The sequence below is a fragment of the Neorhizobium phenanthreniclasticum genome (assembly GCF_040066075.1).
In the GTDB taxonomy this organism is placed as follows: Bacteria; Pseudomonadota; Alphaproteobacteria; order Rhizobiales; family Rhizobiaceae; genus Neorhizobium; species Neorhizobium petrolearium.
Window position 1 is genome coordinate 171446 of sequence record NZ_JBEAAL010000011.1, and the last position, 57671, is coordinate 229116.

The window sequence follows — 57671 nt, forward strand, 5'->3', positions numbered from 1 at the left end:
GGGCTTCTCCCATTGACGCCCATATGGTCCCATGGTATCCCAAAGCTGCATTGTGCAAGGGCGGATGATCGCCCGTAAATCCCAGAGTTTCGGTCTTCGGGCCGGATGGCTTGTCGTCCATTCGGGTGGCGAAGCTGTGTCTGGTGCGGTGCGTACGGGCGGGCGGTTTTTCGCCCTGGATTTGAATGGGGCGGATGTTCGGTGTGATGAGCCGCTTCCTGTCGAATGCGACGAACAGGATCGATGCGAAGGGGCGGGTCTCCGTTCCGGCGAGTTTCCGTTCGGTTCTTTCGGAGCGCGGAATTCAGGAGCTTTATTGTCTCCAGGATTTCGTCTATCCGGCGATCAGCGTCGGAGGGCCGGACCTGCTCGATCGTTACGAACGGCAGATCGCTTCCGTGGATCCGTTTTCGCCGGACGCGAACCGGATGTCGCTGCTGGTCCACGGTGGCGGCGTCTTCATGAGGCTCGATGCGGAGGGCCGGCTGATGGTCACGGATTTTATCCGCGACTTCACGGGAATCAGTTCGGAAGTGACCTTCGTCGGGCGCTCGGATCATTTTCAGCTTTGGCAGCCGCAGGCGTTCCATGCGGCGCAGGCGGCGGCAAGAGAGGGGCGTCTGAGTTCGCGTCCCGTCTAGGACAGGGGTGCGGAATGGCGGCGAATCCAGGCAAGGGAACAACCGAGCCCGACGGCGGACCGGTTCGCCACATTCCGGTTCTTCTGAGGCAAGTCCTCGATGCTCTCGATCCCCGGTCGGGCAAGCTTATTCTGGACGGCACATTCGGGGCGGGCGGGTATACGTCCGCCCTCCTTGCCGCTGGTGCCGACGTGATTGCCCTTGATCGGGATCCGACTGCGATTGCCGCCGGTCAGGCTCTTGTCGATGCCAATCAAGATCACCTCACGCTCATTCATTCTCAGTTTTCCCGGCTTGCAGACCATGCGCCGCAGGGCGGGGTTGATGGCGTCGTTCTCGATATCGGCGTTTCGTCGATGCAGATCGATGAAGCCGAGCGCGGCTTCTCCTTCCAGAGAAATGGCCCGCTCGATATGCGCATGTCGGCTGAAGGCGTCTCGGCCGCCGATGTCGTCAATCGCGCCAAGGTTAGCGATCTCACCCGCATCTTCGGTTTCCTGGGCGAGGAGAGGCAGGCGGGCCGTATTGCTCGGGCTATCGAAAAGCGCCGCGCATCCCAGCCTTTCACCACGACACGCGATCTTGCGAACCTGATCGAAAGCGTCAATCCGCGCAAGGCCAAGGACAAGATCCATCCGGCGACGCGCGTCTTCCAGGCGCTGCGCGTCTTCGTCAACGATGAACTCGGTGAACTCGCCCAGGCTCTTTTTGCTGCGGAGCGTGCCTTGAAGCCTGGTGGCCGGCTCGTGGTCGTCACGTTTCATTCCCTCGAAGACCGGATCGTCAAGCAGTTCTTCGCCGATCGCTCCGGCAAGGTTTCCGGTTCGCGACATCTGCCGATGGTCGAGGCGAAGCCTGCCGTTTTTGAGACGCTTGGCAGATCGGTGGTCGCCGCCAGCGATGAGGAGGCGGAAGCCAATCCGCGGGCCCGTTCTGCCAAATTGCGCGCCGGCATTCGTACGGACGCGGCGCCGCGTCCGGTCGACATGTCGATTTTCGATCTGCCCGATCTCGCCAGCATTGCAAAGATGGGAGCCTAACGGAATGCTCAGAAGCTTCGATCTCGTTCTGATCGGCATCATGACGGCGACCGCGGTCGTTACCTACACGATCAAACATCGCGCCGACGAGAAGCTTGCCGAGGTCCGCCGGCTGGAGACGGAAATCAAGCTGGAGAAGGACACGATCGATCTTCTGAAGGCGGACTGGGCGCTGCTCACCCAGCCGAACCGTCTCCACAGGCTGATCAAGGTCTATAATTCGGAACTCGGCCTGGCTCCGACCGAGCCGACCCAGCTTGCCATGCCAAAAGAACTGCCGATGCCCAGATCGGCGCTGCCGCAGCCGGAAACGACGATCGAGGATATCATCGCCGGCAAGAGCAGCGAGGTTGCCGCCGCGCTCAAGGGTGTTGCAGCCGCCAAGGCAAAGCCCGCCCAGAAAATCCCGGTGCCGCTGCCGCGCGGCTCCGTCGAAGTCATCTCTACTGGATCGGTGAACCGCTGATGTCTTTCCTGTCTCGCATCATGGTCTTGAAGAGCCGGGCGCATTTTTCCGCCGGCAGTCGCGGTTATTCTTCGTCGGGTGGCGCCTCGTTCGAGGGCACCCGCAAGCGGAAGGCCAACCAGGCGAAGAATCGCGTCGGCCTGCTGATTGCCGGGTTCACCGTTTTCTATTGCGTCATCGGCGGACGTCTCGTGCAATATGGTGTGGCGCAACCGCTTACGACGTCCAGTATCCTGCCTGCCGATCGGCTCATGGCTTCTCGTCCCGATCTCGTCGACCGCAATGGCGAGGTACTGGCGACCGATATCCGGACGGTTTCGCTGTTTGCCGAGCCGCACAAGATCGTTGATGCGGACGAGGTGATCGAGAAACTCTCGACCGTGCTGCACGATCTCGACGTCAAGTCGACCTATTCGAAGCTCAAATCCAGTTCGCGCTTCCAGTGGCTCCGGCGCCAGCTCACGCCGAAACAGCAGAGCCAGATCCTGGCGCTCGGCATTCCGGGGATCGGCTTCCGGCCGGAGAAGCGCCGCTTCTATCCCGGCGGAGCGACGGCCGCGCATGTCGTCGGCTACGTCAATATCGACAACCGCGGCGTTGCCGGCATGGAGCGTTATGTCGACAGTCAGGGGCTTGCGGACCTTACAGCCGTCGGAATGACGTCGAACCAGCCTCTCGAACCGGTGAAGCTTTCGATCGACCTTCGCGTGCAGTCCATCGTTCGCGAAGTGGTTGTTGAAGCGATCGCCAAATATCGCGCGATCGGAGCCGGAGCTGTCGTCATCGACGTCCATACCGGAGAAATCCTCGGCATGGCTTCCGCCCCGGATTTCGATCCCAACAATCCCGCCGTGGGTGGTGAGGAAGGATGGTTCAACCGCATGTCGAACGGTACGTTCGAGATGGGTTCGACCTTCAAGTCCTTCACGATCGCGATGGGCCTCGATTCCGGCAAGGTGAACCTGCAGAGCACGTTTGATGCACGCTTCCCGATTCGCATCGGCGGTTTCACCATCAAGGATTTCCATGGCAAGGGACGAGTGCTCAGTGTTCCCGAAATCTTCCAATTTTCTTCCAATATCGGGACCGCGAAGATCGCCGATACCGTCGGCATCGACGGGCACAAGGAATTCCTGACCCGGCTTGGTTTGCTCAGCAAGATGAAGACGGAGCTCCCGGAGGTCGCCCAGCCCAGCCAGCCGCGCACGTGGAAGAAGATCAACTCCATCACGATCTCGTTCGGCCACGGTGTCTCGACGACGCCCCTGCAGACGGCCGTCGCAGGGGCGGCGCTCGTCAACGGCGGCAAGCTGATCGAGCCGACCTTCCTGCCGCGCACGCGCGAGGAGGCTGACAAGGTTGCAACCCAGGTGCTCAAGCCGTCGACCAGCAAGGACATGCGCTTCCTTTTCGAGTGGAACGGTGCCAACGGGTCCGGCAGGAACGCCCGTGTCACCGGCTTCAACGTCGGCGGAAAAACGGGCACCGCCGACAAGGTCGTCAACGGACGCTACGCGCACGACAAGAACTTCAACGCCTTCCTGGCGGCCTTTCCGATGGACAATCCGCAATATGTGGTCTTGAGCTTTGCCGACGAGCCGAAGACCGACAAGGGCAATGGCGCGGCGCTGTCGGCGACGTCGGCCGCGCCCATGGTCAAGGAGATCATCAGCCGAGCTGCGCCCATTCTCGGTGTAAAGCCGAAATTCGGCAATGACGGTTCTGCCCTGCTCGTGTCTTATTGAGCGATAACAAATCGGCTTACGATTCGTGGGGACGATACTCAGAATGAAGATTCAGCCGATGAAATTGCGGGACCTTGCCGGACGGGATTTTCCGGAAATAGCGGAGCTCATGGCCGGACCGGCAGGTGAACTCGATGTGAGGGGCCTTGCCTCGGACAGCCGCAAGGTGATTCCCGGTATGCTGTTTGCCGCGCTTGCCGGCTCAAAGGCCGACGGTTCGGCCTATATCGGCGATGCCGCAGCCCGTGGTGCCGTTGCGGCCATCGCTGGCCATCCGGCGGATGCGGGAATTCCGGTTCTGGTGGTTTCCAATCCGCGCCGGCTGCTGGCGCTTGCCGCGGCTCGATTCTACGGTGCGCAGCCGGAAACCATGGTTGCTGTAACGGGGACGGCCGGCAAAACCTCGGTTGCCTCCTTCACCCGTCAGATATGGGCGTATGCCGGTTTTGCCGCAGCTCAGATCGGTACCACCGGTGTGGTTTCTCCAACCCGCAACGACTACGGCTCGCTGACGACGCCCGATCCGGTCGAACTCCAGAAGCTGCTTGCCGAACTTGCCGCCGAAGGCGTCACCCATGCCGCCATGGAGGCGTCCAGCCACGGCCTCGACCAGAGCCGCCTCGACGGTGTGCGCCTCTCGGCTGCCGCGTTCACCAATCTCGGCCGCGACCACATGGATTACCATCCGACGGTGGAAAGCTATATGGCCGCCAAGATGCGGCTTTTCGATACGCTGATGCCGAAAGGTTCGCCGGCGGTGATCTTTGCCGACGACCAATGGTCTGATGAGGCGATCCGCGTGGCCACCGCCTCCGGCCTCGATGTCCGCACTGTCGGCCGCAAGGGCAATTATTTGTGCCTCAAGCGGGTTGAGCACTTCCGCCACAAGCAGACCGCCGAAGTCCATTTCGGCGACGAAATCTTCGAAGTGGATATTCCGCTCGCCGGCGACTTCCAGGTTGCGAATGCATTGGTCTCGGCGGGTCTCGCCATGTCGACCGGCGTGGCCGCTCCCGTCGCCATAACCGCACTCGAAAAACTGGTTGGCGCTTCCGGCCGTCTCGAACTGGTCGGTCATACACGGGATGGCGCGCTCGCCTATGTCGATTATGCCCACAAGCCGGATGCATTGGAAAATGTGCTGACATCCGTGCGCCCCTTTACGACAGGCCGTGTTATCGTGGTCTTCGGCTGCGGCGGTGATCGCGACAAGGGCAAGCGGCCGATCATGGGCGAGGTGGCGACAAGGCTTGCCGACGTCGTCATCGTCACCGACGACAATCCGCGATCCGAGGTTCCTGAAGTGATCCGCTCCGAAATCATGGCCGCGGCGCCGGGCGCGATCGAGATCGGCGACCGGTCGCAAGCAATCCGAGAGGCCGTGCGCATGCTCAATTCCGGCGACACTCTGATCGTTGCCGGCAAGGGCCATGAGGAGGGCCAGACGATCGGCGCGGCGATCCTGCCGTTTTCCGATCATGTGGAGGTACGCAAGGCGCTGGAGGAGCTGAAGTCATGAGCTTTCTGTGGACGTCGGAGGAGATGGTGGCCGCCATGGGCGGCCGGCCGATCGGCACCCTGCCCGAGGGCATCACGGGCATTTCGATCGACAGCCGCACCATCGGCGATGGCGAGGCTTTTTTTGCCATCAAGGGTGATCGCGTGGACGGCCACGATTTCGCCAGCATGGCTGTCGCGAACGGCGCGCCGCTGATCGTGGTCAGCGAGGCGAAGCTTCCCGCATTGGGCAAGCTCATCGTGCCGATGATCATCGTCGACGACGTGCTCGCCGCGATGGGCCGGCTTGCCCTTGCATCGCGTGACCGCAGCCGGGCGCGTATCGTCGCCGTCACCGGTTCGGTCGGCAAGACGACGACGAAGGAGATGCTGCGCCAGGTGCTGGCGCCCTCCGGCAAGGTGCATGCCGCCGTCGCTTCCTTCAACAATCATTGGGGCGTGCCGTTGACGCTCGCCCGCATGCCGGCGGATGCGGATTTCGGCGTCTTCGAAATCGGCATGAACCATCCGGGCGAGATTCGGCCGCTTGTGAAAATGGTGCGTCCGCATGTGGCGATCATCACCACGATCGCCGCCGCCCATCTCGGCCATTTCACGAGCCTTGAAGAGATCGCCGCCGCCAAGGCGGAGATTTTCGAGGGGCTCGAACCTGGCGGCTCGGCGATCCTCAACCGGGACAACAAGCAGTTCGACTTCCTGGAAAAGCAGGCGCAAGAGTCCGGGGTATCCCACGTCTACACCTTCGGCCAGCATGCGAAGGCGGATTTCCGGCTGGCGGATTTCGAAGGCAATGCGGAAGGCTCGACCGTCTGGGCCGTGCTGAACGGGGAAACTTCGGAAATCCATATCGGTGCGGCAGGCCGCCATATCGCCGAAAACGCCATGGCGGCGCTCGGCGCCTGTTTCCTCATGGGAGCGGACATGCCGAAGGCCATGGAGGCGCTTACCGCCTTGAGGGCCGTCAAGGGCAGGGGCGAACGCCATCTCCTCGGCATCGGCGAGGGACATCTGACGCTGATCGACGAAAGCTACAACGCCAATCCGGCTTCCATGCGGGCGGCGATCGCGCTCCTGGCATCCGCGACACCGGAACTTGCCGGCCGGCGAATCGCCGTGCTCGGCGACATGCTGGAGATGGGCGAGTTCTCGGCAAAGGTGCACGAGGATCTGGCAGGCCCGCTGCTTGCCGCCGGCGTCGAGCATGTCTGGCTCGCCGGTCCGGAAATGGCGGCACTGCGCGACGCGCTCCCCGAAAGCGTCCATGTCGAATACCGCGAGAAAACGGCGGATCTGGCCGATTTCGTGGTGCGCGCGGTGATGCCTGGCGATGTCGTCATGGTGAAGTCATCGCTTGGACTTGGCTTCGGCAGGATCGTCGCAGCCCTGCTTGACAACTACCCGGCATTCCCCGACACGGGGCGCCACTCTTAATTAGACGCGGCTTGAGAAAGGGCCCTGAATGCTGATCTGGCTTGTGGAACTGGCGGATAGAATTCAATTCTTCAACCTGTTCCGATACATCACCTTCCGGACGGGAGCGGCCCTCTTCACCTCTGCCTTTATCGTCTTCCTGTTTGGCCCGCGGATCATTGCTTCGCTACGCGTCCGGCAGGGCAAGGGCCAGCCGATCCGTGCCGACGGACCGCAGACGCATTTCAAGAAAGCCGGTACGCCGACCATGGGCGGACTGATGATTCTGGCGGGCATCCTCGGCGGTTCGCTGCTCTGGGCCGATCTTTCCAACATCTATGTGGTCGCCACGCTGCTCGTCACGCTCGGTTTCGGTGCGATCGGCTTCTATGACGACTACCTGAAGGTGACGAAGCAGACGGAGAAGGGCTTTTCCGGCAAAGCGCGGCTTGGCATCGAATTCGTCATCGCCGGCATCGCCGTCTTTTTCATGATGCGCGTGGCGCTGGCGACGGGTTCTTCGACCAATCCGGTTCTCGGGACGTCGATCGCCTTTCCTTTCCTCAAGGATTTCCTCCTCAATCTCGGGTTTTTCTTCATCCTGTTCGGCGGCTTCGTGATCGTCGCGGCGGGCAATGCGGTTAATCTGACGGACGGCCTCGATGGGCTCGCGATCGTGCCCGTCATGATCGCTGCGGCTTCCTTCGGCGTGATCGCCTATCTCGCCGGCAACGCGGTCTTCGCGAACTACCTGCAGATCAATTTCGTGCCCGGCACGGGTGAACTTGCCGTCATTCTTGGCGCGGTGATCGGCGCGGGCCTCGGCTTCCTCTGGTTCAACGCGCCGCCGGCTGCAATCTTCATGGGCGACACCGGTTCGCTGGCCCTCGGCGGCCTGATCGGCTCCGTCGCCGTCGCCACCAAGCACGAGATCGTCATGGCGATCATCGGGGGCCTCTTCGTCATAGAGACGCTGTCGGTGATCATCCAGGTCGGATTCTTCAAGATGACCGGCCGGCGCGTCTTCCTGATGGCGCCGATCCATCACCATTTCGAAAAGCTTGGCTGGACGGAAAGCCAGGTGGTGATCCGCTTCTGGATCATCGCCGTCGGGCTTGCGCTCCTCGGGCTTTCGACGCTCAAGCTCAGGTGAGACCAAGATGATCCCGGTCACCACATTCAGGGATAAGCAGGTCGCGCTTTTCGGGCTCGGCGGATCCGGACTTGCGACCGCCAGGGCGCTTGTCGCCGGCGGGGCGAAGGTGGTCGCCTGGGACGACAATCCGGATAGTGTCGGGAAGGCTGCGGGCGAGGGGATCACCACTGCTGATCTGCACACCATCGATTGGCCGGCCCAGGCCGCCTTCGTGCTATCGCCAGGTGTGCCGCTCACCCACCCGAAGCCGCATTGGAGCGTCGATCTTGCCCGTGCGGCAGGCGTCGAGATCATCGGCGATGTCGAACTTTTCGTCCGCGAGCGCCGGGCACATGCGCCGGATTGCCCCTTCATTGCCATTACCGGCACAAACGGCAAATCGACGACGACTGCGTTGATCGCTCATATCCTGAAATCGAGCGGCTGCGACACGCAACTCGGCGGCAATATCGGCACGGCCATCCTGACGCTCGATCCGCCGAAGGCCGAGCGCTACTTTGTCGTCGAGTGCTCCTCCTACCAGATCGACCTTGCGCCGACACTTGATCCGACGGCCGGCATCCTGCTCAACCTGACGCCGGACCACCTCGATCGGCACGGCACGATGCAGCATTATGCCGATATCAAGGAACGGCTGGTTGCCGGCAGCGAGACTGCGGTCATCGGCATCGATGATTCCCATTGCGCCCTGATCGCCGACCGCGTCGAACGGGCTGGAGTGTCGGTGAGACGCATATCCAAGCGCAACGTCGTGGCCGATGGACTTTATGCCGAAGGCACACGGATCATCGAGGCGCAGGGCGGCACCTCTGCGGTGCTTGTCGATCTCGACGGCGTCCAGACGCTTAAAGGCAGCCACAACGCCCAGAACGCCGCCGCGGCAATCGCCGCCTGCCTGGCAGTCGGCGTTTCCAGGGATGACATCCGTGCGGGGCTGAAATCCTTTCCAGGCCTCAAGCACCGTATGCAGCCGGTCGGCCAGTTGCGCCATGGGGGCGGGCAGGTGGTGTTCGTCAACGATTCGAAGGCAACCAACGCGGAGGCCGCAGCGCCGGCGCTTTCCAGCTACGGCCGTATCTACTGGATTGCCGGCGGTCTGCCGAAGGAGGGCGGGATCGCAAGCCTCGCTCCACTCTTTCCGCGTATCGTCAAGGCCTATCTGATCGGAGAGGCGGCGCCGGCGTTTGCGGCAACCCTCGGCGAGGCGGTGCCCTATGAGATTTCCGGCACGCTCGAAAAGGCCGTGGCGCATGCCGCAGCGGATGCGGGGGCTGACGCGATGCCGTCCGCGGTGATGCTGTCGCCTGCTTGCGCCAGCTTCGATCAGTTCAAGAATTTCGAGGTTCGCGGCGATGCCTTTGTCGGCTACGTCGCGGCCCTCGAGGGAGTCACGATGTTGATCGAGACCGGAAAGGGACGCTGACAGATGGTAAGCCGCGCAGACCGAGGGCCGCTCGCAGACTGGTTCTGGACGATCGACCGTTTCTTCCTCGTCGCCTTCGTGCTTTTGATGGGCATCGGCTTCATGCTCTCCTTTGCGGCCTCACCGGCGGTTGCCGAGCGAATCGGCCTGCCAAGCTTCCATTTCGTCGAGCGGCATGCGCTCTTCATCCTTCCGTCATTGGCGGTGATGATCGGTCTTTCCTTCCTGACGCCGAGGCAGGTGCGCCGCACGGCGATCATCCTCCTCGTCATTTCCCTGGCGTTGATGGTGCTGGCGCTGTTTTTCGGCGTTGAGGTCAAGGGTTCCCGGCGCTGGATCGGTGTCGGCACGTTCTCAATCCAGCCTTCCGAATTCATGAAGCCCGCCTTCGTTGTGGTCTGCGCCTGGCTCTTTGCCGAGCATGCGCGTCAGCCAGAAATTCCGGGCAATCTCTTCGCCATTATCCTGTTCGGCATCGTCGCGGCGCTGCTCGTCGCCCAGCCCGACCTCGGCCAGACCATCCTCACCAGCGTCGTCTGGGGCGGCATGTTCTTCATGGCCGGCATGCCGTGGCTCTGGATCGTCCTGCTCGGCGGTGTCGGGACAGGCGGCATTCTTGCGGCCTATTACATGCTGCCCCACGTGACCGCGCGTTTCGACAAGTTCCTGACGGGCGAAGGCGACCGGTTTCAGATCGAGACGGCGCATGAAGCGATCCTGCAGGGCGGCTGGTTTGGCCAGGGACCGGGCGAGGGGATTGTCAAGCGCATCCTGCCGGACAGCCATACTGACTTCATCTTCTCCGTTGCAGCGGAAGAATTCGGCATTATCTTCTGTATGGCGCTGGTGGCAGTCTTCGCCTTCGTCGTGTTGCGGGGCCTCAATCATGCCTTCAAGGAAGGCAACGACTTCAACCGCTTTGCAGTGGCGGGGCTCGTGCTGCAGATTGGCATGCAGTCGCTGATCAATATCGGCGTCAATCTGGAACTTATGCCGGCCAAAGGCATGACGCTGCCTTTGATTTCCTATGGCGGCTCGTCGATGATCGCTATCTGCATCACGGCGGGGTTCATTCTGGCGCTTACGCGTCACCGCCCGGAAAAGCGGGCCAAGGAGAAGAGCCTGTTCCGTGTCGCTCAAGGCGTACCGGCGGAGTAAATGTAGATGACCAAGGGCATCATCCTTCTCGCCGCCGGGGGAACCGGCGGTCACGTATTTCCGGCGGAGGCGCTCGCGCATGAGTTGAAGGCGCGGGGCTATTCCGTCCATCTCGTTACCGACAGCCGAGCGGAGCGTTTCGCGGGCACATTTCCGGCCGACGAGATTCATGTGGTTCCTTCCGCCACGCTGGGCTCGAAAAATCCGATTGCGGTCGCCCGTACCGGCTGGAGGCTCTGGACGGGGCTTCGCGCCGCCCGCCGCCTGGTCGGCAAATTGAAGCCGCTCGCGGTCGTCGGCTTTGGCGGCTACCCCACCGTGCCGCCGCTGATGGCGGCGACCTCCATGGGCGTGCCGTCGATGATCCACGAACAGAACGCCGTGATGGGCCGCGCCAACAAGGCGTTGGCGGGCAAGGTGCAGGCAATCGCCGGCGGCTTCCTGCCGGAGAACGATGGTCCCTATGCGGACAAGACCGTCACGACCGGCAATCCGGTGCGACCGGCGGTGTTGGCTGCCTCTAATATTCCCTACATTGCATCCCGCGGCAGCGATCCATTCCGGCTGGTCGTTTTCGGCGGCAGTCAGGGTGCTCAGTATTTTTCCTCGGTCGTGCCGACGGCGCTCAGCCTGCTCGACAAGGCCGAGCGCGACCGCCTTGTCGTCACCCAGCAGGCGCGGCCGGAAGATAAGGATCGCGTGATCTCCTGCTTTGCCAAACTGAACGCACCGGCCGATATCTCATCGTTCTTCTCGGACATGGCCGAACGTCTGGCGACTGCACATCTCGTCATCTGCCGTTCGGGTGCTTCCACGGTTTCCGAGATCGCAGTGATCGGACGGCCCGCCATTCTCGTGCCTTACCCGCATGCTCTGGATCATGACCAGGCTGCTAATGCAGCGGCACTCGTGGCGACCGGAGGAGCGCAGGTCGTGTCGCAATCGGAGCTTTCGCCGGAAAAGCTGGCATCGCTCATTTCGGCTGCGATGAAGGAACCGGATCGCCTGGAAAAAATGGCCACCGCCGCCAAGACGGCAGGACATCCGAACGCGGCGAGCTTGCTCGCGGATATGGTCGTGGCTATAGCCGAACGCAAGTCGATTGCGGAATTCAGGACGTCGAAGGACTTCGGTAAATCAGAAGATTGGGGAGTGCGGGCATGAAGATGCCGAAGGCCATAGGGCTTGTTCATTTCATCGGCATCGGCGGGATCGGCATGAGCGGCATTGCCGAGGTTCTGCACAATCTCGGCCACAAGGTGCAAGGCTCGGATCAGGCCGACGGCGCCAATGTCCAACGGCTGCGCGACAAGGGCATTCCGGTGTTTGTCGGCCACAGGGAAGAAAACCTGGGCGATGCGGAAGTTGTCGTCGTGTCGACCGCGATCAAGAAGAACAATCCCGAGCTGATCGCTGCGCGTGAAAAATCATTGCCGATCGTGCGCCGTGCCGAAATGCTCGCCGAACTGATGCGCTTCCGCAATGCGATCGCGATCGGCGGTACGCATGGCAAGACCACCACAACCTCGATGGTTGCGACACTCCTGGAGGCTGGCGGGCTCGATCCGACCGTCATCAATGGCGGCATCATCAATGCTTATGGCACCAATGCCCGGATGGGTGAGGGCGAGTGGATGGTCGTTGAGGCCGACGAATCGGACGGCACCTTCCTGAAACTTCCTGCTGATGTTGCGGTCGTCACCAATATCGACCCGGAACACCTCGACCACTACGGCAATTTCGACGCGGTGCGTGCCGCTTTTCGGCAATTCGTCGAGAATGTACCGTTCTATGGCTTTGGCGTGCTCTGCCTCGACCATCCGGAAGTGCAAGCGCTCGTCGGGCGCATCGAGGATCGCAAGATCATCACCTACGGCGAGAACCCTCAGGCTGACGCGCGCTTCTCCAACGTTCGCACGGAAGGCACGCGCGCGATCTTCGATGTGGAAATCCGCCGCCGCCGCACCGGCCGCGTCTTCAATTTCAAGGATCTGGCATTGCCGATGCCCGGCCGGCACAACATTTCGAACGCGACCGCTGCGATTGCAGTCGCCAACCGGCTCGGCATTTCGGAAGAGAATATCCGCAAGGGGCTTGCGAATTTCGGGGGTGTGAAACGCCGCTTCACGCTCACCGGCACCTGGAATGGTGTGCAGATCTTCGACGACTACGGTCATCATCCGGTTGAGATCAAGGCGGTCCTGAGGGCGGCGCGCGAGGCCTGCCAGGGCCGCATCATCGCCGTTCACCAGCCGCATCGCTACACGCGCCTGTCGAGCCTCTTTGAGGATTTCGTCACCTGCTTCAACGATGCCGACAGCATTATCCTGGCGCCGGTCTATGCCGCGGGCGAGGAGCCGATAGAAGGTGTCAGTTCCGAAGCACTGGTTGCCCGCATCCGCTCGGGTGGCCATCGCGACGCGCGCTATATGGCATCGCCGGGCGAACTTGCTTCGATTGTATCGGGCATTGCGAAACCAGGTGATTTCGTGGTTCTTCTGGGGGCTGGTAATATCACGCAATGGGCGGCGGCCTTGCCGAAGGAACTGGAAAATATTTCGGGACAAAAGGAATGAAACAGGTGAATGGGGAAAAGCTGCTGGCGTCGCTGGGGGATGACGTCAACAAACTGCGCGGGCGCCTGACGCCGGATGCGCCGATGGATCGCGTTACCTGGTTCCAGGCAGGCGGTCTCGCCGAGCTTATGTTCCAGCCTCACGACGTCGATGACCTCGTCACCTTCCTGAAGATCCTGCCGGAGGACGTGCCGCTGACGGTGGTCGGCGTCGGCTCCAACCTGCTGGTCCGTGACGGCGGCATTCCGGGCGTAGTCCTGCGCCTTTCCGCCAAGGGATTCGGCGGGCTCGATCTCGTCGGCGAGAACCGCATCCAGGCCGGTGCCATTTGCCCCGATAAGTATATCGCCGCCATGGCGATGGATAATGGGGTCGGTGGTTTCGCCTTCTATTACGGCATTCCGGGTTCGATCGGCGGCGCGCTGCGCATGAATGCCGGCGCCAACGGCACGGAGACGGCGGACCGGGTGGTCGAAGTCCATGCGGTCGATCGCAAGGGCAACAAGCATGTGTTCTCGAAGGACGAGATGGGCTACAGCTACCGCCATTCATCGGTGCCGGCAGACCTGATCTTCACGCACGCTGTCTTCGAAGGTTACCCCGAGGACAGGGCGAAGATCCGCGCCGAGATGGATGCAGTCCGCCAGCATCGCGAGACGGTGCAGCCGATCAAGGAAAAGACCGGCGGTTCGACCTTCAAGAATCCGGAAGGCCATTCGGCCTGGAAACTGATCGACGAAGCGGGCGGCCGTGGCCTGATGAGCGGCGGGGCACAGATGTCCTCGCTCCACTGCAATTTCATGATCAACATCGGTCATGCGACCGGTTACGACCTGGAATATCTTGGCGAGACCATCCGTCAGCGCGTCTTTGAACATTCCGGCATCAAGCTTGAATGGGAAATCAAGCGGCTCGGCATCTTCATGCCAGGTCGCGAGGTCAGACCATTCCAGGGCGTCACGACCGAGTGACCATACCCCAAACTACTGCCTAGTATCCTTGCAAGATGCCGTAAAATCAATATTTTGCGGTATCTTTCTTATATTCTGGTTTCGTTTTTCCGCGCCAGGCGTATGATAATGGACAATATATTTCAGCCATTTCTTATTCATTGGGCGTTCACGAACAGCCGTTGCATAATCATTGTGCATCAAGTGAGTCGCGCCTGATGCCGGCACGTGCCGGAGGCGCGCGATTAGGGGGATGTAACAACATGTTCAAGAAATTTGCAGCCGAATTCCTCGGCACTTTCTGGCTTGTCTTCGGTGGATGCGGCAGCGCGGTTGTGGCTGCCGCATTTCCTGATCTTGGAATCGGCTTCGTAGGCGTCGCGCTGGCATTTGGTCTGACGGTCCTTACCATGGCCTTTGCCGTCGGTGGCATTTCCGGCGGACATTTCAATCCGGCGGTATCGGTCGGGTTGACGGTGGCGGGCAGATTGCCGGCCTCCAATCTCCTTCAGTATGTCGTTGCCCAGGTGCTCGGAGGTATTGTTGCAGGGTTGGTTCTCTATCTCATCGCTTCCGGCAAGGCCGATTTCCAGCTCGGCGGTTTTGCGTCCAACGGCTATGGCGAGCACTCACCCGGCGGTTATTCACTGACCTCCGCGTTGCTTGCGGAAATCGTTCTTATCGGCTTCTTCATCTTCATCATCCTGGGAGCGACCGGGCCAAAGGCACCGGCCGGCTTTGCTCCGATCGCGATTGGTCTCGCGTTGACGCTCATCCATCTGATCTCGATCCCGATCACCAATACGTCCGTCAATCCGGCCCGTTCCACCGGCGTGGCGGTGATTGCCGGGGGCTGGGCGCTCGAGCAGCTTTGGCTCTTCTGGGTGGCTCCTATCGTCGGCGCGGTCCTCGGCGCTCTGGCATGGAAGGTTGTGGACGATTCGGAATGATCGGCAACGATCCAGGCCGAAGGTAAGCCGCATTCTGCCTTAAAAGAAAGCCCGCGAGATTGTCGGTCTCGCGGGCTTTTTCTCGTCCGGACGTCATTCAGGTCGGATTTAATCATCAAGAATAATAGTTCGAAGTCCGTATCGATGCAGGCGCTCATTCGCGTCATGACGGAATACGTTAATAATCGCTCATTCGATTTTTCCTTTATTTTCATGCCTTTGCCCGGTGGCATTAATCAAAGTAAACGATTTGTTAACCATATTGAGGCACTAATGCAGTCAAATCTTATATCCGGTGGGAATCGCCTCCGGAACGAGTTTGGCGCAAGCGCCGTGGCATAGACTGAAGTCCTTTTTTCGGGAGTGAACGATGAGTGGCAAGCATGTCGCTGTTTTGATGGGAGGGCTTTCCTCCGAGCGGCCTGTAAGCCTGTCTTCGGGCAATGCCTGTGCCGATGCTCTTGAGGGTGAGGGCTATCGCGTCACTCGCGTCGATGTCGGGCGGGATATTGCGACGGTGCTCACCGATCTCAGGCCGGACGTTGCCTTAAATGCATTGCATGGGCCTTTTGGCGAGGACGGAACGATCCAGGGCATTCTCGAATATCTGCAGATACCTTACACCCATTCCGGCGTTCTGGCGTCTGCGCTCGCCATGGACAAGCATCAGGCCAAGCGGGTCGCTCAGGCGGTCGGCATTCCCGTTGCGGAAGCCAAGGCAATGAACCGCTTCGATATTTCCAGCACGCATCCGATGGCTCCGCCTTATGTGGTGAAACCGGTGCGCGAAGGGTCATCCTTTGGCGTCGTCATTGTCCGGGAGAATCAGCCGCATCCGCCTCAAGTCATCGGTTCCTCCGAATGGCGTTACGGGGATCACGTGCTCGTCGAGCGTTACGTTTACGGCCGCGAGCTGACCTGTGGGGTCATGGGCGATGTGGCGCTTGGCGTAACGGAAATCCTGCCGGTAAGTCATGCTTTTTACGATTACGATGCAAAATATGCCGAAGGTGGCTCGAAACACATCATTCCTGCGCAAATTTCACCGAATGTTTACCAAAAGATTCAAACACTGGCGCTCAAGGCGCATCAGGCGATGGGCTGCCGGGGCGTCAGTCGCTCAGACTTCCGCTACGACGACCGTTTCTCCGAGGATGGTGAGATTATCTGGCTCGAAATCAATACGCAGCCCGGTATGACCCCCACATCGCTGGTGCCCGAAATGGCCGCGCATGCCGGCCACTCTTTTGGTGAACTGGTCCGTTGGATGGTGGAGGATGCTACGTGTTTGCGTTGATCGGCAATAGAGCGGGTGGACCGCGCGGCCGTTCTCAGGCTCTCTATCTCGGTGTCGAAGAGCGTCGCGTGCTTCCGCGGCCGCTTCGCCGGATGGTGCGTTTTTGCGTCAGCCTTGCAACGGGCCGAATTCATATTCCTCCCCACACGGGCACCGTGTCGGCATTCGGTTTCTTTGCTGCCGTCGGCCTTTACGGGATGTCGCTCGGTGGGCACGGTCACGAGGTCGCGCAGGCGACGACGGCGGCTGTCGGTTTCGCCATCGAAGACGTGCGCGTTTCGGGCAATGAGCAAACCTCGGAGATCGATATTCTCCAGCTTCTCGGCCTCGATGGCACGACATCGCTCGTGGCGCTCGATATCGATGCGGCCCGCCGCAAGCTTTCGGAATTGCCCTGGGTCGAATATGCGGAGGTCCGCAAGGTTTACCCGAGGACGATCGATGTCATGCTCAAGGAGCGTCAGGCATTCGGCATCTGGCAGCACGGTACCGAGCTTTCGCTGATCGAGAAGAACGGCAGCGTGATCGCGCCGCTGCGCGACAACAAGTTCACCTCGCTTCCGCTCTTCGTCGGTCGCGATGCCGAGACGGCTGCCTCTTCCTTCGAAGAGGAGATGTCGGGCTGGCCCGAGCTGAAAAACCGCGTGAAAGCCTATGTCCGCGTCGCGGGCCGGCGTTGGGACCTGCACCTCGACAACGGTGTCGTACTCAAGCTGCCGGAAAGCAATGTCGCCAAGGCTCTTGCCGTGCTTGCCCGTCTTGAAAAGGAACAGGGCGTGCTGGAGCGTGACATTGCGGCCGTCGATCTTCGTCTCGAAGACCGGACGACCATTCAGCTTACCGCCGGCGCTGTCGAGCGTCGCGGGCAGGCGCTGGAAGCGCGGGCCAAGGCTCTTAAGAAAGCGGGAGAGCAAATTTGAGCGTCTTCGGTTCTTCCCATTTCGGTCTGCCGCGCATGAGGCCGCTTTCCTCCAAGCGCAGCCACGTCGTTTCCGTCCTGGACATCGGCTCCACCAAGGTGGTCTGCATGATCGCCCGGCTGACGCCGCGCCAGGAAAGCCAGGTCCTGCCGGGACGCACCCATAACATCGAGATCATCGGCATCGGCCATCAGCGCTCGCGCGGCGTGAAGTCGGGCGTGATTGCCGATCTTGATGCTGCCGAAAGCGTGGTGCGGCTTGCGGTCGATGCGGCCGAGCGCATGGCGGGCCTTACCGTCGACAGCCTGATCGTCAACGTCTCCGCCGGCCGGCTGGCAAGCGACGTCTATACGGCAACGATCGATCTCGGTGGTCAGGAAGTCGAGGCGGCAGACCTCAAGAAGGTTCTCGTCGCGGCAAGCCAGCAGTCGCTGCGTCAGGACCGTGCAATCCTGCATTCGCTTCCGACCGGCTTTTCGCTGGACGGCGAGCGCGGAATCCGTGATCCGCTGGCGATGTTCGGCGACGAGCTGGGCGTCGACATGCATGTGGTCACCGCCGAACGCGCTACGCTCAAGAACCTCGAGCTCTGCGTCAATCGCGCCCATCTTTCAGTCGAGGGCATGGTTGCCACGCCCTATGCCAGCGGCCTCGCGGCCCTCGTCGACGACGAGGTCGAGCTTGGCTGCGCTGCAATCGACATGGGTGGCGGCACGACGACGATCTCGGTCTTTGCGGAAGGCAAGCTCGTCCATACGGATGCGATAAGCCTCGGAGGCCATCACGTCACGACCGATCTGGCGCGCGGTCTGTCGACCCGCATCGAGGATGCGGAGCGCATGAAGGTCGTGCATGGTTCGGCCCAGATGAACAGCGGCGACGAGCGCGACGTGATTTCGGTGCCGCCGATCGGCGAGGACGACCGCGACCAGCCGACACAGGTGCCGCGTTCGCTGGTCACCCGCATCGTCCGGGCCCGTATCGAGGAAACCCTGGAACTGATCCGCGACCGTATCCAGAAGTCGGGCTTCAGCCCGATCGTCGGCAAGCGTGTCGTGCTGACGGGCGGCGCAAGCCAGCTCACCGGCCTTTCGGAGACCGCCCGCCGCATCCTGGCGCGCAACGTCCGCATCGGCCGTCCGATGGGCGTCTCCGGTTTGCCGGCGGCAGCCAAAGGCCCGGCCTTTTCGACGGCCGTCGGTCTGATGATCTATCCGCAGGTTGCGGACATGGAAACACATGCCTCTCAGAGCGGGCTTATGGCTTCGCTTGGCAGTGGCAACGGCCGGCTGGCGCGCGTGGGCCAGTGGCTGAAGGAGAGTTTTTGATGCGGGGGCTTCTGCCCACTGCCTCAGAGAAGAGTTGGAATGAATTGGCCGGCGGCGATGCGGCCTGAAGAAGAAGGAACTGCTGCAATGACCATCAAGCTGCAAAAGCCGGAAATTAACGAGCTGAAGCCGCGCATCACCGTATTCGGCGTCGGCGGCGGCGGCGGCAACGCCGTCAACAACATGATCACGGCCGGGCTGGAAGGCGTCGATTTCGTTGTCGCCAATACCGATGCCCAGGCGCTCACGATGACCAAGGCTGAACGGATCATCCAGATGGGTGTCCGGGTCACCGAAGGTCTCGGCGCCGGCTCGCAGCCGGAAGTTGGTCGCGCCGCCGCTGAAGAATGCCTCGACGAGATCGTCGATCACCTGAACGGTACGCATATGTGCTTCGTGACCGCCGGCATGGGCGGCGGCACAGGTACGGGTGCTGCACCCGTTGTCGCGCAGGCCGCCCGTTCGAAGGGCATCCTCACCGTTGGTGTTGTCACCAAGCCGTTCCACTTCGAAGGCCAGCGTCGCATGCGGCTCGCCGAATCTGGAATTCAGGAGCTGCAGAAGTCGGTCGATACCCTGATCGTCATTCCGAACCAGAACCTCTTCCGCATTGCCAACGACAAGACGACCTTTGCGGACGCTTTTGCGATGGCCGATCAGGTGCTCTATTCCGGTGTCGCCTGCATTACCGACCTTATGGTCAAGGAAGGCCTGATCAACCTCGACTTTGCCGACGTCCGGTCGGTGATGCGCGAGATGGGCCGCGCGATGATGGGCACGGGCGAAGCGTCCGGTCCGGGCCGTGCGATGCAGGCGGCGGAAGCGGCGATTGCCAACCCGCTCCTCGATGAGACCTCAATGAAGGGCGCTCAGGGGCTGCTGATCTCGATCACCGGCGGCCGCGACCTGACCCTCTTCGAAGTCGATGAGGCCGCGACCCGCATCCGCGAGGAAGTCGATCCGGATGCGAACATCATCCTTGGTGCGACCTTCGACGAAGCGCTTGAAGGCCTGATCCGCGTGTCGGTCGTCGCCACCGGCATCGATCGTGGCGCTGCCTCGGTCGATATCCGGGCCGCTGAGATGCGCGCTGCTCAGAGGCCGGTGATTCGTCCGTCTGCGGCCGTGTCGTCGGCTCCGTCCGTTGCGGCTCAACCGGCTCCGGTTGCCCAGGCCGCCCCGGCTCCGAAGCCGGCTGTCGACCCGATCGCCGAGACGATCCGCATGGCAGAGGCCGAGATGGAGCGCGAGCTCACCATACCCGAGCCGCAGCAGGCTGCCCCGGCACCTCAGCCGGCCGCTTCCCAACCGGCTATGCAACATCATCATGAAGAATTCCGGCCGCAGAGCCGCATCTTCGGTGCTGCCCCGGTTGACGCTCCTGCCCCGATCGCGAGCCGTCCGGCTCCGGCCTCGCAGCCTGCTCCGGCAATGACGCAGCCGGCGCCCCGCATGGCGCAGCCGGTCCACCATGAGCCGGTCGCTCCTTCCGTCTCGACGGTTGTCGAACCGGTGCGCATGCCGAAGGTTGAAGACTTTCCGCCGGTCGTGAAGGCCGAGATGGACCGCCGCGCTCAACCCGTACAGCATGTGCAGGAAGAGCGTGGTCCGATGGGGCTCCTGAAGCGAATCACCAATTCGCTCGGCCGCCGCGATGAGGAAGAGCAGGTCAGCGACATGACGGCTCCTGCTCCTGCTCCCCAGCAGCGTCGTCCGCTGTCGCCGGAAGCCAGCCTTTATGCGCCGCGTCGCGGTAACCTCGACGACCATGGCCGCGCCGTTCCGCAGGCTCATCACGAGGACGATCAGCTCGAAATTCCGGCCTTCCTGCGCCGCCAGTCGAACTGAGTTAACAACGGTCACGAAATGTGAAAGAGGCCCGGATCACGCATCCGGGCCTTTGCTCGTTTTCTTAACCCGTACGCGGAGTTAACAACGTAACAATCGGAAACGAACAGTGATTTGGAATGCGCCGGACGGCTGCGTATGTAGTGCGATGAAAGACGCGGAATGAGGCCTCCCGATTCAGGTGATTGGTCTCTGGACGCCAGGAATTTCGGATCACTTTGCCTTAGGGATCCGACGATAAAGAAGGCAGTAGGAATGACCATCGGATTGCTCGGTTTCCAGACCACCATCGCCGCCCCGGTAACCTTGACGGGGATAGGCGTTCATTCCGGAGCGCCTGTCGATATTACCTTCCAGCCTGCCGAAGCCGGTACCGGCATCGTGTTCACGCGCGTTTTCGAAGACGACAGTTCTGTGGAATACCGCGCCGTCTCTTCTCAGGTCGGTCCGACGGATCTGTGCACCGTTCTCGGCAGTTCGCCCGCAAGGTGGATTGCCACGATCGAGCATGTCATGGCGGCTCTTTATGCTCTCGGTATCGACAATGTCGTGATCGATGTCGACGGCAGCGAAATGCCGATCATGGATGGCAGCTCCTATCCCTTCATCGAGGCGATCGAGCAGGTCGGCATCGTCAATCTCGGCATCAAGCGCCGTTATATTCGTGTCGTGAAACCGGTGCGTATCGATTCGGGTTCATCCTGGGCCGAGTTCCGTCCGCATGACGGCACCCGGTTCGAAGTCGAGATCGACTTTTCCTCGCCGCTCATCGGCCGGCAGAAGTGGGAAGGCAATCTGACGCCGGAGACTTTCAAGCAGGAGCTTTCCCGCGCCCGCACGTTCGGCTTCATGCGTGATGTGGAACGCCTTTGGGCCGCCGGTTATGCGCTCGGCTCCTCGCTCGAGAATTCGGTCGTCATTTCCGACGATGATACGGTCGTGAATGTCGAAGGTCTGCGCTACGAGGATGAGTTCGTTCGCCACAAGGCGCTGGACGCCGTCGGCGATCTGGCGCTGGCCGGTGCACAGTTCATCGGCTGCTACCGGTCCTATCGCGGCGGTCACAAGATGAATGCGAATGCGCTGAAGGCGCTCATGAGCGATCCGACGGCCTACGAAGTCGTCGAGGCTCCGTCGTCGCGTGCGGCTCGCGTGCGGGCAGGGGAATTCGTGCCGGTCAGCGTGCCGGAACTGACGCCCTGGTTCGCCTGAAAAAAATATGATCCAGTCCACCTGGCCGCTTCCTCGGAGGCGGCCTTTTCTTTTGGGCGACGACCTGCAATGCCACAAAAATGCATTAATGCGCCATCATTGCGTTGCTCTCCCTTTGCTTTTATGGGTAGAACCGCCTGCTCGGGGCAGGGCTTCAATGCGCGGGACGATCGGGAACTGTCGAATGAACCATGTAAGGTCTGTTGGAATGCGTAAGACGGCAAGAATGGCGCTTGTCTCGCTGATGCTGGCTGGCGCCGGTCTGGGCATGACGGCTTGCCAATCGGACCGCGATATCGACATCACAAAGCTCGGCATGGAGACCGATCCGCCGGAAACGCTCTACAACCAGGGCCTCGCCAACATGAAGGCCGGTAACCTCGCCGAGGCAGGCCGCAAGTTCGATGCGATCGACAAGCAGAACCCGTTCACCGAATGGGGCCGCAAGGCGCTCGTCATGAGCACCTTCACCAAATACCGGCTGGGCCGCAACGACGAGGCGATCACCACCGGCAACCGCTACATGAGCCAGTATCCCCAATCGCAGGATTCAGCTTATGTGCAGTATCTGGTCGGTCTTGCCTATTCGAAGCAGATTGCCGACGTGACGCAGGATCAGAAGGCTGCGATGCGCACCATCGAAGCGATGAACAAGGTCATCAAGGACTATCCCGATTCCGAATATGTCGAGGACGCGCAGGCCAAGATCCGCTTTGCGCGTGACCAGCTCGCCGGCAAGGAGATGCAGGTCGGCCGCTATTATCTGGAGCGCAAGGAGTACCTCGCGGCGATCCAGCGCTTCCGCGTCGTGGTCGAACAGTATTCCAACACCAACCAGGTGGAAGAGGCTCTGGCGCGGCTGACGGAGGCCTATTATGCGATGGGTATCGCCGAGGAGGCGCAGACTGCCGCGGCCGTTCTCGGACGCAACTATCCGGACAGCCAGTGGTATGCCGATTCCTACAAGCTGTTGCAGAGCGGCGGCGTCGAGCCTCGCGAGAATCGCGGTTCGTGGATTTCTCGCGCCGGAGCAAAGCTCATCGGCGCGTAAGGTACAGCGCAAGATCGGGGAAACATGCTGATCCAGTTGTCGATCCGCGATATCGTTCTGATCGAGCGGCTGGATCTTGCCTTCGAGACCGGCCTTTCGGTGCTGACCGGCGAAACGGGCGCGGGCAAATCGATCCTTCTCGACAGTCTGTCGCTCGCGCTCGGTGGCCGCGGTGACGGTGGCCTTGTGCGGCACGGGGAAGAGAAAGGGCAGGTGACTGCCGTCTTCGACGTGTCCGGCACACACGCCGCCCGTCAGCTTCTGCGGGAGAACGGGATCGATGACGACGGCGACCTGATCTTCCGCCGCATCCAGTCCGCCGATGGCCGCACACGTGCCTCCATCAACGATCAGCCGGTGAGCGTTCAGCTCATGCGGCAGGCGGGGCAGCTTCTCGTCGAAATCCACGGACAGCACGACGACCGGGCATTGATCGATACGGATGCGCATCGCACGCTTCTCGATGCATTTGCCGCTTTGAGCGATGAGGTCCAGCAGCTTTCCGGCCTCTACAAGACCTGGAAGGATGCCGAGCGTGCCTTCCGGACCCATCGGGCCAGGGTGGAGGCTGCCGCCCGCGAGGCTGATTACATCCGCGCCTCGGTCGAGGAACTCGAAGCACTGGCACCTCAGGACGGAGAGGAGGACGAGCTTGCCGAGCAGCGGTCCCGCATGCAGAAGGCCGAACGGATCGCCGGCGACATTTCGGAAGCCTCCGAATTCCTCAACGGCAATGCATCTCCAGTTCCGCTGATTGGTTCACTGGTGCGGCGTCTCGAACGCAAGAGCCATGAGGCGCCGGGCTTGCTGGAGGAAACGGTTGAACTGCTCGACACGGCGCTCAACCATCTCTCCAACGCGCAGATGGAGATCGAGGCGGCGCTCCGGAAGACCGAGTTCGATCCGCGCGAACTGGAGCGGGTGGAGGAGCGGCTGTTCGCATTGCGCGCCGCTGGCCGCAAATATTCCGTTGCCGTCGCCGACCTGCCGGCGCTTACCGAAAAGATGATCGCCGATCTTGCCGACCTCGATGCCGGCGAGGAGAAGCTTGCCGAGCTCGAAAAGCTGACGGGCGCCGCCAAGGCGGAATACGATCGGGCGGCCGTCGCCCTGTCGGGGAAGCGCCGGCATGGCGCCGAGGCGTTGGCGGAGGCCGTGATGACCGAGTTGCCGGCACTGAAACTGGAACGCGCCCGCTTCATGGTGGAGGTGGCAAGCGATCTCGAGGCTGCGACTGCGGAAGGCATAGACACGGTCGAGTTCCATGTGCAGACCAACCCCGGCACGCGTCCCGGCCCGATCATGAAGGTTGCATCCGGCGGAGAGTTGTCGCGTTTCCTGCTGGCGCTCAAGGTGGCGCTTGCGGATCGCGGCTCGGCTCCGACGCTGGTCTTCGACGAAATCGACACCGGCGTCGGCGGCGCGGTGGCAGACGCGATCGGCCAGCGGCTGAAGCGGCTTTCCGAGAAGGTGCAGGTGCTTTCAGTGACGCACGCACCGCAGGTGGCGGCGCGCGCGGCGACCCATCTCTTGATCTCCAAGGGACCGGCTGGGCAAGGCTCGGACAAGATCGCCACTCAGGTTGCCACGATGGAACCGGAGCACCGCACGGAGGAGATCGCCCGCATGCTGGCAGGGGCTTCCGTGACGGACGAGGCGCGGGCAGCGGCAAAGCGGCTGCTTGCCGGCGGCGGCTGATCGCAGATGCGGCTTTACCATTTCAGCGACGATCCGGGTATCGAACGCTTCGAGCCGCGGCCGGTCCGGGTTGCGTCGCCGCGGCAACCCGGCAAGGAATGGCTGAATGGTCCGCTTGTCTGGGCGATCGATGAAGCACACGAATTCATGTATCTCTTTCCGCGCGATTGCCCCCGGATTCTGATCTGGGCGAAGCCGGACACGCTTGCGGACGACCGCCGATCCTGGCTCGGCGATTGGCGCGCCGTAGCCTATGTCGAACGCGTGTGGCTCGATCGTTTGAGCGGGGAAACGATCTGTCGTTACGAAATGCCGGTTGAAGGGTTCGAGGATCTCGATGACGCCGGCATGTGGGTCGCCCGCCGGCCTGTCGTGCCGATCGGTGTTGCCGCGATGTCCGGGCTGGACCGGGAATTCGCGCCGCGGGGTGTCGCGCTTCGCGTCGTCGACAGCCTGAAGCCTCTCAAGCCTCTCTGGCAGAGCAGCCTGCATGTCAGCGGCATCAGGCTTCGCAATGCGCTCGATTGGGTCTAGGGCGACCTTCCCGCATCGCTCTCTTCCCATTGCGGAAATTTGCTCTAAAAAAACGACTCCGCGATCGCGAGGAGTGCATCCACATGTCCGTCGAAAAAACGCCCGTCGAAGACCTGACCGAAGAACAGGCCGCAGCCGAGCTCGCTTATCTGGCGGCCGAGATCGCCCGTCATGACGAGCTCTATCACGGCCACGATGCGCCTGAGATTTCCGATGCTGATTATGACGCGCTGAAGCGGCGCAACGATGCGATCGAGAAGCGGTTTCCGAAGCTGATCCGGGCCGACAGCCCGTCGATCCGCGTCGGCGCCGCACCTTTGCCGACATTCGCGCCGATCACCCATGCGCGGCCGATGCTGTCGCTCGACAACACGTTTTCCGACGACGACGTGCGCGACTTCGTCAACTCCGTCTACCGTTTCCTCGGACAGCTTCCGGATGGTTCCATCGCGTTTACGGCGGAGCCCAAGATCGACGGGCTCTCCATGTCGATCCGTTACGAGCACGGGCGGCTCGTCAATGCAGCGACGCGCGGAGACGGCACGACCGGCGAAAACGTTACCGAGAACATCAGGACCATCAAGGAAATCCCCAACCGCCTGCCGACCGGCGTGCCGGACGTCATCGAGGTGCGCGGCGAGGTTTATATGCGCAAGAGCGACTTTCTGGCGCTCAACGCGCAGATGGAAGCGGAAGGCAAGCAGACCTATGTCAACCCGCGCAACACCGCCGCCGGATCGCTTCGCCAGCTCGACGCCAGAGTGACGGCCAGCCGAAACCTGAAATTCTTCGCCTATGCCTGGGGCGAGATGTCGGAAATGCCGGCCGACACCCAGATGGGCATGGTGGAGAAATTCAAGGAATGGGGGTTTCCGGTCAACCCGCTGATGAAGCGGTTAAACTCGGTTGATGACATTATCGACCATTACAAGCAGATCGGGCTAAAGCGTCCGGACCTCGATTACGAGATTGACGGGGTGGTCTACAAGGTTGACCGGCTCGACCTGCAGGGAAGGCTCGGCTTCCGCTCCCGCTCACCGCGCTGGGCGACGGCGCACAAGTTCCCGGCCGAGCAGGCTTTCACCCGTGTGGAGAGGATCGATATCCAGGTGGGCCGCACCGGCGCGCTGACGCCTGTCGCGCGTCTCACGCCCGTGACTGTCGGCGGCGTGGTGGTCACCAACGCGACGCTGCACAACGAGGATTACATCAAGGGCATCGGCAATTCCGGCGAGCGCATCCGCGAGGAGGAGCACGATATCCGTATCGGAGACACGGTCATCGTGCAGCGGGCCGGCGACGTCATCCCGCAGGTGCTCGACGTCGTCATGGAAAAACGTCCTCCGGACGCCGTGCCTTACGAGTTTCCGAAGAAATGTCCGGTCTGCGGCAGCCATGCGGTGCGCGAGAAGAACGAGAAGACGGGCAAGCTTGATTCGGTGACACGCTGCACCGGCGGCTTTGTCTGCCGCGCCCAGGCCGTTGAGCATCTCAAGCATTTCGTGTCACGCAATGCCTTCGATATCGAGGGGCTTGGTTCCAAGCAGATCGATTTCTTCTTCGAAAGCGAGGATCCGGCACTGCAGGTCCGTACTGCGCCCGATATCTTCACGCTGAAGAAACGGCAGGAGGATTCACCGCTCACGAAGCTGGAGAATATCGAAGGATTCGGCAAGGTCAGCGTCAAGAAGCTCTTCGACGCGATCGATAGCCGCCGCGAGACCGCGCTTCATCGTTTCATCTATGCGCTCGGCATCCGTCATATCGGCGAGACGAACGCCAAGCTGCTCGCCCGCGCCTACGGCACTTACGAAGCCTTTGAGAAGGCCATGAACGAGGCCGCCGATCTTTCCGGTGACGCCTGGGACGACCTCAACAATATCGAGGGTATCGGCGAGGTCGTGGCGCGCGCCATCGTGGAGTTCTTCAAGGAGCCGCGCAATGTCGAGGTCATCACGCGGCTTCTCGAGGAGGTGACGCCGCAGGAGGCCGAGCAGATTGCCGCAAGCGGCAGCCCGGTCTCCGGCAAGACCGTCGTCTTCACCGGATCGCTCGAAAAATTCACCCGCGACGAGGCGAAGGCGAGGGCAGAAAGCCTCGGCGCCAAGGTGGCGGGCTCGGTCTCGAAGAAAACCGACTTCGTCGTGGCAGGCCCGGGCGCCGGCTCCAAGCTCGACAAGGCGAGAGAGTTCGGCGTCCAGGTGATGGACGAGGACGAATGGCTGGCCTTTATCGGCGGGTGACGCTCACGTCCGAATTCTGGCCATCGTATAGGCATCCACATATTCGCCATCGCGAAAACCGAAGCAGCGGAGGTGGCCTTCCTTGACGAAGCCGTTCCGTTCGTAGAGGCGGATGGCGCGGTCGTTGTCGGTATAGACGGTCAACTCGACCCGTTTCAGGTTCAGCCAGCGGTCAGCGATGGCGAGGATTTCGCCGAGCAGCGCCCTGGCGATGCCGCGGCCCTGATAGGCGTCGTGGACGCCCATGCCGATGCTGCCGGCATGCGCCCGGCGCGGGTTGGGAAAGCGGCTGAGCCCGCAAATGCCGACGATGCGACCTTCGAGCTCGGCGATGAGTTCAAAGGAATTGCTGGACTGATTCTCGACGTTCTTGCGAACCTCGTCTGGCGTGTGGTGGGGTATGCGCAACGTGCCGTAGCGGTAGCCGGGCAGGTTGATCAGGGTGGCGATCGCCGGAGCGTCGTCCGGCGTGCGTGCGCGGATCGACAGGCCTGTGGGCCATCGGGCATCCGGATCGAGCGGGGGCGGGGTATCGAATTCACTCATCATACTCTCCTTCGTTTCGCCGAAGCAGAGCGGGAGAACCGACCCTGCCTTGCTTTGGCAGGGTTGGTGGACGGATGACCGGCTAACGCGCCAAAACCGCCACGCACCCTGCGGGATGGATGGTCACGGTAAGATGCATATGGGCGGCGAACTTGGTCATGACCGGCATGAAGCCAGAGAGCGTGCGAAGCGTCAAGAGTTCATACCGCCCGTCTTTGCCGAATCGGGTCGCGGGCTGTAGAAGTCGGTCGACATCCATTCGGGACCAGCCTTTGAAGACCATAGCCATCGATTTCGAAACCGCCAATGAACAGCGCGGCAGCGCCTGTTCGGTAGGTTTGGCATGGATCGAGGACGGCGAGGTCGTGCGGGTGGAGGAACGGCTCATTCGTCCCAAGGATATGCGCTTCTCGTCCTTCAATATCGCCATTCACGGCATCCGGCCGGAACATGTCGAAGACGCGGGTGAGTTTCCCGAGGTCATGGACGAATTTGCCGACGATTTCCACGGGGCGACGATGATCGCCCACAACGCCGCCTTCGATTTCAGCGTCTGGCGCGCCTGCCTCGATGCCTATCGGCAGAGCTATCCCGAGCTTGCCTATCTCTGCAGCGTGAAGATGGCCAAGAAGGTCTGGCCTCATCTCGGCTCCCACAAGCTGAATGTTCTCGCCGACCATCTTGGGTTGCGGTTTACGCATCACAACGCGGCAGAGGATGCCGCGATCTGTGCCGAAGCGACGATTGCCATTGCCGGCTCCCTGCAGGTTTCGCATGTCCGCGATATTCCCGCTGCGATCGGCATGAAGGTCGGTCGCCTCTTCTCCGGTGGCTATGATCCCTGTACCTGTCGTCTGAAGTGAGACATTCGGACATGCCTGCTTGTAACGGCGCTGGCACGTCTTATCTCAGATCACGGATTGTTTACCGGAGTTCCTGTCCATGAAACGCCTGAACCGCCTCGCATCCGCAGCTGCCCTTTCCGTCGCCTTTCTCTCCATTCCAGCTTCCGCCGAAGTGGTCGGCAAGGTCGGAGTTGACTGGATCGGCAACGACATCGTCGTGGAGGCGATTGCGGATCCGGAAATCAAGGGGGTGACCTGCCACGTCACCTATTTCGACCGCTCGATCATCGACCGCCTGAAGCAGGGAAACTGGTTCGAAGACCCGTCGAACAGCTCGATCGCCTGCCGGCAGACCGGGCCGATCGAGATCGGCGATATCGACCTGTCCAGAGGCGGTGAGGAAGTCTTCCGCGAAGGCCGCTCGCTGATCTGGAAGGATCTTCTCGTCAAGCGCATCTATGACAAGGCGAACGATACCCTGGTCTATCTCGCGCATTCGCGGCATGTCGTCGAGGGATCGGCGAAGATGGCGATTTCGACGGTTCCGCTCTACAACCAGAACGCCGTCTGGAAGAACGGCAAGCCGCAGCCCTGATCCGGCCTGCCGTCTGCGGGAACCGGGCGGGTACGCCCGGTTGCCGGGATCATGGATCAGCGGACGTAGACGATCCTGCTGCCATCCGCCGCCTTTTCGATGCCGACCACGTTGTTCAGTTCGACATTCTGGCTGACGAGCGTCTGGCGGAGCCTGGAATCGGTTCTCACCTCGTTCTGGGCTGCCTTGACCGTCGACTGGTCGGGATGGGCAAAGGTATCCGGAATGCTGAGGAAGCGGGCGCTGTCGTCTGCGCCCGGATCGGTATAGATGATCCGGACATCATTATTGCCGGCCGGGACTGCCATCGAACCCATCTCACGGGCATAGGCGCTTCCCATCGTGGCGACGGACATCAGGACTGCGAGTGCAAAAGCCTTGTTCATGGTCATTCTCCTGTCTTCGTAAACCAGCCGAAGAGTTTTGAAGCGGTTCGGTTGGGCGTTTTGCGACGGAAGAACTCGCAGCGCACAAAAGCGGTTCCGGATATTATTCTTAAATTTGTGTAATGAATAAATTAATGATTACAATATGTTAACCTTCCGCCGCGGGTGCTTGCGGCGGAAGTCTCCAAGCCTCTGTTTGCACTGCAAAATCAGGCTGCTTCGCGTTCCAGTTCATCGGCGATGACGGTGTCGAGGTTCAGGAAGCAGACCATGGTCTTTTCGAGCGCCACGATGCCGCGGCAGAAGGCGCGCTGGGCTTCCGGAATGATCTCCGGCGCCGGCTGCAGATCCTCGCCGCGGATGGTCATCATGTCGGAAACCTGTTCGACCAGCAGGCCGACCAGCTTGCCGCGGATGTCCGTCACGATGATCGCGGAGCGTTCGGAGGGCTCGGTCATCTTCATGCCGAGGCGGCAGGCCATGTCGATGACCGGGATCACCGCGCCGCGCAGGTTGATGAGGCCGAGAACGTAAGGCGGCGTGTGCGGCATCGGGGTCACCGGTGCCCAGCCGCGGATTTCGCGGATCGCCATGATGTCGATGCAGAATTCCTGGTCTCCAAGATGGAAGGAGACGATCTCGAGATACGCGCCGGACTGCTTGATGGCATTGGTCATGTCAGAACTCTTCCCATTTGTCTGAGGAGCCCGAAGCCTTCCTGGCAGAGGCCGGGCTATTGCTGAATGCTCCCGCGAGCTTGTTCATCAAGTTCAGTGCGGGGGAGGGTTTTGCTGGCGTGGAGGCGCTCGCGACATCGACGGCGTGCGGGCCATTGCCGCCACGGATCTGGAACTGGCCGATCAGTCGGCTGAGGGTTTCCGCATCACTTGCCAAAGAATGGCTCGCGGCGGTGCTCTGCTCCACCATGGCGGCATTCTGCTGGGTTGCTTGGTCCATCTGGCCGATTGCGCTGTTGATCTCTGTCAGTCCGGTGGATTGTTCGCGCGCAGAAGTGAAGATCGCGTGAACGTGATCATTGATTTTCAGCACATCATCGCCAATGCGCGTGAGGGCTTCGCCTGTGGCCTTCACCAGATCCACGCCCGTCTTGACCTCCTGATTGGAGCGGGTCACCAACGCCTTGATATCCTTGGCGGCACCCGCAGCACGTCCGGCGAGTTCGCGCACCTCCTGGGCGACGACCGCAAAGCCCTTGCCGGCCTCGCCTGCGCGGGCCGCCTCGACGCCGGCATTCAGCGCCAGAAGGTTGGTCTGGAAGGCGATCTCGTCGACGACGTTGATGATCTTGCCGATCTCGGCCGTTGCATCCTCGATCCGTTCCATGGCAGCCGTTGCGTCCCGAACGACCGTGGTGGATTGTTCGGTATAATCCTTGGTGTGGCCCACCATCTCGCTTGCTTCCTCGGCGCGATGGGTGGTGCTGCGGACGGTCGCGGTGATCTGTTCGAGCGCCGATGACGTCTCTTCCAGAGACGCCGCCTGCTTTTCGGTGCGACGGGCAAGATCGTCGGCGGCGGAGCGCATCTGGTTGGCATTCGCGCCGATGGAACTGGCGCTGGTCGTGACTTCCGTCATGACGTGACGCAGCCGCTCGACGACCCGATTGAAATCCTGCCGGAGGCGTTCGAGGTCGTCGCGGAACGGGCGGCTCAGCGTTGCGGAAAGATCGCCTTCGGAGAGGCGGTTCAGTGCTTCGCCCAGCGAATCGACGGCAAAGTGAAGCGCCTGGGCGTCGGCTTTCTGCTCCTCGTCGCGGGATTGGCGGCGAAGCTCGTTCTGGTGTCGTTCGTCCGCGAGACTGGCCTCCAGCGTTTGGCGTTCGACGGCTGCAAGGCGGAAGATGTCCGTCGCGCGCGCCATTTCGCCGATTTCGTCGCCGCGGTCGGTGCCGGACACGGTCGTCGTATAGTCGCCGCCGATGATCCGCTGCATGCTGGCGCGGACGCCGTCGATGCCGCGCCGGATGGCGCCGCCATGGACGGTCTGAAGTATTGCCATTGTGAAGAGCGCAAGCAGCCCGCAGCCGATCTGCACGTAAAGCGAGGTTGCCGAGAGCGCATTTGCTTCCTGGACGCGTGCACTGACAAGCGCGTCGCCGCCATTGGCGAGGTCGGCCAGAATATTGGTGAGGCGTTCGCCGGCGCCGTCGATCGTATCATCGAGCCTGGCGTATTCCTCTTCGGGCGCACCGCCTTCAACGAGGGCCTTGAGGTCGCCCTGGATCGCCTTGGCGACCTCCTTCAGGTCGGCATCGTAGGTCGAAACCATTGCGGGATTGCCCACCGCACCGGCGAGCGCCTTCAGGTCCGCTCCTCCTTCGGACAGTTGCCTGATCCCATCATTGATGGCCTGCAGCCGGTCGGGGTGAATCTGCCGTTCGTCCGCGTCGATGATCGTATCCATGGCGGCGAGGACAAGGCGCAGGTTGGCGATTCGCAGTTCGTTTGCGACGTCCACCAGATGCCGGACCTCGGTTGACCGGGCAAGCGCCTGGTCGACCTGCCTGCCTTCATACCATCCGACAATCAGCATGGTGCCTATGCCGACAAAGGCTGCTCCAGCCAGCGTCCAGAGGCGCTGGTTCACCGAAAATGTCTTACGGGTCGCCGTTTCGGTCATGTAGATGGACGTCCTCCCAAAGCCGGATCTGTCCGGCAGGCTTCGAAACGATGCGGAGCGAGAGATGCGCTGGTCTCGATGACGTCATGTCGGTGTGGTTCGGAACCTTGCTGTCGGCCGAATGCGATGAGCCGGTGCGTCCATGCAGCACCGGTACTCTCATTCGTCGCTTCGACTCGGGTGAACCACCTTCGCGCTCATAAAGTCTCAAAGAGACGTTAATGTTATGCTAACCCTATCCGGATCGGGCCGGGCTTCCGTTAACCGCGCGGGCGATGTACGATGAGACATGAACCGAGATGCCGTCACCAACAGTCATCGTTTTCCGGCCGTCGCAGCAGCAGGCCTGCTGTTGCTCGGCATCGCCGCAGCGGCCTTCTACGGCTGGCTTCAGTTCGGCTCTTCCATCATTCTCTCTCTCGGGGAGACCGGCCTTTCCTGGTGTTTCTGATGCCTTCCATGGCGTCTGGGACAAATCAGCGCGATTGTGTCCGAAAACATCTTCTTGAATTGCGCTCGGGCCGGCTCGGGGCTATCGATCCGGCAAACGAACGAACTCGGTTCGGACCTTTAAGAAGAGAATGCCGATGAAGACATTTCGCACCGTCCTCTGGATTGCCGTCGTGGCGCTTGCGGGCATTCTGGCATGGCTCACTTTCGAGGTGACGCGCTCGAAGCAGGATCTGGCGGAAGGCCCGTTCGGCGTGCCGTTCCAGCTCGTCGCCCAGAACGGCCAGCCGATCACCGAAAAGGCGTTCCAGGACAAGCCGACCGCGCTCTTCTTCGGCTTCACCCATTGCCCCGAAGTCTGCCCGACGACGCTTTTCGAACTGAATGGCTGGCTGCATCAGGTCGATCCGGACGGTACCAAGCTCAACGGTTTCTTCGTCAGCGTCGATCCGGAACGCGATACGCCAGAACTGCTCGGCCAGTACATTTCCAATGTCACCGACCGGGTGAAGGGCATCTCCGGCCCGCCGCAGAAGGTCAACGAGATGATCAAGGGCTTCAAGGTCTATGCCAAGAAAGTGCCGGTCGACGAGAAGGATCCGAACGGCGACTACACCATGGACCATACGGCCTCGGTCTTCCTGCTCGGCAATGGCGGGCGTTTCGCAGGCACGATCGCCTATGGGGAAAATCCGGACACGGCGATCAAGAAGCTCGAGAATCTGATCAAGGGCTGAAGCCTTGCAGTTGAACGGTCCCATGCTTCTGTGGCAATCCTCTCGGCTGTCATGAATAGCTGAGAGATCATTTCCTTGAGTGAAATCCGCCTTTACGTCACGTCCACCGAAAAGGGTGCCGCCGAGATCCTCGATCTTTTGTCGGAAGTCTTCGGCGAGGAGGATTTCGCCATCGCCACCACGGAAGTGGACGAGAGACGGGATATCTGGGAAGCCTCGGTCTATCTGATGAAGGATGAGGAAGAGGCGGTGCGCGAGCGCATCGCCGAGGGCATCCGCCATGCCTTCCCGAATGCGGTGATCGAGAGGGAGGTGATCCCGGATGTCGACTGGATCGCCAGATCGCTCGAGGGCCTGAAGCCGGTGAGGGCAGGGCGTTTCCTCGTCCATGGATCGCACGATCGCGACAAGGTGAAGCTCAACGATATCGCGATCGAGATCGACGCCGGCCAGGCTTTCGGGACAGGCCATCACGGCACGACGGCCGGCTGCCTGGAAATGATCGAAGGGGTCATGCGCGCCCGAACCGTCCGCAATGCGCTCGATCTCGGGACGGGAAGCGGAGTGTTGGCAATTGCGGTGCGAAAGCTCCGCCACATCAAGGTGCTCGCCACCGACATCGATCCGGTCGCCGTGCGTGTCGCCAAGGAAAATGTCCGCCGCAACGGTATTGCCTCGGGTATCCGGCTGGAGACAGCGCCGGGGTTCCATTCACCGGCTTTCAGGAAAGAGGGGCCGTTCGATCTTATCGTCGCCAATATTCTGGCGCGGCCGCTGATGAAGATGGCACCGCAACTCGCCGCGCATCTGGCGCCTGGCGGCTCGGTTATCCTCTCGGGCATTCTGGCCGGGCAGCGCTGGAAGGTGCTGTCTGCCTATAACGGCGTGAAGCTTCGCCATGTGCGCACGATCTGGCGCAACGGCTGGGTCACGATCCATCTGCGCCACGGTTGATAAATTTTGCAGTGCAGCAGTGATCTGGATGCAAGGCTCTGGATGCCGGGCAGCAAAAAGGCGGCACTTTTGGTGCCGCCTTGCGATCGGTCCGGAGACTGATCTTACCCGCGAGCCGGGAGGAGGAGATGCTCAAGCGGGTCTCGCATTCTGAAAGCCGGGGCGGGTGAGGGAGGAGAATCGCCGCCTTGGCTCTTTGCTCAGAATGCTGAGCCTATCGCGCCCTTGCGGCGCAGTTCCTGCCGGCTTGTGCCGAGGCCTTTCAATGTTTCGTCGTCGAGGTTGAGCAGCGCGCCGTTGACATACCGGGCGGCCTGACGCTCACGTGCCTCAACGATGCGGTTGAAGGCGTTGCGGAAGAAAGAGGTGGCCATGGAGGTGTCCCTTCGACTGACGGGCCTTGTTCGGCGCCCATCGATGGTTGCAATATAGGCCGTTCTCTCAGGTCGAGTGAGGGGACTTCCCTCAATGGTGTTATGCATTCATTGCATAGGATGCCCTGATCGAGATCAATGCCTGTTAGCATTTGCACAATCGCTGGTCATTGACGGCTTTGGCTGGCGTTCTCTCTCGAAGATCGGCTAACATTGTCGTCATCTCCCGCGGAATCAAACAGCCGGAATCCAATACCCATGTTTCAGTCTTTCGAAGTGAAATCCGCTCCGCAGTTCGGCCGTGAACGCGTCAACGCGCTCAGGGCAAGATTTGCCGAGCTCGGGATCGATGGTTTCCTCGTTCCGCGCGCCGATGAATACCAGGGCGAATATGTCCCGGCATCGGCCGAACGGCTTGCCTGGCTGACCGGCTTTACCGGTTCGGCGGGGGTGGCGCTCATCACGCAGCGTGAGGCAGTCGTTTTTGTCGATGGACGTTACGTGACCCAGCTTGCCGAGCAGGTGGATGGCACGGTGTTTACCGGCGGCGATCTCGTCAACGAACCGCCGCATGTCTGGCTGCCGCACCATGCGCCCAAAGGGTTCCGCCTCGGCATCGATCCATGGCTGCATGCGGGTGCGGAAGTACGGCGGCTCGAAAAGGCGCTTTCCGAGATCGGTGGTTCGCTGGTGCTTCTCGACAACAATCCGCTCGATGCGCTCTGGAGCGACCGTCCGGGCGAACCGCTTGGCGCGGTCACCATCCAGAGACACGAACATGCCGGAAAGCTGGCCAGCGAAAAGATCGCCGAGATCGCAAGCCAGGCAAAGGAAAAGGGTGCAGTCGCGCTCCTCGTCACCGATCCGTCCTCCGTCGCCTGGATCTTCAACATTCGCGGCGATGACGTGCCGCACACGCCACATCCCCTGAGCCGGGCAATCATTCCGGCGGAAGGCAAGGCTGAGATATTTCTCGACAAACGCAAGACGGGGATAGAGGCGGAAGCCTATCTGGCCCAGCTCGCCATACAGCGTCCGCCGTCGGAATTGCCGAACCGGCTCTCCGCCTTCGCCAAGGGCGATGGGAAGATCCTGATCGATCCGGAGCTGACGCCGCTTGCGCTTACCAAGGTGATTACCGCCTCGGGTGGAGATATCGTAGAAGCCGCCGACCCGGCGAAGCTGCCTCGCGCCCGCAAGAACGAGGCCGAGCTGGATGGTTCTGCGAAGGCGCATCTGCAGGATGGCGCTGCCATGGTGGAATTCCTCTGCTGGCTCGATGCTCAGGCGGCGGGCACGATCACCGAAATCGATGCGGTCAAGGCACTGGAGGCGGCCCGGGCCCGTGTCGGCGAAAGCATGCAGAATCCGCTCAAGGATATCTCCTTCGACACCATTTCCGGGGCCGGCGAGCATGGTGCGGTCATTCATTACCGTGTGACGACCGAAACAGACCGCAGGCTGGAAGCCGGCGATCTCTTCCTGATCGATTCCGGCGCGCAATACATCAACGGCACGACCGATATTACCCGCACCGTCGCGGTCGGTGCCGTGCCGGAGGACCGCAAGCGCTTTTTCACCCTGGTGCTGAAGGGCATGATCGCCATCAGCACGGCGCGCTTCCCCAAGGGCACGCGCGGCTGCGACCTCGATCCGCTCGCCCGGATCGCGCTCTGGAAGGCAGGCGGCGATTATGCCCATGGCACGGGCCATGGCGTCGGCTCCTATCTTTCGGTGCACGAGGGGCCGCAGCGCATTTCACGGCTCGCGACGCAGGAGCTCTTGCCCGGCATGATCCTTTCCAACGAGCCCGGCTATTATCGGCCCGGCTCGTTCGGCATCCGCATCGAGAACCTGATCTATGTGAAGGCCGCGGAGGAGATCGAGGGCGGCGACCAGCCGATGCTCTCCTTCGAGACGCTCACCTGGTGCCCGATCGACCGGCGGCTGGTGCTGCCGGCACTGTTGACGGAGGAGGAGCTTGCCTGGCTCAACAGTTATCACGCGCAAGTGCGCGAAAAGTTGACGCCGTTGATCAGCAGCGAGACCGTCCGGGGTTGGCTCGTGAAGGCAACCGAACCGGTTGCCTGACCGCTAGAACCCGAGAAGGTGGCGGCAGACCATCGCCGCCGCCCAGCCGGCGCCAAGCATCATCAGCCCCGGATATCTGATCCCTGCGGCAAGCGCGACGAGCATGGCGATCTTGACGTCCCAGCCGCCGTTGAAGAAGGCCGGCGCGACCAGTGTGGTCAGGACGGCCGCCGGCACGGCATTCAGAGCCTGCTCCATCCGCGGCGGGATGGTCTTCATCCGGGTGATCAGCACGTAACCGCCGATACGGGTGAGGAAGGTCGCGACCGCAGCGGCGAGAATCAGCAAAACCATGTCTATGGAAATCTGGTCGGCCATGTCAGGTCTCCGTCTCGCTGGCGGCGGTCATCGGCATGCGTTCCTTCGGCAGCGGCAAAAGTGCCGCCACGACGACGCCGACGGCAGCCCCGATGCTCACATGCCAGGGCGAGCCGACGAAATGGTATCCGAGCATGGAGCCGAGTGCGCTCGCCACCACAACCGGATAGAAACCCGGCCTGCGGCGGAAGCCGATCACGAGACCGAGGAAATAGATCGGCAGCAGGACGTCGATCGCGAGCGTCCTCGGATCGCCCATCATCCGGCCGAAGAATGCGCCGACCATGCTGAAGAACAGCCAGGGGAAATAGATCGCGGCACCGAAGCCCAGATACCACGGGAAGCTGATGCCGATGCCGGACTCGCCCCGCCTTACGCTTTCGGCGAATTGCGGGTCGGTCAACAGAAAGAACGTGAAGAATTTCTGGACCGGGTTGAAATGGCTGACGAACCGCGCGAGCGCCGCCGAATAGAGGATATGCCGGAAATTGACGGCGAAGACGGAAAGCACCACCAGCCACGGCGCGACATGTTGGCCGAACAGTTCGATGCCGACGAGCTGGCTGGCGCCGGCATAGACGGTCGCGCTCATCAGCCCGGCTTCCATGACGGACAAGCCGTTGTCGGCGGCGACTGCGCCGAACAGCACGGCAAAGGGAGCTGATGAGATGGCGATGATGATACCGCCCTTGAGGCCCTCGTAAAATTCGCTGCGATTCATCTATCGTCGGGCCTCGGGATTGTTGGAAAGCCTCTGTGCATCCGGCACATGAAGGTTTCTAAGAATGGGTTATCTTCCGACATGTCATTCTCCGGTCCCTTCCTAAATGTCTGCCGGCCTTCTGGCTTGAAGAAAAGTGCCCGGCATGAACGCCCGATTCGGATCAGGACGACCGTGCGGAAAACACTTGCCTAAGGAAGGTGATGGTGACCACACATGACCGCATCACGCCGGATGCTGCCTAAAGAGTCAGAGCACGGCGCGCAATTGAATTGCGCTGATGGAACGATCGATTCCGCTGAACTGTCGAGGTTCAATCGGCGAGCACATCCTTGCTGGAGATGATCCCGATGCCCTTGGCCTTCATCTCCGCAATCGCCGCCTTGACCCCTTCCGGATCGATGCCGCGGCTGGCGTCCTCAATGAAGCAAACCTTCACGCCGGGAAGCATGTCCACGGCATCGAGAGCGGAATATTTGACGCAATAGTCGGTCGCAAGGCCGCAGATATCGAGCTCGGTCACCAGTTGCGCCTTGAGATAGCCGGCAAGGCCGGTCAACGCCGCCTGGTCATTGTCGCGGAAGGCCGAATAGCTGTCGACCGCCGGGTTCTCGCCCTTTTGCTGGATGTAGTCGACCGCTTCGATATTGAGGTCCGGGTGGAATTCGGCGTCCGGCGTTTCCTGCACGCAATGGTCCGGCCACATGACCTGCGGCTTTCCGGAGAGTTCGCCCATGTCGAACGGTTTCTTGCCGGGATGCTGCGAAGCAAAGCTGCCATGGTTTTCCGGATGCCAGTCCTGCGAGGCGACGATCACATTGTAGCCGCCGTCCTCGATCAGCCGATTCGCGACCGGCACCACCTCGTCGCCATGCGGTACGGGCAGATTGCCGCCCGGGCAGAAGCCATTCTGGATGTCGATCAGCAGCAGTGCCTTCATCGCCACCTCCTCCGGATTTCATCTGAAACAAGATGCCAATCATGGCCGCAGCGATCAAGATCGGAAGCGAATCTCGGCTCTCCTGCCGCTTCATATTCGCCGGAATCCGCACCTTCCGCTGAACGGCGATGTCGCGATGAGGCAACACCTGCAGGAAATCCTCGCCGTCACTCAACCGTTCCTCTATTGACTGTCTCTCTTTCGCATACCACAAACACCTGAACGCCATATTTCGGCTAAACTTCCGGCGGCTTGCGCTCTTACGTGCATCGCCGAAAATCAAATCGGGGCGGCGTAAAGACATTGGTTACCATAATCATTCATCCTCACCTGCAGTCGTCTGGCGGCAGTGAGCAGATTCCCTCTCTGTTCGGAAATCGCCGGGATTGTGTTGGCGGTTTCGCGCAAGCGGTTCCCGCCGGTGTATGTAACGGTTCGGGTAACGAGTGATGGTGCGTTCGGTACAGGCTTCCACGAATGGCAAACAGGCGCGCAAGGCGCCGCCACGCCGCAAGAAATCCCGCTCTCTCCTGACGAATGTCGCGATCGGTGTCGGTCTGACCGTCGCGGCCCTGATGGGCGCTTCGGTAGTCACCGTGGCGACCGCGGTCAAATCCGCCTCGGATGTAAGGTTCGAAACCGCACTGGCAAAGCCGGTCGACCTGGCTGCTCTCGTGGAAACTGCGGGGCGTGAGATCGACGTTGCGAAATTCTCCCGCCTTCCCGGCAGTTCTACGGCTGATCCGAAAGGGTGGCGTCTTGTCGATGCCGAAGTGGCAGCGCTTGAAGCCCGCAAGCCGGATCAGTCGAGCGTGAGGCAAATGCTCAATGTCGCCATGGCCAAGGCGGCCCGGCGCGCCGAACAAGAGCAGCAGTTCGCTGCGCTTGAGGAGAAGCGCCCGGATGCGCAGGCCATTCGCACGATCCTCGGCCAGGCCATGGAAAGCCTCGTCGTCGTGGCGCCCCGGAGCGGCGACGTCATGCCGGATCTGATCCAGGATGCCGCGCCGGCGGTGACGGTTGCCGAACTCAAGGACATGAAGCCGGTCGAGATGGCGGCGCTGGAGCAGACGGCGCTCGAGGACGACGCCGGCGAACAGGATACGGTCGCGATCGTCGAAGCACCGGCTCCGGCCTACGCGCTACCGAAGGCCGGTCCGCTGCCGGTCATCCGCCCATCGTCCGCCACGGCTGAAAAGCCGGTCAGGCCCAATGCGCTGGCTGCGATCGCCGCGGTTGCCCCGCAAAAGCCGGGCAAGGTCGATGCCGACGACGACAAACCCACAGCGCTCGCCTTCGCCAAGCCCGACAATCCGATGCGCGTGGAGCCCTCGCGCCCGTCGCCCGCGCCAAAATGGCCGGGGATCGGCACGAAGGTCGCCATCTACGACATCACCAACGGTGTCGTGCACATGCCGAACGGCACGAAGCTGGAGGCCCATTCGGGCATCGGCAGCATGCGCGACAATCCGAAATACACGCATGTGACGATGCGCGGGCCGACGCCGCCCGGCACCTACAAGCTTTCCATGCGCGAGAAGCTGTTCCATGGCGTGGCCGCCATCCGCCTGACGCCCGTCGACGGCAAGGCGCCGCAGGGCCGCACCGGCCTGCTCGCCCACAGCTATCTGCTGCGCGTGCGCGGCGATTCGCACGGCTGCGTCGCCTTTGCCGAATACGACCGCTTCCTGAAGGCGTTCCAGCGCGGCGACATCACCCATATGGTGATCGTGCCGAAGTGGGACGGAAAGCGCCCCGGCAGGGGCGGCGATAACTTCCTTGCCAAGCTGTTCGGCGGCAACGACGCCTGACGGGGCGTCGTCAGTCAACGTTTATCCAAGAATATCCCGCGCCACACGCGTGAAGATCCGCGTGCCGATGGGGATCAGGTCGTCCGGAAAATCGTAGTTCGGATTGTGCAGGTTCGGCATGTTCTCGCCGGCGCCTAGAAAGAACATCGCCGATTTCGAGACGGTCGCGAAGCGTCCGAAATCCTCCGAGCCGCGCATGGTCTCGCCCGGTTCGTGCGAGACGCCTTCCGCATCCATGGCGGCGCGCAACAGGGCGGCCGCCTCCGGATCGTTTTCGGAATGCACGAAGATGTCGTGGTATTCCAGCGCGTAGCCGAGCCGGCCTTCCGCGGAGGCCTCCCGCACCAGGGTTTCGGCAGAGGCGATCAGGCCGTCCATCTCGCCGTCCGTCATGGTTCTGAGCGTCACCCAGACTTCCGCATGGCCAGGCGCGATGCCGAAGGCCGGCTCGCCAATCGACGCATGCGTGACCGTCGCCAGCACCAGGTCCTCCGTGGCGATGCCGCCCTTGCTCAAGCCCGTCAGCGCCGGCATCAGCTTTGCCACGGCGGGCACCGGCGAAATGCCGGTCTCGGGCATGGAGGCATGCGCGGTTCTGCCCGAAAGCGTGATCTTCAGGCCGCGCGAGGCGCAATTGGCGATGCCGTCCTTCAGCCAGGCATGGCCGAGCGGCAGGCCCGGCATGTTGTGCAGCGAAAAGCTGTAATCCGGCTTCAGCGCCTGGAACTTCTCATCCGCGATGACGGCCGCAGCACCCGCGCCCGTCTCCTCGGCCGGCTGGAAAAGCAGGATGGCGCGTCCGCGCTTCGGCCTTTGCCGCCCGAACTGCCGCCCGAGTGCCGCAAGCATCGCCATATGGCCGTCATGGCCGCACATATGGCCCTTGCCGGGAATTTTCGAACGATGGTCCGGCTGGCCCACTTCCTCGATCGGCAGGGCGTCGAGCTCGGCGCGGAACATCACCGTCGGGCCGGGCGCGCCGCTGTCGTAGATCACCGCGACGCCCGTGCCGCCGAGACCGGCAACGATCCCGTCCGGTTTCGTCTCGCCCAGAAAGCGCTGCACTTCGGCAGCAGTGGCGATCTCCTCGCCGGAAACCTCCGGCATGGCATGCAGCCTCTGCCGCCATGCGGCAAGCTCGATCACGTCCTGGTTTGAAAGAAACATGAGCCGCCTCCTTATCCGGTGTCGGCCCAGAGCTAGACGGGGCAGGGGCTTTCGGCAAGGAAAACCCTGTTTTCAGCCTACCATTCCACACCGATCTTGCCGAAATGACCGCCGCTCATCTCATAGCGGAAGGCATCGGCCAGCTTTTCCAGCGGAAACACCTTGTCGATGACCGGCCTGAACAGGCCGCAGTCGAGCGCGCGGACAAAATCCTGCTGCTGGCGGCGGCTGCCGACGAGGATGCCGGAAAGCGTCGCCTGCCTGCTGGCGAGGGCTGCGGTCGGCACCTCGCCGCGTATGCCGGTCAAGACGCCGATCATGGTGATGCTGCCGCCCATCCTGACCGCCTGGATCGATTGCGCGAGCGTGCCCGGACCGCCCACTTCCACCACATGGTCGACGCCGCGGCCATCGGTCCAGTCGAAGACCTTTTTGCCCCAGTCGGCATGCTCCTTGTAGTTCACCGTAAATTCGGCGCCGAGTTCTTTCGCCCGTTCCAGCTTTTCATCCGAAGACGACGTGATCGCCACCCTTGCGCCCATGGCGCGGGCAATCTGCAGCGCATAGATCGAGACGCCGCCCGTGCCGAGCGCGAGCACCGTGTCGCCGGCCTTCAGCCTGCCGATTTCGACCAGCGCCCGCCAGGCGGTCAAACCGGCGGTGGTGATCGTCGCCGCCTCCACATGGCTGAACCCTTTGGGCGCCAGCGTGAAGGCGGTTGCCGGTCGCACCGCATATTCGACCGCGAACCCGTCGATGCCGTCGCCCGGCACGCGCGAAAAGCCGCCCGACGGCGGCGGACCGTCCTGCCAGTCCGGAAAGAAGCAGGAGACGACATGGTTGCCCGGCCTGAACTCCGTCACCCCTTCGCCGACCTCCTGGACCACGCCCGCGCCGTCCGCCATCAATATCCGGCCATCGGTCGGCGTCCTGCCGCTCGCGACGCCAAGATCATGAAAATTCAGCGAGCTTCCATGCAGCGCCACCCGTATCTCCCCCGGCCCCGGCCGGCCGGGATCAGGCAGATCGACAAGCTTCAGGGCATCGAGCCCGCCGGGGGCTGTGACGATGGCTTTCATGGTGGCCTCCTCCAACTTGGAAAATCTTCGGTCCCAGGTAGCGGGTGGGGTGGTGGAGGGCAAGGTTGCGGAAACACCCTCAAAACTAAGGGATGATCGTCTTTACATTCTATGTGAAATTAAAAGGGGAGTTAGAGGGGGAAAAATTGATACTTCTTATCACTGAAGTTACTGAAATGAGTTCCGGAAACTTCTGCGTAGCGGGATGGGATCAACAGAACCAGCGAATGGTTCGGCCTTTGCCAGCCGGGAGCAATTGGACGTTAGGACTCTTAACGCAATTTGGGGTCGCACCTGGCGCAACGATAGAGTTTCTTCCGTCGCAAATGCATCTTAACGGGGTTTTCCCCCATTGCACAGAAGATACGTCGGTAGATATTGCTCACACTGTTAATTTGAATGGAATGCCGCCTAATTGGTCCGCTGCAGGAATGCCACCGCTCTATCCAACGGTGGCCTTGGCGTTTGGCGGAAACGTCGCCCATAACAGTCAATGGAACGGTATCTGCCAAGGAGTTTATGTACCTGTAGGCACTCTTGTAAACTCGCTCTCCGCGATAAGTATTTCGCGAAATTCCATCGTGTTTATAGAGGAGTTTGATAACATTACAGGTGTAATGAAATTAAAGGCGGTGGTGAATGATGGCACGTTACGTTATAAGCTGGCGGTGAGTAGCGCGTTGCTAAAAAGCGCCTGGCGTAACGGCGGATTGCCTCTACTTCAAAATTCTCTACCGCCTGGGCCGAGATTTTGTATCAGGCTAGGATTGGCCCGGGCGTTTGATAACCCACCATCAAGATGTTACATGATGGTAAATGGAGTGCACTAGCCATGCGTCATATCGAGTCGAATATGATTTGGACGATCGGTCATTCCACTCATTCTTACGAGGAGTTTCTGAGTTTGCTGCGGCGCGCGGGTATCACCGCGATCGCGGATGTGAGGACTGCGCCCTATTCGCGCCATTTCAGCCAGTTCAATCAGGATGCCCTCAAGAAAGAGTTGCGGCTTGACGGCATCGCCTACTCGTTCCTAGGAGACGAGTTGGGAGGTCGACCCAAGGGCAGCAGGTATTACTGCGATGGTGTGGCGGATTACGAAGAGATGGCCCGTGCCGATGAATTTAAGAAGGGGCTGGATCGCGTCATGGAGGGAGCCACGAAATACCGTATTGCCCTCATGTGCTCCGAGCATGATCCCTTGGATTGCCATAGATGCCTGCTGGTCGGCAGGGCTCTTGATCAACGGGATGTCGCCGTCAGACATATTCTGACCGACGGCTCAATCGTTTCTCATCGGGAGATCGAGGAGAAGCTTCTTGCGATAACCGGATCGCAGAACGACGACCTGTTCCTTCTTCCGAAGGAAAGGTTGACAAACGCATATCGTCGAAGATCGCTTAAGGTGGCCTATGCTGAGCCAGCTTTGGCGAGCAGCGCCTGATGTTCTGATCTATGACAAGAATAGATATTTCGACAATCGGTTTCACCAAGACGTCAGCTGAAAACTTCTTCGAGCGCCTGCTAAAGGCCGGCGTCAGGAAGGTGATCGATGTCCGTCTTCACAACACGTCGCAACTCGCAGGTTTTGCCAAGGCCGAAGACTTGGCCTATTTCCTGAAGAAGGTAGGCGGGATCGACTATATGCATCAGCCGCTGCTTGCACCGACTTATGATATTCTCAACGCCTTCAAGAAGCAGAAGGGCGATTGGAATGTCTATCAGCGGCGATTTCTGAGCCTAATGGCCGAACGGGATATCGAGAGCCGATTAAAACCGGACCTCCTGAGCGGGGCCTGCCTGCTTTGTTCGGAAGACAAGCCGCACCACTGCCATCGGCGGCTTGTCTGCGAGTACCTAAATGACAAATGGGATGGCCGGCTCGTAGTTAAGCATCTCTGACGATCAACTCATACCCGCTCCACAAACCCCTCAAGCACCCGTTTCTGCCCGGCCCGGTCAAAATCGATCGTCAGCTTATTCCCCTCGATCGCCGCGATATTGCCGTTGCCGAACTTGATGTGGAATACCCGGTCGCCGACGGAGAATTGCGAGGGGGTTTCGGTGGTGGATTTCGCCACCAGTTCGCCCTCGATGGTGCGGCTGCGCGGGCCGCTTTCGCCGTAGCCGATGCGTTCCACCGCGTGGCCGGAGCGGGTGCCCCAGTTGTCGCGGGTCGCGTCGGTCTTGTTCTGTTGGGCGCGTTTCCAGCCGGGGGTCGAGTAGGTGTTGGCGAAGGGATCGGCCTTGTCGAAGCGCGATTGGCCGTAACCACCGCGTCCGCCGCCATATCCCCCGTAATTCGTATCGGCGACGGCGACGTCCACATGCATCTGCGGCAGTTCGTCGAGGAAGCGTGACGGCATGGTGGATTGCCACAGCCCGTGGATGCGGCGGTTGGAGACGAACCAGATATGGCAGCGCCGCTTGGCGCGGGTAATCCCCACATAGGCGAGGCGGCGTTCCTCCTCCAGCCCTGCGCGGCCGCCTTCGTCGAGCGCCCGCTGATGGGGAAAAAGGCCTTCCTCCCAGCCGGGCAGGAAGACCGTTTCGAATTCGAGCCCCTTGGCGGAATGCAGCGTCATGATCGACACCGCATCCATATCCTCGTTCTGCTCGGCATCCATGACCAGCGACACGTGTTCCAGAAAGCCGCGCATCGACTCGAAGGCTTCCATCGAGCGGATCAGTTCCTTGAGGTTTTCGAGCCGGCCCGGCGCTTCGGCGGATTTGTCGTTCTTCCACATGTCCGTATAGCCGGACTCTTCGAGGATCTGCTCGGAAAGTTCGATATGCGGCGTGTTCTCAAGCTTCTGGCTCCAGTTCCGGAAGCTTTGCACCACGTCGAACAGGGCCTTGCGCGCCTTGGGCTTCAGTTCGTCCGTCTCGATGATATCCGCGGCAGCCTGGAGCATCGGGATATCGCGGGCGCGGGCATAGTCGTGCAGATAGCGCACGGTCGTATCGCCCAGGCCCCGCTTCGGCGTGTTGATGATGCGCTCGAAGGCGAGATCGTCGGCCGGCTGGCAGACGAGGCGGAAATAGGCCATGGCGTCGCGAATTTCCATCCGTTCGTAGAAGCGCGGGCCGCCGATGACGCGGTAGTTGAGGCCGAGCGTCACGAACCGGTCTTCGAATTCGCGCATCTGGAAGGAGGCGCGCACGAGGATCGCCATGTCGTTCAGCGCATGCTTTTTCCCGTCGGAATCGCCGCGCTGCAGCCGTTCGATCTCCTCGCCGACGGCGCGGGCTTCCTCTTCGGAATCCCAGGCGGCATGCACGATCACCTTCTCGTCGTCGGGGTTCACCCGGTCGGTGAACAGCGTCTTGCCGAGGCGGCCTTCGTTATGGGCGATCAGACGGCCGGCGGCGCCGAGAATATGTTCGGTGGAACGGTAGTTGCGCTCCAGCTTGATCACCCTGGCGCCCGGAAAATCCTTCTCGAAGCGCAGGATATTGTCCACCTCCGCGCCGCGCCAGCCATAGATCGACTGGTCGTCGTCGCCGACACAGCAGACGTTCTGGGGCACGCCCTTCGGCCGCTGCGCGAGCAGGCGCAGCCACATGTATTGTGCGGTGTTGGTATCCTGATACTCGTCGACGAGGATATAGCGGAACCTGTTGTGGTAATCTTTCAGGATATCCGGGTTCTGGCGGAAGATCGCGATCGGATGCAGCAAAAGGTCGCCGAAGTCGCAGGCGTTCAGCGTTTTGAGCCGCGCCTGATAGGCGGCGTAGAGCTCGCGGCCCTTGCCGTTCGCGAAGGCCCGCGCATCGCCTTCGGGGATATCGGCGGGCAGCAGGCCCTTGTTCTTCCAAGTGTCGATCATGCCGGCGAACTGCCGGGCCGGCCAGCGCTTGTCGTCGAGCCCTTCCGCCTGGATGAGCTGCTTGATGAGGCGGATGACGTCGTCCGTGTCGAGAATGGTGAAGTCGGAGCGGAGCCCTGCGAGTTCCGCGTGGCGGCGCAGGAGCTTCACGCCGATCGAATGGAAAGTGCCGAGCCAGGGCATGCCTTCCACCGCGCCGCCGACGAGCACGCCGATGCGCTCCTTCATCTCGCGGGCCGCCTTGTTGGTGAAGGTGACGGCCAATATCTGCGAGGGGAAGGCCCGGCCTGTCTCAAGGATATGCGCGATGCGTGTCGTCAGTACCCGCGTCTTGCCGGTGCCCGCGCCCGCGAGCACGAGGACGGGGCCGTCCAGCGTCTCGACCGCTTCGCGCTGCTCCGGGTTGAGGCCTGACAGATAATCGGGGGCGCGATGCTGATCCCGGGCGGCCATGGCGCGCGCTGCGATGCCGAGCCCGGCATTTCCCGCAGGCGGCGGGGCAGGCGCCTTGCGCGGCGCCGGTTCGGGCTCCTCGTCGAAAAACGGGATGTCGTCGAAACTGTTACTCATGCGGCCAATGTAATGATTCGGACCTGAAAGACCAGAAAATGTTCCTCTTTTATTCCTAGTCTCTCCATAAGTCCCGGCTAAATTGTGGAGTGGCGGGTCGCTGCTCCGTCAGAAAACCGCAATTCGGGGGGCGTCATGTATGCATCCGATCTAACAAACCCGTGAGATTTCGTGAGGTTACATTTCCGTAAGGTACGGAATCTCCCATTGCCTGTGCACATGCAAAAAAGGATACTTGCTCTGGAAATTGGAATGCGCGCCACCCGGAGACCTGAATGCGGATTTGGAAACAGCTTCTGCTGAGTATCGTGATTCTGGCCGGAGCCTTGTGTCTATGGGTATTCATGGTCCCGAGCGCCGGTGAGATCCTTGCGAAGATGGGCGTCCCGGGGCAGGTGGTGGCTGCGATCCGTCCCGAACAGGCGAAATCCGCGTCGCAGGGTGCAGGCGGCGGTAATGCTGCAGCGCAGCAGCCGGGCCGGAGCGGCCAGGGTGCCGGCGGACAGCGCGGCCAGGGCGGCGGCAACCGCCCGACCATGGTGGTCGCCGAGCCGGTTTCGACCGGCACCGTCAACGACCGCCTGTCGGCGATCGGCAGCGGCGAGGCGATCCAGTCCGTCATCGTCATGCCGCAGGCCTCCGGTACGATCCATGAGATCATGGTCGCGTCCGGTCAGAAGGTCGTGAAGGGCCAGGTGCTTGCCCGCCTCGACGACGACGAACAGATGATCGAGCGCGATAAGGCAGAGGTGGCGCTCAGGAGCGCCCAGGAGAAATCCGTCTCCTACAAGAACCTGCAGTCGGTCTCCCGCCTCGACGTGTTCGATGCGCAGATCGCCGAAGAGGCGGCGAAGCTTGCCCTTTCCACTGCTGAACTCAATCTGAAGCGTCGCGATATCGCAGCGCCGATCGACGGGATTGCGGGCATCGTCGCGGTCAATATCGGCGACAATGTCACGACGCAGACCAATGTCGTCACCATCGACGACCGGTCGGCGATCCTCGTCGATTTCTGGGCGCCCGAGCGTTTCGCCATCGCCATCGAGCCGAACCAGCCGGTCGAGGCGAGCTCGATCGCCAGACCGGGCCGGATCTTTTCCGGCAAGGTGGAAGCAATCGACAACCGCGTCGATCCTGCAAGCCGCACGATGCGCATCCGCGCCCGCGTCGAAAATCCGGGCGACGTGCTGCGTGCCGGCATGTCCTTCAGCGTCAGCATGCGTTTTGTGGGCGAGACCTATCCGGCCGTCGATCCGCTGGCCATCCAGTGGGACGGTGAAGGCTCCTACGTCTGGCAGATCAAGGACGGTAAGTCGGTCAAGACCCGGGTGCGCGTCGTGCAGCGCAATCCCGATGCGGTTCTCGTGGAAGCTCAGCTCAACGAAGGTGACATGGTCGTGACGGAAGGCCTGCAGCGCGTGAGGGAAGGGGCGCCCGTGCGCATCTTCGGCACGCCGGAAACGGCCGAGGTGGCGCGCCAATGAAGATCGAAATCCCGAGCTTTGGTCACGACAGGCAAGCGCATTCAGGCGACGGCAAATCCAGCCAGACGTTTACGGCGCTCTTTGTGAGGCGGCCGATCCTGGCTGCGGTCCTCAATACGCTGCTCGTCGTCGCGGGCCTTGCGGCGCTCGCGGGCGTCGAAGTGCGCGAACTGCCGGATGTCGACCGGCCGATCATCACCGTGCAGACCAATTATGACGGCGCCTCGCCGCAGACCATGGACCAGGAGGTCACCCAGGTCATCGAGGGGGCCGTCGCCCGTGTCAGCGGCCTCAAGGCGCTTTCCTCGCAGTCGCAGTTCGGTTCGAGCCGGGTGACGATGGAGTTTAACGATTCCGTCGATCTTTCGGACGCGGCGAACGACGCGCGCGATGCGGTCGGTCGCATCGCGAACCAGCTCCCGGACGACGCCGACGAACCGCGCATCGTCAAGGCGGATGCCGATTCGGATGCGATCATGCGTCTGGCGGTCACCTCGTCCAAGCTGTCGATGGAGGATCTGACCCAGTTGGTTGACAACGAGATCGTCGACCGGCTGGCTGCGGTCGAAGGCGTTGCCGACGTCCAGCTTTACGGCGATCAGGACAAGGTATTCCGCGTGGACGTGAACCAGGCGGCGCTCGCCGGGCGCGGGCTGACCGTTGCGGATGTCTCCGAGGCTCTGGAAAGCGCGGCGCTCGACGTGCCGGCAGGTTCCCTCAAGAGCACGACGCAGGACATCGTGGTACGCACCACGGCCAGTCTCACGACGCCCAGGGATTTTGAAAACGTGCTGATTGCGCCGAACATCCGGGTTTCGGATGTGGCGACCGTTTCGCTCGGTCCGGACGACGGATCCACGGTGCTGCGGTCGAACGGCGTGCAAGGCATCGGCCTTGGCATCATCCGCCAGGCGCAGTCGAATACGCTCAATATTTCCGACGGCGTGAAGAGCGCGGTGGCGGAACTGCAGAAGACGCTGCCGGAAGGGACGCGCATCGCGATCACCAGTGACGACGCGCTCTTCATCGAAGGTGCGCTGCACGAAGTGGAGATCGCGCTCATCCTGTCGGCGACGGTGGTCGTGGCGGTCATCTATCTCTTCCTGCGCGACTGGCGTGCGACGCTCATTCCGGCGCTGACGATGCCGGTGGCGCTGATCGGCACGCTGGTTGCGATCTATCTCGTCGGTTTCTCGATCAACATCCTGACGCTGCTGGCGATCGTCCTTGCGACAGGTCTCGTCGTCGACGACGCGATCGTGGTGCTGGAGAATATCGTCCGGCGACGAATGGAAGGCATGGGACCGCGGGCTGCCGCCGTGCTCGGCACGCAGGAAGTGTTCTTCGCGGTCATTGCGACGACCGCGACGCTTGCAGCCGTCTTCATCCCGCTGTCCTTCCTTCCCGGTCAGATCGGCGGACTGTTCAAGGAATTCGGCTTCGTGCTTGCCTTCTCGGTCGCGTTGTCCTCGGTCACGGCTCTCACCCTTTGCCCGATGCTGGCGTCGCGCATGCTCACAAGGCCGATGAAGGAGGAGCACGGCCTGCTTGGCGTGTTCGGCAGTGCGTTTGCCCGCGTCTATGCCTCCGCCCTTCGTTTTTGCCTGAATGCGCCGCTGGTCGTCATTATTGTCTCGGCGATCTTTGCGTTCGCCGCCTATCACGTCTTCGGCCAGGTCAAGAGCGAACTGACACCGCGCGAGGACCGCGCTTCGATCATGCTGCGGCTGACCGCCCCGCAGGGCGTGAGCCTGGATTTCACCCGCGACCAGATGCAGCGTGTCGAGGAGAACCTGAAGCCGCTGCTGGACGCAGGCGAGATCGCCAATATTTTTTCGATCTCCGGCTTCAACAACAACAAGAACAGCGGTTTCATGGTGCTGACGCTTGCCCCCTGGGACGAGCGCGCCCGGACCCAGGACCAGATCGCCGCGGATGTGAATGCGGCAGCGCTCCGCGTCCCGGCGCTGCGCGGTTTCACGATGCAGTCGAACAGCCTCAAGATCCGCGGCGCCGGCAACGGCCTGCAGATGGCGCTGGTCGGCAATGACTATGATCTGCTCACCTCAACTGCGATGAAACTGGTGTCGCAGATGGAGCAGAGCCCCCTGTTCGACACGCCGCGCCTCACCAACGAGCCGACCCAGGCGCAGCTTTCCGTCGCGATAGACCGTGAACGTGCCTCCGACCTCGGCATCGACATCACCGGACTGTCGACGGCCATGCAGTCGCTCCTGGAAGGGCGGTCCGTGGTCGATGTCTTCGTCAACGGCGATGCGCTGCCGGTCAAGCTCACCTCCACCACCCGGCCGCTCGATGATCCGACCGATCTTGAAAATCTTTTCCTGAAAACCGGTGACGGCAAGATCGTGCCCATGTCGACCATAGCGTCCCTGAAGGAGGGGGCCGTGGCGCCGCAGCTGAACCGGGAGCAGCAGCTTGCCTCGGTGTCGATCTCTTCCGGCCTGCGTGACGGCGTTGCGCTCGGCGATGCGGTCAAGGAGATGACCGCGCTCGCCCAGCCGCTCCTGCCGTCGGGCGTCCGGCTGATGCCGATGGCGGAAGCCAAGACGCTCGGCGAGAATTCGAACGCCATGCTGCTCACCTTCGGTTTTGCGATCGCCATCATCTTCCTGGTGCTCGCCGCCCAGTTCGAAAGCGTGCTGTCGTCGCTGATCATCATGGCGACGGTTCCGCTCGGGCTTGCCTGCGCCGCGATCGCCTTGGTGCTGACGGGATCCAGTCTCAATGTCTACAGCCAGATCGGCCTCGTGCTGCTTGTCGGGGTGATGGCCAAGAACGGCATCCTGATCGTGGAGTTTGCAAATCAGCTGCGGGACCGCGGCGCGAATGTCCGCGATGCGATCGAAACGGCCTGCGCCCTTCGGCTGCGCCCGGTGATGATGACGATGATTGCGACGATCATCGGCGGCGTTCCGCTGGTGCTTGCGAGGGGCGCCGGCGCCGAAGCGCGTATCGCGCTCGGCTGGGTCATCGTCGGCGGCCTCGGCTTTGCCGTGCTCATCACGCTGTTCATCACGCCGGTCGCCTATCTTCTGATCGCCCGCTTCGCCAAGCCGCACATGCATGAGGAGGAGCGGTTCCACCAGGAACTCGCGCATGCCGCGCGCCGCAAGGATGATGAGGCCGGAGACGAGAAGAAGGACGAGCCGTTGCTGGCGGCCGAGTGAGGAGCGATCCTTTCACTCCCGAGCCAGCAAGCCATCCAGTTGAGCCGCCAGTTCCCCACCTGCATTCCTGTCCTCCGCCACCTTCCGGTAAAGCCCGGCCATTCCCCTGAAGATGAGGGAGGCGGGGTCGTCTTCACCGAGGAAGGCGGCGATCTCCTCCATTTCCGCCACCCAGCGATAGGCCTTGGGATACATGTCGGGAATGCCGAGCGAGAGTTTCCGGTTGAGATCGGGCGCGCTGTCTGCGAGTTCGCCCTTCAGACTCTGGTCCGCGCCGGAGCGGATGGCGGCGAGCATCATCGCCGTACCGAGGCCGATGACGCCCTTGTTGATGCCTCCGTAACACATTTTCAGCGCCGAAGCGGCGCCGAGCGGTCCGTCGATACGGCGTATGTCGAGCCCGCGTCCGGCGAGAATTCCGCTCCTGTTTCCGGCATCGCCGCTCACATAGAGTTTCGTGCCGTCATAACCCGGTTTCGGCGGCATTCCGATGATCGAGCCGTCCAGCACCTCTGCATGCTGCGGATCGAAGCGCTTCGCGACTTCGCCCATTGTCTTCGGGGAAATGGCGTTGCAGTCCATGAATGTGATCCGCTTCCCGTGCCCTGCGGCCACCGCTGCCAGTTTCTCGGCGACGGAGACGGCTTCGGCCGGCGGCACGATCGAGAGGATGATGTCCGCCGCGACCATTTCCTCGAGGCTGGCGGGCCGCATGCCGGCGGCTTCCGCCCGTTCCCGGGTCGCAGGCGAACGGCCTTCGAGATAGGTCAGCACTGTTGCGCCGCCTTCGACCAGCCTCCGGCCGATCCCTGCTCCCATCGCACCGGCGCCAAAGATCGCGATCACTGCCATTGCCATAGCTCCCGGAGAATGAAGGACGATGGATCCGGTTTAGAGCATTTCTCCACAATCCGGTAGCAGAAACCCCGGCAGTAGTTCCGGACCCATTGCGGGTGTCAGCCCTCTTGTGCCGCTCTCGCCAGGCCGTGTTCCACCAGCCGGTCGATGATTTCCGGATAGCTGATCCCGCTTGCCTCCATCGCCTTCGAATACATGCTGATGTCGGTGAAGCCCGGAATGGTGTTCACCTCGTTGACGAGGAAACGCATGTCCTCCATCAGGAAGAAATCGACGCGCGCCATGCCGTCGCAGCCGAGTGCGCGGAAGGCGCGGGCCGCCATCTCGCGGATACTGCTCTCGACCTCCGGAGGAAGCTCAGCCGGCACCTTCAGCGCCGCGCCATTCTCGTCGATATACTTGGCGTTATAGCTGTAGAAGCCATGGCTTTCGGCGGGCACGATCTCGCCGGGACGGGAGACGAAGAGGCCGCCTTTGGTATCTTCCAGCACACTGCATTCGATCTCGCGCCCGGCGATGAACTCTTCGGCGAGCAGCTTGCGGTCATGCCCCAACGCCTCGGCAAGCGCCGGCGCGAATTCCTGGCTGCCCGAAACCTTGCTGACGCCGACCGACGAGCCCTGCCGGGCGGGCTTGATGAAGAGCGGAAAGCCGAGCCGGGCTTCGAGTGCGTCCAGGGCGGGTGGTTCGTCCCGATCGATCGTCACCGAGCGGGCGACCGGCACTCCGGCCGCCTTCAGGAGCTGCTTGGCGATGTCCTTGTCGAGTGCTGCCGCCGAGCCGAGGATGCCGCAGCCGGCGAGCGGCACCCGCGCCACCTCCGAAAGCCCCTGGACCGCGCCGTCCTCGCCGTGCAGGCCGTGCAGGACCGGAAAGACAATGTCGATCCTGTCGCCCTCGGCGGCCTTTCCGTCGGGCCCGATCGTCAGGATGCGGCCATGTCCGCCGGGCACGAGGCAGATTTCGACACCGGTCGAAGGCCTGTCGAGCTCGCCGCCCTCGAAGCGGCTTTTCAGCCATCGCCCATTACGGGTGACGAAGACAGGCAGCGCGTCGTATTTCTGCGGATCGAGCGCCCGCATCACGTTGGTGGCCGACATGATCGAAACGTCGTGCTCGCTGGAACGGCCACCGAAGAGCACGGCGATGCGCAGTTTTGACGCGGGCGAATTCATGGGATCTCCTGAAGGATTGGGCGTGCGTCGATAGAGTTGTCGCTTGAAAGTGGCGCATTGTGGGTGGAGATTTGTTTAATTTGACGAATCCACTTTATCCTTGGCGGGTAAGCCACTTTTGGGCCATTGAAGCTCTTCCGCTGTCGGCCCATTGCGGACATGTGTCGTTGTCGAAGGATACGGCTGCTTTGCGCCCCCATTTCGGTCATAGAGGCCGTCGTTTGCGGGCCTGAAAACGGCCATCGTTCGCGATGAAGTCTCGTCGCGTTTGCGCCAATACAAGACGTGCCCTCACGCGTTGATGAAGGACCTGCTTCGATCCCATTACCGTCGTTCAACGCTCATTCGCAGTCTCGTCAAAGAGGCCATTCGTCGTCATCGGGCTATGCCATAAACGCGCGCTATTCCGTTCGTTACTTCGCCCCTGCGCCATACTTCAAAGCTGCCATCTAAAGAACATGCACTGGATCTGCTTTACGAGAGAGTTTCACTGTGCTCGTCTGCCATTCACGTTGCGGTGCTGGAGTCCGTCGATAGGGGTAGTTCGAAGACGTAACAAATTACGCCTGGCCATAAGGGGGGGAGGATGGAAGACGAATATCGGCAGTGGGGGACGAAAGAGGGCGGCGGTTTCAACGAGCTAACACTCGCATATAAGCATAATCCCACGATGGAGACCTACCTGGCCTTGCGTCGAGCCCATCCGGATGCAGAAATCGAAATCTCCGCTTCACGAGGGCTCGATACATTATTCCGAATTGAACAAGAACTGCAAAAGCACGGGTTTGACCCCTCCGACATTGCTGCGATTCTCGATGCGGACCATGAGGCGATCAGCAAGGTTTCTTTACAATGCATGGAAAAGCTTATCGCCGCCAAAGAACTCGCGGCCAAGGGTGAGACTCACTTAGTTGGACGAGGAATGGCGGTGCCGCTCGCTCTTATTGACTGGATAATCATAGTCGCTCTCGATGGAATGAGTTGGACCGAACAATTGGAGATTCCTCGCGATCTGATCGTTCTAATCCAAAATCGCTTGGGAGGGATTCAGGGGAAATACTATCGGAACAGCGAGTTACGTGAGCGGAAGCAAAATGCGCTCTTTATTGCCGGGCAGATGCTCGCTCGCGGTGAAAAAACCGGCATTCGTCAACTTGCCCGTCTCCTCGGACTAGAGGCGAGTAGTGTCTCTCGCTGGTTCGCGGAAGGCGAGTTTGAGCGGGAATCCCAGCGATATGCGTCGTGGTTTGATGAGAACGGAAGCTTAAAGCCACTGTTGCACCGCAAATGACGTGCGCAACACCATCGTCCACGTGTAGTCTCTTCCCCAATGGAGACACCGATGAACGAAAAACGTCTAACACCTGCCAAGCCCGTCGAACAGCTTCACTTCCGGATCAATCAGGTCGAAGTTTTGGCAAGCGGACGATTTGCGATAGTGATCGTCGTTGGCGCTATTCTGTTAGCAATTCTTCTGGTCTGACGCCCCGAGCGGCGCCACTCATAGCTGGCAAAGCTCTTCGAAGAACTCGCGACCGAGAGGCAGCTTTTATAACAGTCATTACCGAAAGCTACCCTTTTGCTGTCAAGCCTGGAACATGACAATCAGCGGGGTCTGCTTACGTGATGTGGCAACTAGCTGACAGCCCCTAACCGGCCGCGTGCGGCTGCCAATCCCGACGACCACTTCCAGCGCAAAATTGTCGTCAGATATGCTCCTCCGGCGTGGTGGCATTTGTGGCCCAATTCCGCATTTCTCCGGGGCAGGGAGGGAAGCGACGTGTCGAAAATTCCACATGAAGGGTGTGTAAGGCGGGGACGACTTGGCCTCTCTCCTGAAAAATCCGGCATCCGGCTTTTCAGCTAAGATGCTGATTTTTCTTCCTCACCCGCAAGGAAAGAGGTCGGCTTCGCGTTTTTTTCATCCCCGCCCTCACGCCCCGTGCCTACAATTCCCCCGTCCCGCATCGGATACGCTGGCAGGCGTGCCAGTGAGGCGGGGCCGGCGCCGGGTGTGAGGAAACGACGTAAGTCCTTGCATTCGGGGTCCGCGGAAAATGGTCTCCCTCCGGCGACGTGGGGGCGGATGAGACGCTGTCGGGCCGACGTCTCGTTTCGCTTCCTTGCATTGGGCGCCGGGCGTGCCTGTGAGGCATTGGAGGGCGACGGGACAGCGCCATGCGGCGTCCGAGGGTTTTTCTAAACCCGGGCCGCGCGGCGCAGGTGGAAGACGTGCCTGGGGTAGTCATGGCCTGCGGCATTGTAAGTACAAGGGTGTGCATGACGCCTTCCTTTCAAGGAGGGGCGCGCCACCGTTCCCACAAACCCCGTCATCGCAGAGGGACCGGAGTCGCGGATAAAAACCGCCGAACGGGGCGCTGAGAGGTGCTACCCAAAACTAAAACTTAAGAGGCAGCTTTCAGCGCCCCGTCCGACTTTGAAAATCCGGCCATCACCAAGGGAGGATTCTGTCTTCCCGATCCGCACCGTTATTTCTGGACAAAGCCCGACCCGTGACCTAACCAATCCCCGATACGACGAGGAGAATGGTCATGGCGGTCAGGGACGTGAAGGCGGGCTTTCGCAACGAGGAAGGCATCGGCACGGTTCTCGGCATCCTGAAACAATCCTTCGGCGAACGGTTCCAGACCGGCCAGTCCTTTCGCGAGCAGCATGCGCATACGACCACCTATCTGCCGGCCCAGCTTCCGGATGGCGTCGTCTTCGTCGAGAGCGCCGAGGATGTGAAGGCGGTGGTGAAGACCTGCGCCGCCCATCGCGTGCCGGTCATTCCTTTCGGGGTCGGGTCGTCGCTGGAAGGTCAGGTCAACGCGCCGTCCGGCGGGATTTCGATCGATTTCAGCCGCATGAACAGGGTGCTTCGCGTCAGCCCCGCCGATCTCGACGTGACGGTGGAGCCCGGCATCACCCGCGAGGAGCTGAACCGGGAACTGCGCGATACCGGCCTGTTCTTCCCGATCGATCCGGGTGCGAACGCGACGATCGGCGGCATGGTGGCGACCCGCGCGTCAGGCACCAATGCGGTGCGCTACGGCACGATGAAGGACAATGTCCTGTCGCTCACGGTCGTCGCCGCCGATGGCGAGGAAATCCGCACCGCGCGGCGGGCCCGGAAATCGTCCGCGGGCTATGATCTGACCCGGCTGTTCGTCGGCTCGGAAGGCACGCTCGGCGTCATCACGTCCATCACGCTTCGCCTGCAGGGCATTCCGGAAAAGATCGGCGGCGGGGTCTGCGCCTTCCCGAGCGTCGCGGCCGCCTGCGACGCGGTCATCATGACGATCCAGATGGGCATCCCGGTCGCCCGCATCGAGCTGCTCGACGAGGTGCAGATGCGCGCCTGCAATGCCTATTCGAAGCTCTCCTATCCGGAAAAGCCGACGCTCTTCCTGGAATTCCACGGGACGGAGGAGACGGTGGCGCTGCAGTCGGCGCAGTTTTCCGAAATCGCTGCGGAATGTGGCGGCGACGAGTTCCGCTGGACGGCGAACGCGGAGGAGCGCGCAAAGCTCTGGAACGCGCGACACAATGCCTATTGGGCGAGCCGGGCGCTGGCGCCGGAGCTCGACGGCCTCTCAACCGACGTCTGCGTGCCGATCTCGCGGCTCGCCGAATGCGTCGCCGAGACCCAGGCCGACATAACCGAACAGGGCCTGCTTGCGCCGATCGTCGGTCATGCGGGCGACGGCAATTTCCACGTGCTCGTGCTCTTCGACGGCAAGGA

50 protein-coding genes (1 of these 50 cut by a window edge) are annotated in these 57671 nt (G+C 61.5%); 37 read left to right on the top strand and 13 right to left on the bottom strand.

The genetic code is table 11. The features are described 5' to 3' along the window. The first annotated feature begins 206 nt into the window (after positions 1-206). The 22 genes from mraZ (at position 207) to ligA (ending at position 27164) form a co-directional block, all read left to right on the top strand. Positions 207-641 (top strand): division/cell wall cluster transcriptional repressor MraZ, encoded by a 435-nt coding sequence (gene mraZ, locus ABK249_RS16305; RefSeq protein ID WP_227703070.1) that lies wholly within the window; start codon positions 207-209, stop codon positions 639-641. Between the two features lie 14 nt (positions 642-655). Continuing rightward, positions 656-1681, top strand: coding sequence for a 16S rRNA (cytosine(1402)-N(4))-methyltransferase RsmH (rsmH, locus tag ABK249_RS16310; RefSeq protein ID WP_227703069.1), 1026 nt, complete (start codon positions 656-658; stop codon positions 1679-1681). Between the two features lie 4 nt (positions 1682-1685). Then, positions 1686-2147 (top strand): cell division protein FtsL, encoded by a 462-nt coding sequence (gene ftsL, locus ABK249_RS16315; RefSeq protein ID WP_227703068.1) that lies wholly within the window; start codon positions 1686-1688, stop codon positions 2145-2147. Beyond that, the gene (locus ABK249_RS16320; RefSeq protein WP_227703067.1) at positions 2147-3892 is read left to right on the top strand and encodes a peptidoglycan D,D-transpeptidase FtsI family protein; all 1746 of its coding nucleotides are present in this window, start codon (positions 2147-2149) and stop codon (positions 3890-3892) included. The genes ftsL and ABK249_RS16320 overlap by 1 nt, the downstream gene beginning before the upstream one ends. Positions 3893-3950: 58 nt before the next feature. Next, a complete protein-coding gene (locus ABK249_RS16325; RefSeq protein ID WP_227705146.1) occupies positions 3951-5411 on the top strand; it encodes a UDP-N-acetylmuramoyl-L-alanyl-D-glutamate--2,6-diaminopimelate ligase in 1461 nt (486 codons plus the stop codon). Beyond that, complete coding sequence (locus ABK249_RS16330; protein ID WP_348863347.1) at positions 5408-6841, top strand: UDP-N-acetylmuramoylalanyl-D-glutamyl-2,6-diaminopimelate--D-alanyl-D-alanine ligase; 1434 nt, start codon at positions 5408-5410, stop codon at positions 6839-6841. The genes ABK249_RS16325 and ABK249_RS16330 overlap by 4 nt, the downstream gene beginning before the upstream one ends. A 28-nt stretch (positions 6842-6869) precedes the next feature. Beyond that, a complete protein-coding gene (gene mraY / locus ABK249_RS16335) occupies positions 6870-7973 on the top strand; it encodes a phospho-N-acetylmuramoyl-pentapeptide-transferase (RefSeq protein ID WP_227703065.1) in 1104 nt (367 codons plus the stop codon). A gap of 7 nt (positions 7974-7980) precedes the next feature. Then, positions 7981-9399 carry a UDP-N-acetylmuramoyl-L-alanine--D-glutamate ligase gene (gene murD / locus ABK249_RS16340; RefSeq protein WP_227703064.1) on the top strand — a complete coding sequence of 473 codons (1419 nt, stop codon included), beginning with the start codon at positions 7981-7983 and terminating at the stop codon, positions 9397-9399. Between the two features lie 3 nt (positions 9400-9402). Next, positions 9403-10557: a putative lipid II flippase FtsW gene (ftsW, locus tag ABK249_RS16345; RefSeq protein WP_210053339.1), complete on the top strand. Its 1155-nt coding sequence runs from the start codon at positions 9403-9405 to the stop codon at positions 10555-10557. 6 nt (positions 10558-10563) lie between these two features. After that, entirely contained in the window at positions 10564-11721 is a 1158-nt protein-coding gene (gene murG / locus ABK249_RS16350) for an undecaprenyldiphospho-muramoylpentapeptide beta-N-acetylglucosaminyltransferase (protein WP_052182703.1), read from the top strand. Next, on the top strand, positions 11718-13133 hold the full coding sequence (gene murC / locus ABK249_RS16355; protein WP_348863348.1) for a UDP-N-acetylmuramate--L-alanine ligase: 1416 nt from the start codon (positions 11718-11720) through the stop codon (positions 13131-13133). Before murG ends, murC begins: the two co-directional genes overlap by 4 nt. After that, a complete protein-coding gene (murB, locus tag ABK249_RS16360; RefSeq protein ID WP_348863349.1) occupies positions 13130-14104 on the top strand; it encodes a UDP-N-acetylmuramate dehydrogenase in 975 nt (324 codons plus the stop codon). The genes murC and murB overlap by 4 nt, the downstream gene beginning before the upstream one ends. Positions 14105-14346: 242 nt before the next feature. Further along, positions 14347-15033, top strand: coding sequence for an aquaporin Z (aqpZ, locus tag ABK249_RS16365; RefSeq protein WP_348863350.1), 687 nt, complete (start codon positions 14347-14349; stop codon positions 15031-15033). Between the two features lie 370 nt (positions 15034-15403). Beyond that, positions 15404-16330, top strand: a complete 927-nt coding sequence (locus ABK249_RS16370) for a D-alanine--D-alanine ligase (protein ID WP_348863351.1) — start codon at positions 15404-15406, stop codon at positions 16328-16330. Further along, the gene (locus tag ABK249_RS16375) at positions 16318-17250 is read left to right on the top strand and encodes a cell division protein FtsQ/DivIB (RefSeq protein WP_407721176.1); all 933 of its coding nucleotides are present in this window, start codon (positions 16318-16320) and stop codon (positions 17248-17250) included. The genes ABK249_RS16370 and ABK249_RS16375 overlap by 13 nt, the downstream gene beginning before the upstream one ends. Next, on the top strand, positions 17247-18578 hold the full coding sequence (ftsA, locus tag ABK249_RS16380; RefSeq protein ID WP_348863352.1) for a cell division protein FtsA: 1332 nt from the start codon (positions 17247-17249) through the stop codon (positions 18576-18578). Before ABK249_RS16375 ends, ftsA begins: the two co-directional genes overlap by 4 nt. 87 nt (positions 18579-18665) lie before the next feature. Next, positions 18666-20426, top strand: a complete 1761-nt coding sequence (ftsZ, locus tag ABK249_RS16385; RefSeq protein ID WP_348863353.1) for a cell division protein FtsZ — start codon at positions 18666-18668, stop codon at positions 20424-20426. Positions 20427-20681: 255 nt separating this feature from the next. Then, positions 20682-21638 (top strand): UDP-3-O-acyl-N-acetylglucosamine deacetylase, encoded by a 957-nt coding sequence (lpxC, locus tag ABK249_RS16390; protein WP_348863354.1) that lies wholly within the window; start codon positions 20682-20684, stop codon positions 21636-21638. Between the two features lie 184 nt (positions 21639-21822). After that, a complete protein-coding gene (locus tag ABK249_RS16395; protein WP_037147486.1) occupies positions 21823-22689 on the top strand; it encodes an outer membrane protein assembly factor BamD in 867 nt (288 codons plus the stop codon). A 24-nt stretch (positions 22690-22713) separates the two neighbouring features. Beyond that, entirely contained in the window at positions 22714-24387 is a 1674-nt protein-coding gene (gene recN, locus ABK249_RS16400) for a DNA repair protein RecN (protein WP_348863355.1), read from the top strand. A 6-nt stretch (positions 24388-24393) separates the two neighbouring features. Further along, positions 24394-24921: a DUF6886 family protein gene (locus ABK249_RS16405; RefSeq protein ID WP_348863356.1), complete on the top strand. Its 528-nt coding sequence runs from the start codon at positions 24394-24396 to the stop codon at positions 24919-24921. Positions 24922-25004: 83 nt separating this feature from the next. Continuing rightward, complete coding sequence (ligA, locus tag ABK249_RS16410; RefSeq protein WP_348863357.1) at positions 25005-27164, top strand: NAD-dependent DNA ligase LigA; 2160 nt, start codon at positions 25005-25007, stop codon at positions 27162-27164. Positions 27165-27167: 3 nt separating this feature from the next. Here ligA and ABK249_RS16415 read toward each other — a convergent pair whose 3' ends face one another. After that, a complete protein-coding gene (locus ABK249_RS16415; RefSeq protein ID WP_348863358.1) occupies positions 27168-27710 on the bottom strand; it encodes a GNAT family N-acetyltransferase in 543 nt (180 codons plus the stop codon). A 272-nt stretch (positions 27711-27982) separates the two neighbouring features. Between ABK249_RS16415 and ABK249_RS16420 the strand changes: the two genes are divergently transcribed. Together ABK249_RS16420 and ABK249_RS16425 are read left to right on the top strand one after the other, a co-directional pair. Next, positions 27983-28573 carry a 3'-5' exonuclease gene (locus ABK249_RS16420; protein ID WP_037147475.1) on the top strand — a complete coding sequence of 197 codons (591 nt, stop codon included), beginning with the start codon at positions 27983-27985 and terminating at the stop codon, positions 28571-28573. Between the two features lie 79 nt (positions 28574-28652). Next, positions 28653-29150: a CreA family protein gene (locus ABK249_RS16425; protein WP_348863359.1), complete on the top strand. Its 498-nt coding sequence runs from the start codon at positions 28653-28655 to the stop codon at positions 29148-29150. 56 nt (positions 29151-29206) lie between these two features. Here the strand turns inward: ABK249_RS16425 and ABK249_RS16430 are convergent, their stop codons facing one another. The 3 genes from ABK249_RS16430 to ABK249_RS16440 form a co-directional block, all read right to left on the bottom strand. Then, positions 29207-29536, bottom strand: a complete 330-nt coding sequence (locus ABK249_RS16430) for a hypothetical protein (protein WP_037147471.1) — start codon at positions 29534-29536, stop codon at positions 29207-29209. 209 nt (positions 29537-29745) lie between these two features. After that, positions 29746-30213, bottom strand: coding sequence for a chemotaxis protein CheW (locus tag ABK249_RS16435; RefSeq protein ID WP_037147467.1), 468 nt, complete (start codon positions 30211-30213; stop codon positions 29746-29748). Position 30214: 1 nt separating this feature from the next. Further along, the gene (locus ABK249_RS16440) at positions 30215-32176 is read right to left on the bottom strand and encodes a methyl-accepting chemotaxis protein (protein WP_348863360.1); all 1962 of its coding nucleotides are present in this window, start codon (positions 32174-32176) and stop codon (positions 30215-30217) included. 289 nt (positions 32177-32465) lie between these two features. On the opposite strand from ABK249_RS16440, the gene ABK249_RS16445 reads away from it, so the two are divergent. From ABK249_RS16445 to ABK249_RS16455, 3 genes are all read left to right on the top strand, one after another. Continuing rightward, positions 32466-32627, top strand: a complete 162-nt coding sequence (locus ABK249_RS16445) for a hypothetical protein (protein ID WP_161784740.1) — start codon at positions 32466-32468, stop codon at positions 32625-32627. Between the two features lie 136 nt (positions 32628-32763). Then, the gene (locus tag ABK249_RS16450; protein ID WP_227703042.1) at positions 32764-33363 is read left to right on the top strand and encodes an SCO family protein; all 600 of its coding nucleotides are present in this window, start codon (positions 32764-32766) and stop codon (positions 33361-33363) included. A gap of 75 nt (positions 33364-33438) precedes the next feature. Continuing rightward, positions 33439-34317: a 50S ribosomal protein L11 methyltransferase gene (locus ABK249_RS16455; RefSeq protein WP_348863361.1), complete on the top strand. Its 879-nt coding sequence runs from the start codon at positions 33439-33441 to the stop codon at positions 34315-34317. A 200-nt stretch (positions 34318-34517) separates the two neighbouring features. Here ABK249_RS16455 and ABK249_RS16460 read toward each other — a convergent pair whose 3' ends face one another. Beyond that, positions 34518-34691, bottom strand: coding sequence for a hypothetical protein (locus ABK249_RS16460; RefSeq protein WP_037147458.1), 174 nt, complete (start codon positions 34689-34691; stop codon positions 34518-34520). Between the two features lie 258 nt (positions 34692-34949). On the opposite strand from ABK249_RS16460, the gene ABK249_RS16465 reads away from it, so the two are divergent. Continuing rightward, a complete protein-coding gene (locus ABK249_RS16465) occupies positions 34950-36782 on the top strand; it encodes an aminopeptidase P family protein (protein WP_348863362.1) in 1833 nt (610 codons plus the stop codon). Positions 36783-36785: 3 nt separating this feature from the next. Here ABK249_RS16465 and ABK249_RS16470 read toward each other — a convergent pair whose 3' ends face one another. The 3 genes from ABK249_RS16470 to pncA all read right to left on the bottom strand — a co-directional run bounded on the left by ABK249_RS16470 (position 36786) and on the right by pncA (position 38761). Next, on the bottom strand, positions 36786-37100 hold the full coding sequence (locus ABK249_RS16470; RefSeq protein ID WP_348863363.1) for an AzlD family protein: 315 nt from the start codon (positions 37098-37100) through the stop codon (positions 36786-36788). 1 nt (position 37101) lies between these two features. After that, on the bottom strand, positions 37102-37821 hold the full coding sequence (locus ABK249_RS16475; RefSeq protein ID WP_037147448.1) for an AzlC family ABC transporter permease: 720 nt from the start codon (positions 37819-37821) through the stop codon (positions 37102-37104). 313 nt (positions 37822-38134) lie between these two features. After that, entirely contained in the window at positions 38135-38761 is a 627-nt protein-coding gene (gene pncA, locus ABK249_RS16480; RefSeq protein WP_227703035.1) for a bifunctional nicotinamidase/pyrazinamidase, read from the bottom strand. 449 nt (positions 38762-39210) lie between these two features. Here pncA and ABK249_RS16485 point away from each other — a divergent pair, with 449 nt between their 5' ends. Then, positions 39211-40572, top strand: coding sequence for a DUF2778 domain-containing protein (locus ABK249_RS16485; protein ID WP_348863364.1), 1362 nt, complete (start codon positions 39211-39213; stop codon positions 40570-40572). Between the two features lie 21 nt (positions 40573-40593). Here ABK249_RS16485 and ABK249_RS16490 read toward each other — a convergent pair whose 3' ends face one another. Both ABK249_RS16490 and ABK249_RS16495 read right to left on the bottom strand, forming a co-directional pair. Then, positions 40594-41739, bottom strand: a complete 1146-nt coding sequence (locus ABK249_RS16490; protein ID WP_348863366.1) for an amidohydrolase — start codon at positions 41737-41739, stop codon at positions 40594-40596. A 77-nt stretch (positions 41740-41816) separates the two neighbouring features. Beyond that, positions 41817-42818, bottom strand: coding sequence for a zinc-dependent alcohol dehydrogenase family protein (locus ABK249_RS16495; RefSeq protein ID WP_348863367.1), 1002 nt, complete (start codon positions 42816-42818; stop codon positions 41817-41819). Between the two features lie 92 nt (positions 42819-42910). Between ABK249_RS16495 and ABK249_RS16500 the strand changes: the two genes are divergently transcribed. Genes ABK249_RS16500 through ABK249_RS16510 form a run of 3 tightly spaced genes read left to right on the top strand, consistent with a single transcriptional unit; the run spans position 42911 to position 44720 of the window. Beyond that, positions 42911-43648, top strand: coding sequence for a hypothetical protein (locus ABK249_RS16500; protein WP_348863368.1), 738 nt, complete (start codon positions 42911-42913; stop codon positions 43646-43648). A 2-nt stretch (positions 43649-43650) separates the two neighbouring features. Beyond that, positions 43651-44262 carry a DUF488 domain-containing protein gene (locus ABK249_RS16505; RefSeq protein ID WP_348863369.1) on the top strand — a complete coding sequence of 204 codons (612 nt, stop codon included), beginning with the start codon at positions 43651-43653 and terminating at the stop codon, positions 44260-44262. An 11-nt stretch (positions 44263-44273) separates the two neighbouring features. Further along, positions 44274-44720, top strand: a complete 447-nt coding sequence (locus tag ABK249_RS16510) for a DUF488 domain-containing protein (protein ID WP_348863370.1) — start codon at positions 44274-44276, stop codon at positions 44718-44720. A gap of 8 nt (positions 44721-44728) precedes the next feature. Here the strand turns inward: ABK249_RS16510 and ABK249_RS16515 are convergent, their stop codons facing one another. Next, on the bottom strand, positions 44729-47218 hold the full coding sequence (locus ABK249_RS16515) for an ATP-dependent helicase (protein ID WP_348863371.1): 2490 nt from the start codon (positions 47216-47218) through the stop codon (positions 44729-44731). Positions 47219-47493: 275 nt separating this feature from the next. On the opposite strand from ABK249_RS16515, the gene ABK249_RS16520 reads away from it, so the two are divergent. Then, on the top strand, positions 47494-48702 hold the full coding sequence (locus tag ABK249_RS16520) for an efflux RND transporter periplasmic adaptor subunit (protein ID WP_348863372.1): 1209 nt from the start codon (positions 47494-47496) through the stop codon (positions 48700-48702). After that, positions 48699-51893: an efflux RND transporter permease subunit gene (locus tag ABK249_RS16525; protein ID WP_348863373.1), complete on the top strand. Its 3195-nt coding sequence runs from the start codon at positions 48699-48701 to the stop codon at positions 51891-51893. The genes ABK249_RS16520 and ABK249_RS16525 overlap by 4 nt, the downstream gene beginning before the upstream one ends. Before the next feature lie 12 nt (positions 51894-51905). Here ABK249_RS16525 and ABK249_RS16530 read toward each other — a convergent pair whose 3' ends face one another. After that, the gene (locus ABK249_RS16530; protein WP_227703018.1) at positions 51906-52745 is read right to left on the bottom strand and encodes an NAD(P)-dependent oxidoreductase; all 840 of its coding nucleotides are present in this window, start codon (positions 52743-52745) and stop codon (positions 51906-51908) included. Positions 52746-52849: 104 nt separating this feature from the next. Further along, complete coding sequence (locus tag ABK249_RS16535; RefSeq protein ID WP_348863374.1) at positions 52850-53926, bottom strand: D-alanine--D-alanine ligase family protein; 1077 nt, start codon at positions 53924-53926, stop codon at positions 52850-52852. A 586-nt stretch (positions 53927-54512) separates the two neighbouring features. Here ABK249_RS16535 and ABK249_RS16540 point away from each other — a divergent pair. The 3 genes from ABK249_RS16540 to ABK249_RS16550 form a co-directional block, all read left to right on the top strand. Then, positions 54513-55217 (top strand): hypothetical protein, encoded by a 705-nt coding sequence (locus ABK249_RS16540; protein ID WP_348863375.1) that lies wholly within the window; start codon positions 54513-54515, stop codon positions 55215-55217. A gap of 51 nt (positions 55218-55268) precedes the next feature. Further along, positions 55269-55409, top strand: coding sequence for a hypothetical protein (locus ABK249_RS16545; RefSeq protein WP_227703012.1), 141 nt, complete (start codon positions 55269-55271; stop codon positions 55407-55409). A 1069-nt stretch (positions 55410-56478) separates the two neighbouring features. Continuing rightward, positions 56479-57671, top strand: partial view of an FAD-binding oxidoreductase gene (locus ABK249_RS16550; protein WP_227703010.1) — the 5' portion only. The gene runs 223 nt beyond the window's last position; only the first 1193 of its 1416 coding nucleotides appear in the window; the start codon lies at positions 56479-56481; the stop codon falls past the right edge of the window.

Coding starts and splice junctions, on each gene's coding strand:
- mraZ (WP_227703070.1), top strand. CDS start 207: ATGAGCCGCTTCCTGTCGAATGCGACGAACAGGATCGATGCGAAGGGG.
- rsmH (WP_227703069.1), top strand. CDS start 656: ATGGCGGCGAATCCAGGCAAGGGAACAACCGAGCCCGACGGCGGACCG.
- ftsL (WP_227703068.1), top strand. CDS start 1,686: ATGCTCAGAAGCTTCGATCTCGTTCTGATCGGCATCATGACGGCGACC.
- ABK249_RS16320 (WP_227703067.1), top strand. CDS start 2,147: ATGTCTTTCCTGTCTCGCATCATGGTCTTGAAGAGCCGGGCGCATTTT.
- ABK249_RS16325 (WP_227705146.1), top strand. CDS start 3,951: ATGAAATTGCGGGACCTTGCCGGACGGGATTTTCCGGAAATAGCGGAG.
- ABK249_RS16330 (WP_348863347.1), top strand. CDS start 5,408: ATGAGCTTTCTGTGGACGTCGGAGGAGATGGTGGCCGCCATGGGCGGC.
- mraY (WP_227703065.1), top strand. CDS start 6,870: ATGCTGATCTGGCTTGTGGAACTGGCGGATAGAATTCAATTCTTCAAC.
- murD (WP_227703064.1), top strand. CDS start 7,981: ATGATCCCGGTCACCACATTCAGGGATAAGCAGGTCGCGCTTTTCGGG.
- ftsW (WP_210053339.1), top strand. CDS start 9,403: ATGGTAAGCCGCGCAGACCGAGGGCCGCTCGCAGACTGGTTCTGGACG.
- murG (WP_052182703.1), top strand. CDS start 10,564: ATGACCAAGGGCATCATCCTTCTCGCCGCCGGGGGAACCGGCGGTCAC.
- murC (WP_348863348.1), top strand. CDS start 11,718: ATGAAGATGCCGAAGGCCATAGGGCTTGTTCATTTCATCGGCATCGGC.
- murB (WP_348863349.1), top strand. CDS start 13,130: ATGAAACAGGTGAATGGGGAAAAGCTGCTGGCGTCGCTGGGGGATGAC.
- aqpZ (WP_348863350.1), top strand. CDS start 14,347: ATGTTCAAGAAATTTGCAGCCGAATTCCTCGGCACTTTCTGGCTTGTC.
- ABK249_RS16370 (WP_348863351.1), top strand. CDS start 15,404: ATGAGTGGCAAGCATGTCGCTGTTTTGATGGGAGGGCTTTCCTCCGAG.
- ftsZ (WP_348863353.1), top strand. CDS start 18,666: ATGACCATCAAGCTGCAAAAGCCGGAAATTAACGAGCTGAAGCCGCGC.
- lpxC (WP_348863354.1), top strand. CDS start 20,682: ATGACCATCGGATTGCTCGGTTTCCAGACCACCATCGCCGCCCCGGTA.
- ABK249_RS16395 (WP_037147486.1), top strand. CDS start 21,823: ATGAACCATGTAAGGTCTGTTGGAATGCGTAAGACGGCAAGAATGGCG.
- recN (WP_348863355.1), top strand. CDS start 22,714: ATGCTGATCCAGTTGTCGATCCGCGATATCGTTCTGATCGAGCGGCTG.
- ABK249_RS16405 (WP_348863356.1), top strand. CDS start 24,394: ATGCGGCTTTACCATTTCAGCGACGATCCGGGTATCGAACGCTTCGAG.
- ligA (WP_348863357.1), top strand. CDS start 25,005: ATGTCCGTCGAAAAAACGCCCGTCGAAGACCTGACCGAAGAACAGGCC.
- ABK249_RS16415 (WP_348863358.1), bottom strand. CDS start 27,710: ATGAGTGAATTCGATACCCCGCCCCCGCTCGATCCGGATGCCCGATGG.
- ABK249_RS16425 (WP_348863359.1), top strand. CDS start 28,653: ATGAAACGCCTGAACCGCCTCGCATCCGCAGCTGCCCTTTCCGTCGCC.
- ABK249_RS16430 (WP_037147471.1), bottom strand. CDS start 29,536: ATGAACAAGGCTTTTGCACTCGCAGTCCTGATGTCCGTCGCCACGATG.
- ABK249_RS16435 (WP_037147467.1), bottom strand. CDS start 30,213: ATGACCAATGCCATCAAGCAGTCCGGCGCGTATCTCGAGATCGTCTCC.
- ABK249_RS16440 (WP_348863360.1), bottom strand. CDS start 32,176: ATGACCGAAACGGCGACCCGTAAGACATTTTCGGTGAACCAGCGCCTC.
- ABK249_RS16445 (WP_161784740.1), top strand. CDS start 32,466: ATGAACCGAGATGCCGTCACCAACAGTCATCGTTTTCCGGCCGTCGCA.
- ABK249_RS16450 (WP_227703042.1), top strand. CDS start 32,764: ATGAAGACATTTCGCACCGTCCTCTGGATTGCCGTCGTGGCGCTTGCG.
- ABK249_RS16460 (WP_037147458.1), bottom strand. CDS start 34,691: ATGGCCACCTCTTTCTTCCGCAACGCCTTCAACCGCATCGTTGAGGCA.
- ABK249_RS16465 (WP_348863362.1), top strand. CDS start 34,950: ATGTTTCAGTCTTTCGAAGTGAAATCCGCTCCGCAGTTCGGCCGTGAA.
- ABK249_RS16470 (WP_348863363.1), bottom strand. CDS start 37,100: ATGGCCGACCAGATTTCCATAGACATGGTTTTGCTGATTCTCGCCGCT.
- ABK249_RS16475 (WP_037147448.1), bottom strand. CDS start 37,821: ATGAATCGCAGCGAATTTTACGAGGGCCTCAAGGGCGGTATCATCATC.
- pncA (WP_227703035.1), bottom strand. CDS start 38,761: ATGAAGGCACTGCTGCTGATCGACATCCAGAATGGCTTCTGCCCGGGC.
- ABK249_RS16485 (WP_348863364.1), top strand. CDS start 39,211: ATGGTGCGTTCGGTACAGGCTTCCACGAATGGCAAACAGGCGCGCAAG.
- ABK249_RS16490 (WP_348863366.1), bottom strand. CDS start 41,739: ATGTTTCTTTCAAACCAGGACGTGATCGAGCTTGCCGCATGGCGGCAG.
- ABK249_RS16495 (WP_348863367.1), bottom strand. CDS start 42,818: ATGAAAGCCATCGTCACAGCCCCCGGCGGGCTCGATGCCCTGAAGCTT.
- ABK249_RS16500 (WP_348863368.1), top strand. CDS start 42,911: ATGATCGTCTTTACATTCTATGTGAAATTAAAAGGGGAGTTAGAGGGG.
- ABK249_RS16505 (WP_348863369.1), top strand. CDS start 43,651: ATGCGTCATATCGAGTCGAATATGATTTGGACGATCGGTCATTCCACT.
- ABK249_RS16510 (WP_348863370.1), top strand. CDS start 44,274: ATGACAAGAATAGATATTTCGACAATCGGTTTCACCAAGACGTCAGCT.
- ABK249_RS16515 (WP_348863371.1), bottom strand. CDS start 47,218: ATGAGTAACAGTTTCGACGACATCCCGTTTTTCGACGAGGAGCCCGAA.
- ABK249_RS16520 (WP_348863372.1), top strand. CDS start 47,494: ATGCGGATTTGGAAACAGCTTCTGCTGAGTATCGTGATTCTGGCCGGA.
- ABK249_RS16525 (WP_348863373.1), top strand. CDS start 48,699: ATGAAGATCGAAATCCCGAGCTTTGGTCACGACAGGCAAGCGCATTCA.
- ABK249_RS16530 (WP_227703018.1), bottom strand. CDS start 52,745: ATGGCAGTGATCGCGATCTTTGGCGCCGGTGCGATGGGAGCAGGGATC.
- ABK249_RS16535 (WP_348863374.1), bottom strand. CDS start 53,926: ATGAATTCGCCCGCGTCAAAACTGCGCATCGCCGTGCTCTTCGGTGGC.
- ABK249_RS16540 (WP_348863375.1), top strand. CDS start 54,513: ATGGAAGACGAATATCGGCAGTGGGGGACGAAAGAGGGCGGCGGTTTC.
- ABK249_RS16545 (WP_227703012.1), top strand. CDS start 55,269: ATGAACGAAAAACGTCTAACACCTGCCAAGCCCGTCGAACAGCTTCAC.